Consider the following 57,671-nt stretch of genomic DNA (forward strand, 5'->3'; position numbering starts at 1 on the left):
GTTTTTACGGTTACTGATCCACAGCCACGTAAAAATGGCGATAAAAACGATGAGCAGTAGTAAAATTAGCCCAGCCAGTAGCAGCTTGTAGTCTTTCATATATGACTGCTCTTCTTATAATCGGTAGTGAATGGTCAAGGTGGTACTCAGATAACGAAAAAATCAGACTTCGAGATCAGAGTGCGCCCTAAGAGCTGCTGCTATCAGGTTATTATCCCTAAAGCGACTGATGTAGCACTTCCTCTGCCAAATCTGCCAGCATGTTTGCAAAGATATCCGTCGAGGCAGCGGTATTTACGGCCGAATCGTTGCTGCTTGGACTGTTGGTTTTTAGGCGGCTGGGCGCGCTGGTATCATCATTTTTGCTCGCCGCTGCTGGATGATAGTGTGAAGGGGAAGTGGGTTTGTTGTCAATGGTTTTTACTTGATGAGCGGCAAGCGGCGACTCACCTGTTGATAGCTTGTCTTTGAGCCATTTAAAGCCATGTGCCTGCCACCATGCTTCAAAACGTGACAATGAGCTACCGTGGACGGCGGCGGGGAGGTTTAGAGTACGAAGCTTTTGTGCCAATATCGGATCGCTGATGGCTTGATGAATGCTCAAGTAGAGTCCGCTACTATCGTCGGTATAAGGCTTTCGGTTTTGCCAGGCGTTATCGTTGATTCGCATACGTGGCAGTTGCCAAAGTTCGCCGCGATAATAAACGACGTACAGCCGTTTTTTTGGATGAACGAAAATGGCATCAATAGGGCGCAGGGGCATAGTAGTTGTTTATCTCGTTGACAAAAGAGTTAAGGTGAAAACTTAACGACATCCGTTGTCGCAGGCTGTCTTGCTGAGCAGATGATATACTGGCAAACCGCCATAAACAATGGCACACTGATCGGCAAGTGACGCATCTTGCGCTTTTTATCGTTATCAAGCTGCTTTATCATGCATTCTGATATCGACATTATGCTAGCAGAAATGTAACAAGCGAACGACCATCAAATATGAATTGATGAGTGTCGTCGGCAGCATTGCTATTATGCTCTGCACCATGACAGGCTGTGTTTGCACGTTACCGTACCTGATCGTACCTAGTATGCACCCGTCGCCTCGTTATTTTATTATCACTCCAATTAGATCGCCTTTATGTTTAAAATCATTCAGTCCCACCGTACCGAGCTGTTGGTTGAGCAGTTGTTAGTTGCCTATAAGTCCAAAAACCAACCCGTCTTTGAGAAGTTTGTGGTCATTGTGCCATCCATGGTGCTTGGTGATTGGCTAGATAAGTCTATTGCAAGTCAAGCGGGTATCAGTACCTTAGTGACGACGACTTTTTGGGGTCAGTATCAGTGGACGTTGATGCAAGATGTGTTGAGCCGTCACAATGCCTATTTGCTAGAACAAAACCCTAATGCGGCCACACTGAATGTACCTGAGGTGGCAGTGTTGTCGCCAACGGTGATGCAGTGGCGCTTGTTTGGGTATTTGACTTATTATCAAGAAGCCATTGTCGCTGACGAAAAACATCCCGTTTATCCACTGCTAGCATCTTTGATTGATGAGCCGCAAGAAGAAGTGCAGCAGGATAAGGCACAGCAAGACGCGCGCATTTGGCAGCTGGCAAGTGATTTGGCGAGGGTGTTTAACCGCTATTTAACCCACCGTGAGGACTGGCTAGATCTCTGGTCGCATGATAAACCGCTGACTGTAGAGGCGCTGATCGCTGAAAAGGATGCTCTGTCCCTGCGCTTCGATAAGTATGCGCGAGGCACGCCTGATTGGTTGGTGGCGCATTATGTAGAGCTAGAGATCGCGCAGCGTTTCTTATGGTCGCATTTGTTTGCTGATGTGCATCAGCACCGGGTGGCGCTTGAGGATACCTTTTGGTCAGCCTTAAAAGAAAACAAGGCAAATGAACGCGCGCAACTGCCCAAAGTGCTGCGCATTTTTACCATTCAGCAGCTACCACAGACCGAGCTCGACTTTTTGCAGCGCTTGTCACAATACATGGATATTACGCTACTACACTATAATCCGTCTAAGCTGTTTTGGGCGGATATCGTAGACAAGTCGTGGCTACAGCGTCAGCAGATTATCAACCCTGAAAGCGTGTTTTTGCGTGATTATGGGCACAGTTTGCTATCGCGTTTGGGCAAGCAGTCGCGCGATACTTTTGCGATGCTTGCAAATTTATCGGGTAATCAGCAATACCAAGACGCACTCGTCGAATGGCAGGATATCTTTGATGAGGGCGATGATAGCAATAAGGGCTTGAGCAATGCGTTCGGTATTGATTCTGATGACAGTGCGCAACAGCTGCAAGACAGCCCAAGCTTATTAAAGCGTTTGCAAAATGATGTATTGATGCTAGATGAGCAGTCTACCCAACAAGCGACCGCGGCCAAAGTCTCGCAAGAAGTCAGTGAGCAAATAGAGCTGTCTTTTGATCAAGTTGATCAAAAACCGCAAGAATCGGCGTGGTATGACGATGAAGTGTTAGAAAACAAGCGCTTTGAGAAGGAGCGTTTGTGGGCGATGTCTGCACAAGACAATAGCCTAAGCATTCACTCATGCCATAGTCTACAGCGTCAGCTAGAAGTGCTGCGCATCATGATCGGGCGCTGGCTCAATGAACCCTTAGCATCTGGTGAGAAAAAACGCCATATATCCGATATTGTCGTGTTGCTGCCTGATGTTGAGCGGCATCATGCGCTGATCAGCTCTATATTTGTCAGTGGTAAAGGTCAAGATGGCCTGACGCTACCTGCTAAGGTGACGGGGGTGGTCGATGCCGATATTCGCCAGCTATGGGAAGCCATTATTGGTTTTTATAAGTTATTAGGCAGTCATAGTGCCCGCTTTGAAGCGGCTGAGGTGCTTGATTGGTTGATGCTGCCACCGCTGTATGAAAACTTCGGCTTAACCCATGAGCAGATGAGCCGTGGTTGTGATCTGCTGATCGAGGCAGGCTTTATCCGCGGTTTTGATGAGTGGCATCTTAAACAAACTCTAGATAGCCACGACTATGATTACCGATTTACCTTTGCTCAAGCGCTAGATAGATTGACACTCGGTTTGGTAATGCCAGAGGCCAGTTTTAGCGATTGCTTATACCCTTTGGCGCAGGAGGATTGGCCAAGCACTGCCTTGCCAGAGATGACTCTGCCACTGCCGCAAGTGAGCCTAAATGATGCGATTATCGTTGAAGCGCTTTGCCGTATCTATGCAGGCTTGACTGCGCGCCGTGATGACCATACACAAAAACTCAAAGCCGAGGACTGGCTGGCGCAGATTGAGACACAAGTGATTCATCGCTACTTCGGTGATGTCGATCAAACCCGTACGATGCGCGCCATATATAACGCCATGAATGGCTTTAAATCAAGCCTGAGAGCCAATCGCCACTATCGGCAGTATGCTAGTAGCGATAGTGCCAACAGGGAGGTAGAACACAGGCTGGCAGGTGTCGAGCAGTTGCCGCTTAAGCTGAGCTTTATGCTGGACAGTATCGAGGCGGAGCTTGAGAGTCAGCAGGTCAGTGCCGAGCCGACTGGAGTGATTACTTTTGGTCGATTTGGGGCGCTCAGAAACGTGCCTTTTGATTTGGTAGTGATGCTCAATATGGATTTATCTGAGTTCCCGGGGCGCGACCGTGATAATCGCTATGATTTGATGAAAGCTGCCAATGCTCGCCGCGGTGATAGAGTCAGTGAAGATGACGATAATGGTGCGTTCTTAGACGCACTGCTGTGTGCGCGCAGTGCGTGCTGGATATTTTATAATGGTCAAAGTCTGACAGACACCCACGAGCACCTGCCTGCCAACCCAGTCAGTGAGCTATTACAGTTCTTGCAAGGCGAGGTGCAGTGGCAGGTCAACTCGCTTGAAGCCTTAGACACCTTAGACGCATTGCCTGAGAGTGTTGACTCAACCGCCGAGAGCCTTAAGCGTTATTTACCCAAATTGATTAAGCAATGGCTGGTGACCGAACATCCGGCACTGCCGTTTCACGAGAGCTTGTTTGAAATAAATAGTGAAGAGGCGGATGCTTTTGAGCAAGCATCTGATACGTCTACGCCTCATTCAACCCTTCATCCCAACCAGAGCGAGAGCGTCGATAAAGACAATACAGATGCGCTGGATGCTATTTTGCATACCGCCATGCGCCAAACCAAGCTTGCGCAACAACGCCAATTTCCGCCCGCACCGCTGTGGCAAGCGGTGTTTCATACCTTAAGGGATAGTGTATCTTATGAGCATACAGAGTTGGTTGGTTTGCCGACTAAGTCTCAGTATGAGGCCATCGCTCAGCTGCTTGGACACTCTCTAGGTCAATTGGGGCAAGTAGACAATCAAACCTTAGCGGCATTGGCTGAGATGCTATCACTAGAAGCAGAGTCTGGTATAGACACCATTGATATCGACGCTATGTTTGATACGGTGTTTAATATTGAGGAGATAGACGTTGAAGGCGCATTGGCCTATCAAGTGCGTCATCCTGCCAAGGCGTTTTTGCGTACTCAAAAGGTGCATGTGGTGCAAGGCGAGGAAGCGCTGGCACAGCAAGAGCCGCTATTTTTAGACAATCTGACAACTTATCAGATCAAAGCGCATTTGATCCATGAGCTGGCGAGCGATGCCGCCAATAACCCTGTTGATAGCGCATACAAGCAAGACTGCCCAATTTTAATGTATCAAAAAATCATGCCAGCAGGGGTGGCGCGGCAAACGACCTTGCCCAACCAGCAACAAAAACTGCAGCAGCAATGTCAGGAGTTTAAAGAGCAGCTAGTTGCTAATGGCTTGGATAATGATTTGGATAATGCCCAGCTAGTTGATGGAAATGGTATAAGTGGTTTGCAGCTACTGACCCCAACAATCGAGCATCCCGTTCAGCTAGCGCTAGCATCTGTGCTAACTGATGCTAGTAATGAGGCTGATGATACGTCATTACTAAAACGATTGCCTAAAGTGGTTAAAATAAAAGGCTCAGTACCAACATCAGTACCGATAGATGCTAATAATCCTCGTGCTAATCTACAAGCTGGCATGTCCTATGCCGAGCAATCCCCCAAGCAGTGGTTAAACATACTGCCCAATTCTGCCAGTCCCAAGCATTTAATCAAGTTTTGGTTGTCACATCTATATTGGCAAGTTGCCAGACGTACCACTGCTGAGCAAGTGGCTCTAAATGATGGCGTGAGTATTTGGCGCTTTAATAAGTCCAACTCGCAAGTTGGTAAATATAAAGATGTAATTGCATTTAAGCTAAGCCCTATTGTGTATGAAGATGCCGTAGCTGAGCTGATAAAGTGGGCAGTTTTTGGCAAGCTAGTCGGTCAAGTGCCGATTACCTTATTGCCAGAATATGCGCTCAGTTATCTTGATAAGTGCGCAAAAGCGGCAGAGAGTAAAGACGAAAGCGGCAGTTATTGGCCAAAACGTGCAGATTTCTTAGATTGGCTAAGGCCCAATTATCACGTAGATACGGTATACGATACCTGCTCGCAGCATGCCATTTGGCAATACGTACTGCGTGATCAGGACGCGTTTAAAGCCCTATCAGCAGCATTGACGACGTTAGCACAGCCGCTGTATGAGCCGATGTATAAAGCCCTGCAAGGTCTAGATAGTTAGCTGGCTAGTTGATTGCTGATTATTTAACACGGTTCGTTTTTTACCCTTTGGTATGACAAATAATAAAAAGTGTACGCCCCTATGAAAGAATTTACTGCCACTACTCACACAATGGATATTTCTACCCAATCACTTGCATCCGATGCATGGCAGGATATGGATGACCGTGAGTGTACGCATGATGACATGACTAAGCCTAAGAATGAGGCAGAGGTGATACCAGCGATTGAGGTGGCATTGACAGGTCGGCATCTTATCGAAGCATCAGCCGGTACGGGTAAGACTTGGACACTTACGGGCATCGTACTGCGCTTGCTCATTGAAGCACGGCGCGCGCCAGAGCAAATCATTGCAACGACCTTTACTCGCGCTGCGGCAGCCGAGATGCGTCAGCGCATTCATGATCGTTTGGTGGATTTTTATCAACTGCTGCAATGGGTCAATAGCCTGAGTACCAACCCTGCAAATAAAGAGCATTTATATCCATCCATCCTACAAGTGACGCCAGACAGCGATAAAGATAAGGAGAATAGTCAGGTAAGTCAGCACGCAGACACGGATACGACTGCTAAAAAAGACGCTGATGAACTCAACCAAGACATTGCTTATGACTATGATAAAGCCCATGACAAAAAAGCCGCGGCCAAAAAGCGCGCACAAGCAAAAAAAGAGCGTGAGGAGTGGCTGATCGATCAGGCTAAATATGCGCGCTTAGATGACATCATGCAAGACCCTATCAACCTGCATCTGGTCGGCTACTTGCTTGATCATGTGTATAGCTATCCGATGACAGAGGCGATTCGCCGCACGACATTGGTGTTGACGACCTTGGATAAGCTGTTTGTCGGTACCCTCGATAGCTTGGCACAAAAGTGGCTTACAGAATACAGTAGCGAGACAGGTCACCAGCAAGGCATGGCCATTATTGACGACAGTAGTATCGAGCAAGTGACGGACAGTATCATTCATGATGAACTGCGTCAGTTTCAAAGCCGACTGTACCATGAGCAGCCCAAGCTTTATGCATTGATGCATCAGCAAGGCAAGCTGACGGCGGTAGGCGACCACAAGGGCTTTGTCACGCGCTCGCTGAATTTTATCTCTGCGCCGATTGATGAGGTAAGGCTAGCAGATTTTGATTTTAGTCTATATGAGCAGCTATTGCATGAGTTTTCGACATTGGATTTGGCAGATATTCAGCCGTATTTAAACCCTGATTATCGAAAGTCTCAAGGGTTTAATGGTGGTTCCAATTTATTCAAGCAATTTGATGCCATTATTGAGGTGCATCAAAAAATAGCGGAATATCAGCTGGCGTTTACCAGTTATCTAAATGAACGTGAAAATAAGATTCTTACCTCATTGCAGGATTCTAGATATCCCAATGAAGAAGGTAAAATTAAGAATTTTAATAAGAATAGAGAAAAAGAGCATGAAGCGTTTTTCGCATTAGACACCATTAGCAAGCTCATGGCTATCTTAGATATGGTTGACGGTTTAAATCAGCATATTGTGATGTTGCTGGCCAATCTCAATCGCCATATCGTGCTGGCGGTGCGTGACAGACTGCCGATTATCTTAGAAGAGCGCGGTGAAACCACCTTTAGCTTGCAGATGGTACGTTTAAACCAAGCATTGACCGGTCGGCAAGGAGAGAAGCTGGCGCGTTATATTCGTCATCACTATCCCGTGGCATTGATTGATGAGTCGCAAGACATCAATGGCGAGCAAGCCATTATGATTGAAAGCATCTATCTGCCGAAGCGTAAACCGTCGGCCAATGATAAGCATGCTGCTAGCAATAAAGCCAACCATGAGTTTTTGCTATTGGTAGGTGATCCTAAGCAGGCCATTTATGGCTTTCGCGGCGGTGATGTCGCCAACTATAACTATATGAAAGCCCAGTTTGACAAAAGCAGCCTATGGACGCTCGATGTTAATCGTCGTTCAAACGCCAGTGTGATTAATGCTCTAAACTGCTGGTTCGGTATGCCTGCGCCAGTGACTCAAGAGAATAGGCTGGCACAGTTAGGTAGTGGTATTTATTACCAGCACATCAAAGCTGAAAAGCAAGAAAACCAGCTGTCTTGGTTTCGTCAGCCAGACATGTCAAACAGTGACCAAAATAGTGACTCGATAGAGGACTTAGTAAATGACGTGCTCTCTGCTCAGCCAGTGAGTGTCTTGCACCTGCCTTATGATAAGGCGCTTGAGTACGACGAGTTTGAGATCACAGCGCGTCATATTGCCACCTTGCTGAGCAGTCATCAGACACTTAAAGGTAAGCCTATTCAACCGAGCGATATCGGCGTGCTGGCACGTGCCAAAAAAGACTTAAAGCAAGTCGAAGACGAGCTTGTCAAGCTTGGTGTGCCGACCCTGACCACCAGTGATGTCAGTATCTTTGAAACCATTATGGCAGAGGATGTGGCAGCGCTGCTAAGTGCCATGCTATACCCGTATCGTCACGATATGATCAATCGGGTGCTGACCAGTCATTTATATGGCCTGAGCATCAGGGATGTCAAAGCCATGATGACGGACCATGAGTCAGGGGTTATAGATTTAAATAGCGCTAATACACAAGCCATTGATAATAAGAAAAGCTATCAAGACTTTATTAGCTATTTAAAAGAAGGCGCCCAGCGTTGGCAGCACTTTGGTATATTATCGGCCATGCATTACTTGTTGGACAAAAGCCCTGTACAGCCACAAGGCGTGTGGCAAGCATTAGCCGCGCATCTAGAAGGGGCACGTCATATCATGGATTTGCGCCATGTGATGGATATCTTGGCGCAGTATGGTATCGGCATGGGTGAGTATGAGCTGCTAGCGTGGTTTAGACAGAACATAGATAGCGCGCCGAGCAGTGATTGGGCTAAGCAATATCCGCTACCGACAGAGTCTGGCGTGCAGCTAATGACCATTCATAAGTCTAAAGGACTAGAGTTTCCCATTGTCTATGTACTGGGTATGGACGATGCCAGTAGGAAATCAGGTAATAAAGAAGACTATGGATTGTATCTCTATAACGCGCAACGAAACCCTAGCCAGCAATATGCTACTCAACAAGATGCTGTTCAACAAAGTCAGTCAGCGTTGGCGCAGCAATCGACAGGCAATCAGCGCCGATTCTCACCAGTGCAAGACTCTGCGACCACAGACGGCTACTATACCGATATTGAGACGCAGGAGGGCTTTGATGAGCTGCGCCGGCTTGGTTATGTGGCATTTACGCGCGCCAGTGAACAGCTTTATGTGGTATTAAAAGATGCCTATAGAAATACTGATTGCAACTTCAGGCCAGTGTGTTATTGGTTTGACTCCGAGGAGGCCAAGTTTGAATTGCCAGGTAGGCTCAAAGGCACCATAGGCATGATTAGAGGGCATAAGATCGATGCGTTTTATCGCGATAACTGCGCGACAGCAATAAGCTCATTGACGAATAATGGCGCGCTTGCCTCGACTAAGCCCAAAACCGAGCCTATTAAGTATGATGATTTTTCAGAGGTTATGAAAATCAATTACTTTTATGGTTGGGCTAAAACCAGTTTTACCGCTTTAGCACGTCAGCTAGATGAATCGGCGCAGACAATGGCTGTGATGGATGAGCGTATTGATGATGCGATAGATATCGATATGACCGAAACTTCGGTTTCAGTTGCGCCATCACTGAATGATAATGAGTCTGTTGAGCAAGTCGATGAGTTGAGTCCCAAACTAGAGGATGATATTCGTTTTACTTTTGTGAAAGGTGCCAATGCGGGTACATTTTTGCATGAGATATTTGAAAAAATTGATTTTAATAATAAATCCCAGTGGTCTCAGGTTATCGATAGAGCGATCAGTAGCTATCAGCTGCCGTTGGTGTATAGCAGTGCTGAGGCCCAAAGCCGTCGCCTACAAGCAAAGACGCAAGACAAAGGTGGTAGTGCGTCCTTAAATACTGATTTATTGGATTCGGAGGCGATCGATGTTGGTAAGCATGAAGCGCTCATTGGCTGGATAGAAGAGGTGCTACATACGCCGCTCTTAGCGTCCAATCAACCGTTAGGCTCTATCGATGCAAGTCAGAGGTTCGCTGAATTAGAGTTCAATATGGGACTGTCAGAGCGTTTTAAAGCACAAGATATTAATAGACTCTTTCAGCAGTACCTGCCTAATGAGACCGACAAACATGTCAATCTGGTTCCGCAAAACAAAGCGCACTTGTATCGTTATTTACGTGGTGAGATTGATTTGGTGTATGAGCATGCTGGCAAGTATTACGTCGTCGACTATAAGAGTAATTTTTTAGGAAATAGCCTAAGCGATTATGATGAAGATACACTCAGGCAAGCAATGTCCAAAGCAGGGTATTGGTTGCAAGCCGCCATTTATCAAGTGGCATTGCATCGATTTTTGTCGATGCGAATTGCTGATTATATAGGCAATGAAGCTAAGTATTTGGGCGCGGTGGAGTATGTCTTTTTACGGGGCGTATATGATCCAGCCTCTCAGTTGGCGACTAAAGCAGCAGAAGAGGCTAATACGCTTGACGGTATTAACTCAATGCATAGTAATTCAATGAAGCATGAATCAATAAGCAGTGCCCGCTACGGACTGGTGATTTGGGACATTCCTATTGATTTTATTAAGGCCTTAGATGCATTGTTTGGCATGCCCAGTTAGCAGGCTACACAAAATGAATGCAATTATGAATTTGATGCAACAAATTACTATAGTAATCCTATAAGTATAGAGAAAAACAGACCATGAGTAATAATTTATGAATAATAATAAGAGCAGCGCTGCTATTAGCTTACAAGAAGGCTGGGCCAGCAACATCAGTGATTATATTTTGCTACGTCGTCAGCAAACGCAGGTGGCCTATAGCAAGGCCGATGCAACGGCTAAGGACAGTAGTGCAAAAGTAGACTCAGCATCAGATAGCAGCTTATTTGCCGCTTTATTTACTATGTTAGCCGCGCATTTAGAAGAGGGGCATACTGTACTCACCATTCAGGAAGCTGAGCATGAAGCGCCGCATAGTGGTCAGATTGGTGGCGAGACAGTGACACTATATGCGTGGCAACAGCAGCTGTTAGAGATGCTAGCAATGCCGCTTATTGCCTTGATTGACACTCAAATAGCGGTTCAATCAGAGGTTGATATTGCGGCTGAGGTATCAATATTTGTGTTGCTGGAGAATTTGTTTGCTAAGCAAGACCAGCTATGGGCGCAGCTGGCACTTAGCAATCATGAAAAAGAGATGTTGGTTAAAAGGTTTCATGCAGCAGCGGCACTCTACCAGTTATTGAAAAATAGTAACTTAACGTTTTTTTCTAAGTTAATCGATGAGCACACTTTGTTCGCTGACGTTAATGCTAACGCAAACCATAATGAAAATAAAAATAGCCTAAGCAAAAATAATCAACCTATCGTTTATCAGCACATTAACAACAAAGAGGCTGATAAACATAACGCAGCAATCACGTTTTGGCTGCACCGAACGTGGCAAGCAGAATTTAACTTAGCGGCGCGCATCAATACTATTTTAGACCAACAAGTAACGCCGCTTGAGATAGCAATACCTGACAACCTTCACGAAAATCAGATAAAGGCGATTGATATCGCCAATAAAAATGCCTTTAGTATCATTACAGGTGGCCCAGGCACGGGCAAGACTTACACCGTTGCGCAGCTGGTGATGGCATTGCAGCAAGCGACAGAGAGTAGGGGGACGGCGCATGAAAAAATCAAGTTTAGTACAGACAGCGCTAGCCTAGCGTTAGCCGCGCCAACGGGTAAAGCGGCACAGCGTATGCAAGAGTCTTTGCAAGCCGCGTTAGACGCCGCGAATGTCGAACTACAATTACAAGAAGCCAAAACTATTCATCGCTTGCTAGGTATCGGACGTACGGGTAGACCGCGTTATGATGCCAATAATCCACTTGGCGAGGATATTATTATCGTCGATGAAGCATCGATGCTAGGGGTGGAGCTGGCGAACTATCTTGTGAGTGCGGTAAAGCCTGGCGCAAGGCTGATATTATTAGGAGATGCGAACCAATTGGCAGCTGTAGATGCAGGGGCGGTACTGGCTGACTTGTGCCGTATTCCGCGCTTGCAGGCGATTCATGCGGAGCTCACAGAGAGTCGCCGATTTACCGCTGACTCTGGTATCGGTAAACTTGCTTATCAAATAAACAAAATAGAGACGGATACGCAGGCTATTTGGCAGTTGCTAAAACATGATGAGGCGCTGGGCTTTGAGTATATAAACAATATCAATAGCTTACCAAATTCATTAGCTAAAGATATTGCTACAATAAATAGCCTAAGTAATAAAGAAAAAATATCAAAAGCAGCTAAAAACTACAGTTCATACTTAAATAAAATCAAAACTCTTCTGCAAAACCCAATAGAAAAATCCGTACCAAAATCAGTCAAAACAACCATTACCTCACTAATAAACACCTTCAATCAGTTTCGAATATTAACCGCTGGCCACAATGGTGAATGGGGCGATCACTATATCAATAACTACTTTACCCAGTGGCATCTTACTGAGCTGAAGCTGCCTCTGGGTCAAAACACTTGGTTTCATGGCCGCCCTGTCATGATTCTACAAAACAACTATGAGTTAGGGTTATTTAATGGCGATATTGGTTTTTGTTTGCAGACTGGCGATGATCGTAGCCATCTCGAGGTGTTTTTTGAAAATAAGGAGCAGGGGATTGCTGTTAATTTGCTCAATGAAGAGGTCGTCGCCACCGCTTATGCGATGACCATTCATAAATCCCAAGGATCAGAGTTTGATCATGTGCTCATTACTTTTGACAATAGTCACGCAAGACTACTGAGTAAAGAGCTGATTTACACCGCTGTGACACGTGCCAAAAAACAAGTGACCATATATAGTACAAAACACGCACTAGAAAAGGCCGTTCAAACGCCCACTGAGCGCCATACAGGGTTAGCCTTACAGTTTTAGAGTCACTACTAAACCTGTAAGCAAAAAAAAGCATCCGACTAGGATGCTTTTAAAAATGCCCGCTTAAATAAAGTGCTTACGCTTCTTCTTTAATGGCATAAATACCTGGCAGATGACGTAGATAACCATGGAAATCCATGCCACAGCCATAGACATAACGGTCTGCAACGTTGATACCGACAAAATCCACATCAAAGTCAGCAACTTTGCGATCATGTTCTTTATTTAGCAGCACGCAGCATTCGATAGACAGCGGTTTTTCTTTACCAAGTTGTTCTACGATGGCTTTTAGGGTGATGCCTTCGTCAAAAATATCATCGATCAGCAGTACGTGCTCTCCTTCGATACTGACATCAGGCTTAAATTTCCAGTCTAGCTCATTGGTACCTTCGTTATCACGGTAGCGTGAAGCATGGATATAATGCATACGATGATAAAAAGTCAAATGGGTCAGTAGTTGACCAGCTGGAATCAATCCGCCGTTCATAACGACCATGACGATAGGATTTAGGCCAGCGTAGTGCAGGTTGAGCTGAGCGGCCAGGCGCTCATAAGCTGCGGCAACTTCGATACTGCTAATAAGGCACTCTGAGTTGCGTAGGGTTTTTTCGATTTCTTGGTTACTAATTTGGGTCATGGGTTGCGCCTTTGATAAAAGTGCCGCCTATTTTAGCAAATTTTACTAAATTTGCCCAACACTACAGCCTTAATAAAAATATAATATTCGCTATTCTGGCTTTTTTACGATAAAAGGGCGGTAATAATTGGCCAAACGGTTTAAGGAAGTATCTGGCAAGTCGGGCAATAGCTTGTTTAATGCCATAGACATGCCTTTGTCGATGGCCGCTTTGGCAACGGGCACAGATTTGCGTTTGATCATGCCAAGCTTTAAGGTTTCAGCATAGCGGCTGACAAAGTGTGTCAACGTTTCCTCGTTCATGGTTTCAAGCGCGGTTTTAAAGATTTTCATATCTGTATGCTCAGGCGTAATCGCTGCAAAGCCTTTGTCGATGGTCATGGCGTCTTTGTCAGACAGCTGAAAACCAATGCGCTTGATACCATCATTATCGATAAACGTCGCTCGATCTCTTAAGAAATGAAAGCTGGGTAGTACTTCTTCGTTGTTTTCTTTACCCAGTAGGATATTTAATAGCGTGTCCGTCGCTTTTTCAACGGTGCCGATCACTTTACGCATGGCTGCTTGACGCTCAGGGTTTGGAATAGTGTCCACTAAGCCGACGAGTAGGTTGTCAATCAGGTCACGCGCGGTTTGGTGAGTCAACGCGTCGCGATAAGGGTAGTAATCTACTGACTCATTTGATTCAACCACTTGCTCTGCTTCAGTAATAAGCGCTTTTAATTTGTCTGAAGGAACGAATCCAAAATAATGTGCCATGCTAACTCCTTTATTTGTTGTTTTTAACGTCTTACTACTGTTGTAACCTTTGTAACCTTCAATAAATCAGTTACTATCTAAGGCATGTCTTTTATCAAAACATACAGGAAGTGAAGACATGCTTATAGATAGACAAAGAAAAATTCATCAAAATTTGTATTCATTTATCAAGCGCCTTAACCTTACAATACCATATGAAAAATCGGTGATTGTAACCAGTGATCAGCTGCTATGTCTTTGATAGCAATGTTCTGAGGCTTTCATCGCTCACTAATTTAGCATACTTTTTGGATTTTGATTTAAAAAGCTTGAACTCATAAGGCTATCTAATACTTGTCTAGGGAGAGATAAGATGAACAGTGCTATTGTACTGCTAATCGCAGTTGCCGCCATGCTCTGCGGCTATGTGTTTTATTCAAAGTTTATCGCCACAAAAATTCTGGCATTGGACAACAGTCGTCCCACGCCAGCTCATACCATGAAAGATGGGATTGATTATGTCCCTACCAATAAATATGTATTGTGGGGCCATCATTTTACCTCAGTGGCAGGGGCGGCACCGATCATCGGTCCAGCTATTGCAGTGATTTGGGGCTGGGTGCCTGCCATCATTTGGGTGGTGTTGGGGACTATTTTTATGGCGGGTGTCCACGATATGTCCGCTATTTGGGCGAGTATGCGTAATCGCGGTCAGTCGATTGGCTCTATCGCTGGTACGGTCATGGGCACACGTGTGCGCAGCTTGATGATGGTCGTGATATTTTTATTGTTATTGATGGTCAATGCGGTGTTTGGTGTTGCTATCGCCAATATGATGATTAAAACGCCGTCTGCTGTACTACCAGTATGGGGCGCGTTAGTCGTGGCCTTTGTCATCGGTCAGTGTATCTATCGCTATAAGATGAATCTGGTTTGGGTGTCTATCATTGGCGTCACTGCTTTATATGGGCTGATTTATCTTGGTCCTATGTTCCCTGTGGTGTTACCTGAGACCTTTATGGGTCTTCCTGATAATGCGCTGTGGATCATTATCTTATTTACTTATGCGGCGATTGCATCGTTATTGCCGGTGTGGATGCTATTGCAGCCGCGCGATTATATCAATGGTTTGCAGTTATTTGTCGGTTTGGTTTTATTGTATGCGGCAGTATTTATCGCAACGCCAAACATCGTTGCGCCAGCCGTCAATACCGCACTGCCAGTCGGTACGCCTTCACTATTACCATTATTATTCGTGACTATTGCCTGTGGTGCTATTTCAGGGTTTCATGGGTTGGTGGCGACTGGGACGACCTCCAAGCAGATCAATAAAGAAGAAGATGTGCGCTTTGTTGGGTATTTTGGTGCACTGGGTGAGGGGATGTTGGCGCTCGGTGCCATTCTTGCGGCCACTGCCGGTTTTGCCAGCTTAGGAGATTGGCAAGCGGTTTATCAAAAATTTGGTGACGGCTCTGTTGGGGCGTTCATCGATGGCGGTGCCACTATACTCAATGCCGGTGTGGGTATCGATATCGTGCTATCCCAGACCATGCTTACCGTGATGGCAGCTTTGTTTGCTGGTACTACGATGGATACTGGTGTTCGCTTGCAGCGCTATATATTCCAAGAGTTTGGTGAGATTTATAAACTACCAGTCCTAAATAAGAGTGTAGTAGCCACGTTACTCGCTGTTGGAAGCTGTCTACTGCTGGCATTTGGTGCAGGTGGCATTGATGGCGCAGGCGGTATGATTATATGGCCACTATTTGGTACGACCAACCAGCTCATGGCGGCCTTAACCTTGATGATCGTCACAGTTATCTTACTGCGTAAAGGTAAGCCTGTCTGGTATACCTTAGCGCCTTTGTCATTTTTGCTGATCATGACCGTTTTTGCATTATTGATTCAGCTAAAAACGTTCTTTAATGATGGTAATTGGCTACTCATTATTATGGATATTGTCATTTTAATCGCCACGATTTTAGTGACGTTTGAGAGTCTGTCGGTACTGCGTAAAGAATGGACATCACATAAAGGTAAAACGGACTCCTAGTTAAGGTTAGAACCTATCATCCATATCTTTATAAAAAACGCTAGCAGCAATTGCTGGCGTTTTTTGTATGAGGTAGGCATCATAGATATGATAAATAAGCAAAATAAGAAAGAGGTAAGGACATCATGGAAGACAACCCAATAGCAAATCAGCCAAAAGGTACCAACCAACAAGAAAAAGCACCATGGTGGCAACGGTTTGCTGCTGGACTCAATGAGTTTTATCACGCGCCATATCGCCAGACGATGGCACGGGCAGCACGGGACGAAGAGGATTTTTTTATGCTGATGATGTTTGCAGAGAGTCTCGGTATTGATAATCCTGCCAGCTTTTATACCCTTGAGCTACAGCCTTTATTTTTAGAAAACTTCCATGAATGGCACACCCGCATGGGTATGGATAGATGCCCCTTTGATCACGTTGGCTGCTGCTAGGTGCTGATTTAGAAACTGTTATTGACTGTTATTGTTAGTTATTATGATTAATTGCTCCGTGAAATTTAATTGAGACATAAATATGGCTTTACGTCCTCTGCATAAACTCATAGACCAACTGGCAGATCAGCCGATTATATTCATCGGTGGTAAGGGCGGTGTGGGTAAGACCACCACTGCTGCAGCGCTCGCCAGCGGTTATGCTCGCCAGCAAAAAAAGACACTGATTATCTCAACCGATCCGGCCCATAGTCTAGGTGATGTGCTCAATGTACGGTTGAGCCATGAGAAAACAGCGGTCACGCCTTATCTTGATGCTATCGAGCTAAACCCTGACATCATCGTCGATGCGCACTTTGCTCAAGTGCAGCGCACCATCAGCGCCTATGCCAACCCCGATATGATGCCCAAAATTCGTGAACACCTGCGTCTATCTAAGTCGGCACCTGGCGCACAAGAAGCGGCCATGCTCGAGTCCATGTGTCAGCACCTCGTCAGCGCCGCAGATGCCAACTCTGATAAGAAGTATGAACATATCATATTTGATACCGCACCAACTGGCCATACATTGCGTTTGTTGGTATTGCCTGAGATGATGGGCGCGTGGACAGATGGACTATTGGCGCAGCAAAGGCGGCAAGCCAAATTGCGCTCGGTGGCGAACCATTTAGACAGCCACCATCAAACGCGTGGTAGTGGTGGTCGAAGTGGTCAAAAAAACAGCGATCATGATGTGCCAAATCCATTTGCTGCAAAAAAATCTGATCGCTGGGAGCAAGCAGTATCCGTACTAGAAAAACGCAAAGCACTGTTTCGTCAAGCAGGCCTACTGCTGCATGACCGTGGCCAAACGGCGATTGTCTTGGTAATGACCGCTGACGTGTTACCACTGGCTGAGACCAAACGCGCTGTCTCACAATTAGAGGACAGTAAACTGCCGCCAGCGGCGATAGTGGTCAATCAGCTGATCACACCGACGCAGGCGGATGCGTTTTGGCAGCATCGTGCCGAGCGCCAGCAGCAGCTACTGCAAGATATTGAAAGTAGTTTTCCCCATTATCCGCTATACCCAATCCATTTGCAAAAAACAGACGTACGCGGTACGGATGCATTAAGTACCTTGCTAGAGGCTTCATGCTAGCTGGTCACTCAGGCTCACGTGATTGTAATTTGCTCGCCAGCGACCATGCCATATCGGCACGTAATAGCTGAGCCTGCTCGGATTTGCCGCTACTGAGCGATGACCACTGCGGTTTGCCGCGCGCTTTTTTGAGCTCGCTTGGTAGTTTGTGTGTCGGCCATGGTGTGACGGTATGGTCGTCGGCATCTAACGCTGGCTCTATATTGGGTTTTTCACCTTTATATAGCAATTGCGTGGCATCGGTTGCTGCATGACCGCGATGGCGCAGGGCGGTAAGCAAATCTATCGCGCGCGTGGCGAGTAAGGTTAGGGTGGCAGGGTCGATATATAAGCGCTTTACACCAGTGATTTTATCAGCGATGCTACTGGTATTAGACAATAACCCACCTGCGATACCACCGATGGCAGCGCCCAATCCCAACGTCGTGCCAAGGGCCGCCGCATCAATACCCAAGCCTAATAGTGCACCTGCTGCCGCGCCCGATGTGGTTCGAATACCATAGCTTTTGAGTAGCTCAGGGTCAAAAGGATCTTGCTGATAGGCTTGTAATTCAAGCGGGGTAGCTGCTACCGCATTATCATAAAACTTATATAAATTGAGCAAATTGTGCTGCATCGCCCTTTCGCTTTGCCTCACCGCTTCTTGCATTTGTGCAAGTATGGGCATTGGGTCATCATCTTCATTAATCTCATGGACGAAAGCGGCAACATTTAATAAAAAGTCGGCAATGATGATATTGGCTTCATCATACAGCTGCGCCCAGTTCTCCGTACGGCGCGCCATCAGTTGCTCAAGCATCTCCGAGTGAGTGAGCATGGTAGCGAGATTTTGCCATAAGCGCATCTCGTCTTCAAATTCAAAGGCGACGGAATCAAAGCGCGTCGAGATATGCAGATTGCGTCTTGCCAGCATCGTTTGCCAGTCATCGATATTGGCATCCTGACTGTCGGTAAAATTAAATACTGGCATCACCGGTATCGCCGCCCAAGATAAAATAGCCAACTCATCTTTGTATTTACCGAGTACTGGCTCACGCGCATCGACGACATAAATGGCCATATCACTTGCCAGCAACTGCCGAATCACTTTGGCTTCTTGACTGTAGTCGTCATTGCCGCCACTGCTTGTTAGCGCATCACCACCTTGGGCGATATCTGCGGCCAAAAATTGCTGCAAACGCTCAATACCATCACGGCGACTGGCCGTATTGTCTTCTAGCCAATCCATCAGCCCTGAAGCGTCTTCTAGGCCAGGGGTGTCATATAGTATGACCAAGTCTTCACCGGTTTGACTGTCTGTGAGTTTGGCTTGCTCCACATGACGCGTGGTGGCCGCCTCATTTTTGACTTCACCAAAATAAACATCACGTAATAGTGTGCGCAGGATAGAGGTTTTACCTGTATTGGTATGGCCAACGACTGCCAGTTTCAGCGCTTCGCCACTGGCGATGGTTGTTTTTTTGCCAGCGTGCGCTGCCAAGTCGTTTGGTTCTTCAGTGGCGTGAGTCTGCGTAGATGCTGTTGGCGCGGCCTCTACATACCCTACACGAGGCTCGTCTTTTAGGGCTTTATCGGCAAATAGGCCGACGGGCTGACCATTGGTTTTATTATTATCCATTTTATGTTTCCGTATTATTCATATGTATAAACGCTAGAGCTTTTGTGCAAATACTAAAAAACGTGACTAACTATCCACCAGACCAATGTTTCGCGCCGCAAGCGCGGTTTGCCACTGTTGATAGCGAGTGTCTTGGTTTGCTATCGTCTGCACCGAGTTTTTTGCCAAATTTCCATCACCAAGCAGCTGGATAATAAGCCCGTCTGCCGCATGCTCTACGATACGATCGAGTTTGCGCAGGGTGCCGCGATCAGGCAGCGCATTACTATGAATGCCTAATAATACTTGCACGGGGTGCTTATCAAGATAGCTTGTCAAGCGCTCCATATCATCGCGGTCATCAACGATACCGAAATCCTCTATCTCACTATTATCATTAATATCGGCATCAAGACCAGATTGCCACCAGTTGTCTTGCTTTGCTGGATACTCGAGCAGGGCCACCAGTTTTTTACCAGTGCTGACCGTCGCTTTTGGCGCGACAGGAGCGGGTGCTTCCTTAAAATCATCAACATCAACCACATGACGCTGCCAAAAATTCAAAATCTTTTGATAATAAGGCTGCTTGATATCTAGGCGCATTTTTTTGCGGCGAAACATCAACGCACAAAACGCCCAAGCGAGTGCTCTAGGTACGATACCATACATCAGCAAGCTTCCTACCAACAGCCCCGCCCATTGCCGCGCGGCAGACAGCGGCATCGCCTCAGTCACCAGACGGCTTTGGGCGATAGCAGTACTGTCTGGCACATCAAACCCTACCATACTTGGCAGCCAGCCGAGTATCTGAGTCAACGTGATAAGCGCCTGATCAGACAGTAAGGTCGACTCCCAGCTAAAACTGTACTGACGCACGATCAATAAAAACACAATGGCCAGCAGCATACCCGTCAAGGTAGCGAGCCATAATTGATGGCTAAAACGCCCCAAATACCAGCGCATGCCGCTGTGCTGTAGTTGACGCTCGTACAAGTCAACGGCTGCTTTGGTCACATCGTCTTTACCACGAATAAGATAGCTGGGACTGACAAAACTGGCAAACCAATTGGACGACTGTTTGCCTTGATTGATGAGCGTCATCGCAAGCCAGCCTAAGAGCATAATGGTATGAAAGCCAAGCAAGCAGACCAGCACATAAAAGAAATTAACCACATTGGTCTGAAGTAGGGCAAACAGTCCTAGAAACCCTGAGATGCACCACACCACACTCATGACTACCATGATGCCTTTTATGCGGGCATCAATCTTACCGAGCACCCCTGCCAGCGCACCGTTACTATCAATACGTGAGGCGCGGCGGTGCAATTTTTGGATAGGCGTGCCATCTTCGCTTTGCAGCTTTTCGGTGATAAGTAGCGGGTCGGTTGCAAAGACATGCTGCTGCGTCTCAAGCGTGCGCACCAGCTCAGTCAGTTGGTCTTGGGGTGATAGCATAAGATATCCGTATAAAAGCGTTGGTCAACAATCATCAGTTTGATTGTGTGAATGATTATTGTAGCTTATATCGTATGGCGGTGACTTCGGTTATTTTTAGCGTTTTTTCATAGTAAATGTAAAATAAATGCGCCAAAATAAATAATGAAGATAAGCAGCATCCTATAATACAGATAACCATAAGGCCGATATTATGAAACAAAAAAATTATTTGGTCATTGGCGGCACCGGTGGTATCGGTCAGGCGATTGTGAAAGAGCTATTACAACGGACTGCTAATGAACAAAGTGATGGAAATATAGGAAATACAAGGGTATATGCCACTTATCACAAAAGTCAGCCTGACTTTGCCGCAGACCACTTGTCGTGGCTGTCCATGGATGTCAGCGATGAGCTGAGTATTGAGCGCGCCATTGCTGATATTAAGCAACAAGCCACTCATATCGACTGGGTGATTAACTGTGCCGGCTTATTACATACGCCGCACAATCAGCCAGAAAAGGCGCTACGACAACTGGAGACGGACTTTTTTTTGCAGAGCATGCAGATAAATGCCTTAGCCAGTCTACTGATTGCCAAGCATATCAAGCCATTACTCGCAAAATCTAAACGTAGTGCGGATAAGCCTGCTATTTTTGCGACCATATCGGCGCGAGTGGGCAGCATCAGTGATAATAGGCTTGGCGGTTGGTACAGCTACCGTATGAGTAAAGCGGCACTGAATATGGGTATGAAGAATTTGAGCATTGAATGGAGTCGGTCGCTAAAGTATGTCTGCGTGGTCGTCATGCAGCCAGGTACGGTTGATACCCAGTTATCTTCACCGTTTCAAGGTAATGTGGCGGACGAAAAGCTGTTCTCGCCAGCCTATAGCGCCGAGCGTTTACTGGAAGTGCTCGATAGTATGAGCGCTGCCCAATCTGGCAGTTTTGTCGATTGGGCAGGTGAGTCGATACCTTGGTAAAAGATAGGTAAAACGGGTGGTTGATAAAATCGTCAAATCATTAATTGGCGACAAATAAATCCATAAATTCATTGACCGGTGTTTGCTCTAAGCGGCTTTGGTCATCACATAGCGCAAAGATATCGGCACAGCGACTGTCAATAAAACGTGTGGCCAAACTGGCGCGAAACTTGGCTTTTAGTACTGGAATGCCTTCTTTGCGGCGACGTTTATGGCCGATAGGATACTCAACGGCGACTTTTTCAGTGTGACTGCCGTCTTTAAAAAACACCTGAATGGCATTGGCAATCGAGCGCTTACTAGGGTCATGATAGTCCGCTGAATATTGTGCATCTTCTACGACCACCATTTTGCTACGCAGCTCATCGATAGACAGATGCTGCTCGTGATAGTCGTCTTCGTAGTTTTCTGCCATCAAGTCGCCCGTCAATAGAGGCACCGCGACCATGTACTGTAAGCAGTGATCGCGATCGGCGGGATTATCCAGTGCACCTTCTTTAGAGATAATGCGAATGGCTGAATCATGAGTGGTTAGGACGATTTTTTCGATATCATCGATGTTGTCTTTGACATGAGGGTGTAGTATCACGGCCGCCTCGCACGCGGTCTGGGCATGGAACTCGGCAGGGAAGCTTATCTTAAACAAGATGTTTTCCATCACATAGCTGCCAAACTCGCGCTGAAAGGTAAACCGTCGATCGCCTGTAGGCTTGAGTGCCAAGTCTTTATTGGTATGGCTAAACAGCACATCATAAAATCCCCATTGCGGCGCGGTTAGAGCGCTTGGGATACCCATCTCACCGCGGCGAGTGATATCGACCAAGCGTACGGCGCGGCTGGTTGCATCACCTGCCGCCCAAGACTTACGGCTACCAGCATTTGGCGCATGGCGATAGGTACGCAGTGCTTGGCCATCGACAATCGCTTGCGAGATGGCTGCCATAATGCGCTCGCGTGGTAATTTATAGAGTTTGGCAACGACAGCGGTTGAGGCAAGTTTGACTAAGAATACGTGGTCAAGACCCACACGGTTGAATGAGTTGTCTAAGGCGAGCACCCCTTGTATCTCATGCGCCATGATCATCGCCTCTAGCACGTCACGCATGAGCAGCGGGGCTTTGTTTTGGCGGATATTTTGCTGACTGATATAGTCCGCCACCGCCAAGATACCGCCTAAATTGTCGGAAGGATGACCCCATTCGGCCGCAAGCCACGTATCATTATAATCAAGCCAGCGCACCATACAGCCGATATCAAACGCAGCTTTTATAGGATCAAGTCGATGGGAGGTGCCAGGCACACGCGCACCGTGGGGAGTGATTTGCTCGCGGCACTCAGGCCCTAGGTGCTTGGTACATTCAGGAAAACGAAGTGCCAGCAGCCCGCAGCCGAGTGTATCCATCAGACAGTAACGAGCCGTATCCCATGCCTCAGCACTATTTGGCGAGTCATCATCGATCGAGTAGCTCAGCACATAGTCGGCGATTTTTTGGATCTCATCGTCGTATTCTGGACGGATATTACTCTCGACGGTAGCGTTTTGAGTATTAGATATAGTAGACATAACCGTTACCTCTTCCTTGAGTCAGATACTTGTATTCTCACAAAGTAACATACTCAATCTAGCAGCACAGTGACGTCATGTAAAAACACAAGGCCGATACTTCTATTTAAAAGCCTATATCCTTAAGCTTAGATTCAACAAATGGCTATCTTATGTCATCAAATAAATCAGCCCTGCGACAAACATCAGGCTAAAAAGTAAAAGCAGCACACCCAAAACCTTACTGGCCACCCCCGAGCCTGCTGACGGCGGTTTTTTGACTTTGACTTTTTTGAGTAGCGGCAACACCATGGTGGCGTGTTCGATATTGTCTGTCAGATAGCGCTCGCCTTCGGTGACAAACCCCAACGACTCATAAAAGCTGAGCAAGTAGGTCTGCGCGGAGATAATGATGGGCTTTTTGCCGTACTTTTTGCGGCAGTATTTGATAGCATGCGTCATGATTTGCCGCGCCAGCCCTTGATTGCGATACTCACTGAGTACCAGCACTCTGCCGATAGCAGGCATAGAATACGCCGGATTTTCTAGCGATTTTTTGGGATTAAAGTCAGGCGGGATAATACGGCAATAGCCAACCAGCGCGGCGTTTTGATGCGCGATAAGATGTAAGCAATCAAAATCCACCTCATCCATGTCTTGATAAGCGCAGTTTTGCTCGACGACAAACACCTGCGAGCGGGCTTTTAAAATATGATAAATATCAACTGAGGTTAGCTCATCAAAGGTTTTTATAGAAAATTCACACGTCATAATTTACAGGCTTTTGGCAGTAGGCTAAAAAACAAGAGAAACATCATAAAGCAGTGGCATTATAACGATTTAGCCCTTTATCAACCATGGATAGTTTGACAGATTTTATCTGCATTCAAACGATCAAACTATCCGGTATGGCGTTAAATATCTCAAAAACTATCCGCTGGTACAAATACCTCGCCTGTCATAATACGGCGCGCAGAGCGGCTCATCGAGACTTTTTTGGCTTGCCAGCGGCCGTCGACTTGTTCGGTCTTACCACCGACCAGTAGCGTCCCTGATGGATGACCAAAACGCACCTCGGTCAGCTCGCCGCCGCCAGCCGCCTCATTGACCAATGTCCCTTGTGTGGTGGCCGCTGCCGCAATGGCGACCGCTGCGGTGCCCATCATCGCATGATGCAGCTGTCCCATGCTCATCGCGCGAACCACAAGATTGATATCTTCTTTATCAACTTCTTTACCACTCGACGCGGTATAACTTTGTGCAGGAGCGACCCAAGCGATCTTAGGAATATGTTGGCTCGCTTGTGCCTCAGACTCCTCTTTAAATAGTCCCATAGCGACGCCGCCACGAGCGCGAATTTTTTCTAGTTTTACTAACGTTTCGCTATCACTATTAATATCGCCTTGTAATTCTGTACCGCTAAAGCCTAAATCTTCCGCTTTCATGAAGATAGTGGGAATACCCGCGCTAATGAAAGTCGCCTTAACGTTATCTTTATCCAACCCACAATCTGAGACATCAAAATCATCAACAAGGTTATTAGTTGGGAACATATCGCTAGAAGAATCAACGGGATCGATAAATTCAATTTTGACCTCAGCTGCGGGGAAGGTGACGCCATCAAGCTCAAAGTCGCCAGTTTCTTGTACTTGCACCTTGCCGTTCTCATCTTTGTATACAGGCACATGAGCAATAATGGTTTTGCCGATATTCTCTTGCCAGATACGCACTTCACAAATGCCAGTCTCAGCATTGTTATCAATACTATTAGCGACTTTTTCGGCGTCAACGATACCCATATTAATCGCACAAGCACCCACGGCGGCAGTTAAGTTACCGCAGTTACCCGCCCAATCAATCATCGGCTTTGCGATATTAACTTGTCCAAATAAATAATTAACATCATGGTCGGCGCGCGACGCTTTAGACAATATCACCGTTTTTGACGTACTAGAGCTACCATTACCCAGGCCGTCGATTTGCTTGCCATACGGGTCTGGGCTACCAATGACTCGCAGTAAGAAATTATCAAGGGCTTGGCCTGGTTCTTGGCAACGCTCAGGTAGGTCAGATAATTTAAAGAATGTGCCCTTTGAGGTACCGCCACGCATATAGGTGGCAGGGACGGAGATTTGCGGGGCGAAAGTAGGTTGGTTTTGGGTCATTGTTGGAGTCCTTTATATATTTATGACTTGTTTATAGTTTTATTGGTAGTATAGAGTGATCAAGACTAATTGAAATAGAGGTTGTTATGCATTTAGGAAAAGAACAAAGTGATAATTCGGCAAAAATTAATCAGATAATGCAAGATAATCCTGATTTATCTTATGAGTTTGTGCGTCAATTATTAATCGCTCAAACAGAGATTGAAATAGGTCAGGTTACACCTTTTAAGTTTGGATAGATTTAAAAAGTTAATAATGATAGCGACAAGAAATAATAGTCAGATAGTTATCATCAACTGCGTATACTAGACGGTTAGAATCATCGATACGCCTAGACCAAAATCCTGATAGATTTTCTTTTAAAGGTTCGGGCTTGCCGATGCCCTCAAATGGATTGCGTTTACACTCTGTGATTAACTTATTGATGCGTTTAAGGGTTTTTTTATCTTGCGTTTGCCAATATAGATAATCTTTCCAAGCGGCATCCGTCCATGCTAGCTGTTCATTCATAGCTTTTACTTGCAGTAGTATTAAGCATCTTCAGCATCGGTTTCATCGCTTGAATAACTATCAGCGTCCTCTACATCTTCATTATCTATTAAATCACGCACTGCCGTCTTGCCAGCTTGATACTGCGCAATTGATTTTGCTAAATGAGCGGCATTAGCAGGAGATTTTAATAAATAGACGGTTTCCATCAGGCTGTTGTAGTAATCAAGGGACATGACCACAGCATCATCTGCATCACGGCGAGTCACAATAGTGGCATTGGCATCGTCATTAACGGTGTCTAAAACCGACTTTAAATGCTTTCTCGCTTCTGAAAAACTAATGACTCTCATAACAGTCTCCAATACTTGTACAATTAATAGTACATGTTACGCTATTTATAAAAGTATATCAATAATTACAAAAAAGCCGATGCCATACTTTATATAACATCGGCTTATTTCTTTTTATTACTTATACGCTAAGCCTTAACGCTTACGCAATATCTAGCGTACCTTCGATAAACTCTTTGGCAAAACGCTGGAGCATACCGCCAGAGTTGTACATTTTTACTTCATCAGCCGTGTCTAAGCGGCAGATAACAGGCGCTTTATCGACACTGCCGTCTTTGCGATGAATGACCAGTGTCATATCGCCGCCAGCAGAGACATCCCCTTCGATATCGAAGATTTCTGTACCATCGATGTTGAGCGTCTCACGGGTGATACCAGGCGCAAACTGTACGGGTAGCGCGCCCATGCCGACGAGGTTTTGGCGGTGGATACGCTCAAAGTCTTCGGCGACGACGACTTCTACGCCTGCCAAACGTACACCCTTTGCCGCCCAATCACGACTAGAGCCTTGACCATAGCCGTCGCCTGCGATGATGATCAACGGTTGGTCACGATTCATATACGTCTCAATCGCTTCCCACATACGCATGACCTGACCTTCAGGCTCTACGCGAGCGAGTGAGCCTTGAATGACATTGCCGTCCTCGTCGCGCACCATCTCATTAAGCAACTTCGGGTTGGCAAAGGTGGCACGCTGCGCAGTCAAGTGATCGCCGCGGTGGGTGGCGTACGAGTTGTAGTCTTCCTCAGGCAAGCCCATGGTATCGAGATACTCGCCAGCGGCACTGTCACCCATGATGGCATTAGACGGCGACAAATGATCGGTGGTGATGTTATCACCAAGCACAGCGAGTGGACGCATGCCTTTTAGGGTATTTTTCTTCGCCATCTTGCCTTCCCAATACGGTGGACGGCGAATATAGGTACTCATTTCGCGCCAGTCATATTGCGGGTCGATAACTGACGCTTCATTACGGCCTGCCTGCGCTTTGGCTTCATCAAACATCGGGATGTACACTTGATTAAACTGCTCAGGCTTCACCGCTGATTTGACAATAGCGTCGACCTCCGCATCGTCAAACCAGATGTCTTTTAGATACACATCGTTGCCGTCGTGGTCTTTGCCCAGTGAGTCTTTTTCGATATCGAAGCGGATGTTACCTGCGATGGCATAAGCGACCACAAGCGGCGGCGAGGCGAGGAACGCTTGCTTGGCATACGGATGGATACGACCATCAAAGTTACGATTGCCCGATAGCACAGCGGTACTAAATAAGTCGCGATCGATGATTTCTTGCTGGATATCTGGGTCCAGCGCGCCGCTCATACCGTTACAAGTGGTACAGGCAAAGGCTACAACATCAAAGCCTAGTTTTTGTAGCTCAGGTAGCAACCCTGCTTCTTCTAAATACAGCTTAACGGTTTTTGAGCCAGGGGCTAGTGAGGACTTCACCCAAGGCTTACGAATGAGGCCTTTTTCGACGGCGTTACGGGCGACGATACCAGCGGCCACCATATTGCGTGGGTTTGAGGTGTTGGTACAGCTGGTGATCGCAGCGATAATGACGGCACCATCTGGCATTTGGCCATCTTTTGGCTCAGGCAACTTATTCCCTTCGCCGTGAGCAATGCCCTCGGCCACAAGGTCGGTCGTCGATACACGCGCGTGCGGACGTGAGGGCCCTGCGATGTTGCGTACGACTTTTGATAAATCAAAGCGTAGTACGCGCTCATACTCAGCCTCTTTTAGGCCATCAGCCCAGAGGCCAACTTGCTTGGCATAAGCTTCTACGGTTTTGATTTGTTGCTCGCTGCGACCGGTGAGGCGCAAGTAATCAATGGTCTGCTCATCGATAGAGAACATCGCAGCAGTAGCACCATATTCAGGGGTCATATTAGAGATGGAGGCGCGGTCACCAACCGTTAGGTTTCGTGCACCTTCACCAAAGAACTCTAAATAAGATGACACCACGCCCTCAGTGCGTAAAAACTCGGTCATCGCCAGTACTAAATCGGTACCAGTGATACCTTCTTGCAGCTGACCTGTCAGCTCGACACCGATGATATCTGGCAAGCGCATGTATGAGGGATTGCCCAGCATCACGCTTTCGGCCTCTAGCCCGCCGACACCGATAGAGATAACGCCAAGCGCATCGACCATCGGCGTGTGGCTATCGGTGCCGACTAGGGTGTCAGGGAAGGCGATAGCATCGCCGTCTTGGTCGGCGACCACTTGTACGACAGGCGACATTTTTTCTAGGTTGATTTGGTGCATGATGCCATTACCAGGCGGGACGACGTTGACGTTATCAAAGGCGTACTGGCACCAGTTGATAAAGTGAAAACGGTCTTCGTTACGGCGCTCCTCGATGGCACGGTTTTTTTCAAACGCATCTTCTTCAAAACCGGCATGCTCTACGGCTAATGAGTGGTCAACGATCAGCTGCGTCGGTACGATGGGATTTACTTTGGCAGGATCACCACCTTTTTCGGCGATGGCATCACGTAGGCCTGCCAAATCGACAAACGCGGTCTGACCTAAGATATCGTGACATACCACGCGGGCAGGATACCAAGGAAAGTCGACCTCTTGCTTACGGTAGATATGCTGCGCTAGCGCCTCGGTCAAATCCTCAGGTGGGCAGCGGCGCACGAGGTTTTCGCATAATACCTTTGAGCTAAAAGGTAGCTTGGCATAAGCACCAGGCTCGATCTCATTGACCGCTTGCTCGACATCAAAGTAATGTAACTCGGTGCCGGGCAATGGCTTTTTGTACTTATCGTTCATGGCTTGTGGATTAACTTGCGTTAACGGCTGTTTGTTGTCTGTCATGACGGATCATCCTTACTAAGAAGGGTTATTAAAAATAGCTGTTATTTAAAAACATTAACCGCGCGCGCCGATGTCCGGTACTGGGCGCAGCTCTTCACCCGTATATTCCGCGCTTGGGCGAATGATACGGTTGTTGGCGCGCTGCTCAAACACGTGCGCCGCCCAGCCAGTTAAGCGTGAACAGACAAAGATGGGCGTAAACAGCTTGGTCGGGATGCCCATAAAGTGGTAGGCTGAGGCATGAAAAAAGTCAGCATTACAAAACAGTTTTTTCTCGCGCCACATGACTTCCTCACAGCGTACCGATACTTGGTATAGCACCTCATCACCGACGTCAGCCGCCAGCTTTTCAGACCAACCTTTGATGACGACGTTACGCGGATCCGACTCGCTATAGATCGCATGACCAAAGCCCATGATTTTATCTTTACGTGCCAGCATGGCCATCATCTCTTTTTCGGCCTCATCCGGTGAGCCAAAGCCTTCGATCATGTCCATCGCAGCCTCATTGGCACCGCCATGCAAATGCCCACGTAGTGAGCCGATCGCACCTGTGACACAAGAATGAATGTCCGATAACGTAGATGCACAGACGCGGGCGGTAAAGGTCGAGGCGTTGAACTCATGCTCAGCGTACAAGATCAATGAGACGTTCATCACGCGCTCGTGTAGCTCGTTTGGCTTCTCACCTTTGAGCAAATGCAAGAAATGCCCACCGATAGTAGCATCGTCCGTTTCGGTCTCGATACGCACGTTGTCATGGCTAAAGCGATACCAGTAGTTGATGATAGATGGGAACACCGCCAACATACGATCGGTTTTATCATTTTGCTGATCAAAGTCGGTTTCCATCTCAAGGTTACCTAGCATCGAGCAGCCCGTACGCAGTACGTCCATAGGATGCGCGTCCGCTGGAATGCGCTCGAGTACGTCTTTTAGCGCTTGCGGTAGGCCTCGCATTTTTTTGAGTTTGGCTTGATACGCATCAAGCTCGCTTTGGGTAGGCAAGTTGCCATACAGTAGCAAATACGCCACTTCTTCAAAAATGCACTTGTCCGCCAGCTCAGAGACATCGTAGCCGCGATAGGTCAGGCCTGAGCCTGATTTGCCAACTGTCGATAGCGAGGTCTTGCCTGCGACTTGGCCACGTAGGCCTGCGCCTGATAATTCTTTTTGTGCTGCCATGGTTGAATTCCTTTTTTTAGGTGGCTTGTTTGGGTAATTGACGAAAAGGATGATGTCATAGTGATAAGCATTTACAATAGATACTTGTTGATTGACACTTATCAATAGATGCTTACTTGTTATCTGCAAACAGTTTGTCTAGCGTTTGCTCAAACTCGTGATAGTTTAAGAAATCATATAGCTCCATGCGGGTCTGCATGGTATCGACGACGTTTTCTTGTGTGCCGTCATCTAATAGATGCTGATAGACATTGAGGGCGGCTTTGTTCATCGCGCGAAAAGCAGATAAGGGGTACAGCACCATATCGACACCCACTCCATATAGCTGTTCGGTGGTGTATAGATCGGTCTGACCAAACTCTGTCATGTTGGCCAGTACCGGGATATCGAGCACATCGGTAAACTTGCGATACATCTCAATGTCGGTTAGCGCTTCTGCAAAGATCATATCGGCACCTGCTTCTTGGAAGGCTACCGCACGCTCAACCGCCGCGTCCAACCCTTCGACCGATAACGCATCTGTACGTGCCATAACCACGAAATCAGGGTCGGTTTTGGCATCTAAGGCCGCTTTTAGGCGATCGACCATCTCTGAGATACTGACGATTTCTTTGTTTGGGCGATGGCCGCAGCGTTTTTGTGCCACTTGGTCTTCGATATGTACGGCAGCCACGCCCGCTTTTTCGATTTTTTTGATGGTTTGGGCAATATTAAAAGCGCCACCAAAACCAGTATCGATATCGACCAATAGCGGCGTATCCACCGCGTCAGTGATACGGCGCGCATCCTCTAGCACATTATCAAGGCTGGTCATGCCCAGATCAGGCAAGCCAAAAGACGCATTGGCGACGCCGCCGCCTGATAGATAGATGGCCTGATGACCGACTTGGGTCGCCATCATCGCGGTATAGGCGTTGATAGTACCGACGATCTGTAAGGGTTGGTTTTGGTCGTTTTTTTGAGCCAAAGCTTGGCGAAAACGTGCGCCAGCGGATAAAGAAGTCATGTGGTGGTCCTTGTTATCGTTTTATGCAAAACACTGAGTATAAACAGTGAGGTTGATCGTATTGGTTTTTGATTATACCCAAATATCTACCGATGCAAAGACCCTACCGAGCTGGGTTTATAAACTTAATATAACTTATCAGTTAATTTTTATTAAAAGTATTTGTATTTCAAATAGCACTATCCAAGAAATCACTATTTCTTTGATTTATTATTCATATCCTTTAAGTCATTAAAGTACCGGCGAGGTTTTATTTACATTTATTTACAATTACATCTACGCTGGCAGGTTTTGACAAAACAAAGGAGCAGGGGCGTTATCTAGTCGCCAAAAAAAAGCCCTAATAGCAATACTAAAAATGCTAAAAGGGCTTTTATCGCTTGAGCCTTATTCGTTTAACAAAGAGGTGCTTTTATGCTCTAGCCAAACATACCAGTTAGGTTGGCTAAGAACAATAACGCAAAGCTGGCTAAGAAAATAAGCCCAGCGATCGACCAAGCATTCATGCCAGCTGAGAGCTTTTTATGCTTTTTCACCAGTGAGTAGTTGAGCCAGCCAAAGATGGGTGCCGAGACAAAGGCGGAAATCATAGCAAACTTAAGCATCGCGCCGAGCTGACCTGTAAAGAAGGTAATGATTACCAAACCACCACCGATGGCATAAGTTGTCCAGAACGCGACTTGTTTTTTGTTGATTTCCTTTTCGCCTTTGAGCAAACGCCAGCACTCTGCGTTGGCACGGCCATAACCGTCGGCACAGGTGATGGTGGTGCCAAACATACACATAAAAGCGACGAAGGCGACCAGCAGCCGCGACCACTCACCGATGGTCGCTGTGTACATGTTGATCAACTGATTGATATAAGCGCCGCCAACCAGCTCAATCTCTTGTCCTGAGCCGTACTGCACAAACACGCCAAGTGATAAGAAAAACAGCGCCAAAATCGCAGATACTGAGTAACCGACATTAAAGTCTAGCAAGCCCTGACGGTGGGTCGTATGATCGGTTTTGACCTTGACAGAGGTCCACATAGAGGTAATGGCAGCAAACTCTAATGGCGCGGGCATCCAGCCCATCAACGCCACAATAAAGCCTAGTGTCGCCAAATTCCATGGCGAGGCGGCAACAAAGTCAGCCGCCATCACGGTCGGCTTGCCAGCAGCGATGATGACCGCCGCAACGGTAGCCGTCGTGAGAGCAATCATGATCCATTTGGTCACGCCATCGAGTACCTTATAGTGACCTGCAATCAAAAAGAACCATGATACAGCCACAATGATGAACGATAACGTCATCGTCGATAGACCAAGAGAGGCGGGCAGCATAAAGCCTAATATCACCGCAGCAATCAGTGACACAGCGCCGGTACTGATGACGGCAGACAAGATAGATAGGATAAAGTACACCCAAAGATAGACCCTTGAGCGCTTGGCATAGCCAGCAATCAGACTCTCACCTGTGTCATAGACATAATCAGTACCAAAGCGAAAAAACGGATACTTAACGACGTTGGCCAAAATAATCATGATCGCAAGCTGCCAGCCATATATCGCGCCAGCCTGCGTTGATGAGATCAGATGCGAGCCGCCGATAGCGGCCGTCGCCATCAAAATCCCTGGGCCAAAGATACGCCAGCTAAAGCCCTTGGGCTGCTGCGCCTCATCGGTTGCGCTGTCGGTCGCGTCGGTGCTTGCAATGCGAGAGTTGTTGAGTGGTTGTGTGGACATGAATACCTCGAGATGTTTGAACGGCAAATCATCACTTGCCTGTGTCAGTCTGCCAATGAACGGTCATGAATGTTTTATTACCTTTAATAAAACGATTCATCTTGTATCGACTTTAGCACACCGAAGCTGTTCAGGAGAATGATTATTCTAATAACTATTACTAATTGTTTGCATGCCCATTCTCGATAGTTAGCATAATTGCATATAAATATCAAGAGTTTGGACGAATTTTTTTGGCCGTTCTTTATAACATAATAATCGTTCGATATCTGATAATTTAAGGCATCGAGGCAAATTTTTGTGGTCGATAGGTGATACCGCGCTGCTCATACACTTGATACGTCGCGGTGAGTAGGTCGGGGATGCTTGGATGAACGCAGTCTTTGAGCGTATGTAAATAAATAGGGGAGGTGGCGTTTTCGTGAATGAGGCGCTGATAGCTGATCTGCTCGGTACGGACAGTGCTTAGGCTGGCAGGCACCAGCGTGATCCCTTCGCCTGCCGCCACTAGGCCCAGCGCTACTTGTAAGTCACTCACTGTCGTGGTCATAAATGGTGATACACCGTATTGGGCAAATAAATGCAGCAGCGGCTCGGTGATCGGCTCGTTTTGTCCTAGCGGCGCTTGGGAATCCGATGACGTATGCTGCTGAGCTGCAGAGTCGGTATCGATTGGCGAAGAGGCCGGTGACTTAGGCTTTGATGACGAAAAAGCTGTCGATACTGTGGTGGCTATCGGTAGATGCGTTTGATGGTATAAAATCAGGCGGTTATTTGCCAAATCGATCAAACGCTGCGCACGCACCTGCGCAAGCGGATGCGCCTTGGGCAAGGCCACCACGTAGCGCTCATGACGCAGGAGTATCTGCTGAATCCAAGGATCTTGGTGAGCGAAGCGCCCAAAACCAATGTCAATCTCGCCAGATTTTAGGGCATCGATCTGCTGATAAGAGCTGATGTCTTTAAGATTGACATCGATATCAGGATTTGACTGCTTTAGGGTGGCGATAATGTCGGGTAGTAGCCCATACAGCACCGATGGCACAAAGCCGATATTGAGTGTGCTACTGGGCATAGATAAGCGCTGAGTCATGCTGGTGACTGCCTCAATCTCTGTCAGTACGGCACTGATTTTTTCATAAAAAAACGCTCCCGCATCTGTCAAATGCAGCGGCCGATGGTAACGATCAATGAGCACCACCCCCATCTCTGTCTCAAGCTGTTTGAGCAGGCGACTCAGACTTGGCTGCGACAAACCTGTCTGGGTTGCCGCTGCGCTAAAGCTGCGTAGATCTGCAATCGCAATGAACGCCTTCAGTTGTTTTAAATCCATATCTGAGTGCCTGTTATATCTATTGTTGTCTTTATACCGTATTTTAATCGTTTGATTTAAAACGTTGGCAACGCGCCTGACATGATGAAAGAACCATCATACGTTTGAAAAAATCAAGCGCGCCCTGTAAGGGTAAATAGGTAAAACCTACAAATTGTGCTTGAAGATAGAGCAGTAGGTAATTATATTGGCCGTAACGGTGCTGTTACATTTGGCAAATAAACTGTATCATCCTTTATCTAATGGTAATAGTATAACTGGCTCGGTATCATTCTATGAACGATATAAATAATGACAGTAGTATTGATCTTGAAGCAAAGCTTGACACAAAGTTGGCAAAAAAGATTGCCAATGCTAAAAATCGCAGAGACAAGCGCAATGGTGATATCTACAAGCGTTTTTTGAAACGCGTGCAGCACCCTGAGCCTCATAAAAAACTAGAGCCTCTAAAAAGCGCACATCATCTGCCTGCTTATGAGCCGCTGACCGACGAAGAGCTACAATGGTTTGCCAGTCAAGATAAGCATGACAGCCAGCCAAAACAGCCGCCAAAAGACCCAACAGCTGCGGCACCAGATACTGAGCGCGACAACGACAAACTTGATTTTACGCTGGACTTTTCTGAGCCAGATAGCACGACTTCTCACAGTGTATCAACATCAACGCCTGAGGGTGGGTTAGATACCGACAAAGGGGCGGGCAGTGTATTTAGCGCAGATATTGTAGAAATAGATAGCGGCGTAGCGCCAAAGCATCACATCGACGACCATGAACCACAGGATCGTCAAGCGGCTGCCAGCACAGAGGTTGAGGCTAGCAGCTATCAAAGTACCGACTCTCAAAGCCAAAGTATCGATCCTCAAGACGAGCAAGCGCTGGCAAGTAAACGCAAACCATCAACACTCATTATCGGTATCGGCTCAGTACTTTTGGCAGCGGCCGTGCTGGGTTATACCGCCATCACTTATTTCTCTAGCGATACAAAAGACAACCCTATACAAAGTACAGAAGCCACAACCCCTGATGTAGCTGTAGCGACTCAGCAAGAGCAAGATGCAATGACAGACACCAATGCAACTGCTGATCATACAGCGTCAAGCGACTCTGCTGCAGCACTTAGCTCGGATAAATCAGACGAAATCGCCACAACCGAGCAGCCAGCTGACGAAAGTCAAAACAATGCTGCCTTAACCAGTGAGAATGAGGATTTGGATACTGAGTTGGATGCTGAGCCTGTGATTACTTATGAAGAATTTAAAGATGAATCACAAACCACCTTGTACCGCGAGACCAATGATTAATGATGTTCCTTGTAGGGTGGACTGACCATACAATGCTTAGCAAGGCAATGTCTAGTAAGCGCTAATATAATCACTGATATAGTATTTTATAGACCTTATTTAACATAATATACATTATGCGAAAACAAACCAATGCTTTTAATAGGTTACCGATAAGCTTTTTATACATACTGATTCGACGATTTTACTTACGTTACTTTCTATTGATGCTCCCAGAAAATCATTAATCCCTCACCATCCAACCCATTACCATACTTTTCTCAAACTAACGGCAAGCTTTTAGCAAATGCTCACGCAGAGATTTTCTTTGATCAGTTAATATCACGTCTGCCACTTGGCAATTTTTATCATCACAAATCAAATCATAATAGACATCGCCGCCTTGTGCCAAGCTGACTTTAACCAGCGCTTTATCAGTGATGGCAAACTGCTTGTCTTGCTGATAATCAGGATCCTGTGAGTTCCATAATACATCGTAACCCACATGACAAGACATTTGCACTGTCTCAAAATATGTTTGTTCTAACTGCATGGCGTTTTGCAGCGCTGTATTGGCGTATTGTTGCAGGACGACTGGATTATCCATCCCTTCATTACGGATGTCTTGCTCATACATCTGGCGAATGGTTTGTAGTTTTTGCGCGTTATATGTCTGCATGCCTGTTGTTGTATTATTTCTTGTAACATTAATTGCTGCATGAGCAAACGTCGCAAATCCTGCCGCGAGCAATATCAGTATGGGTATCAATGGTTTAATAATCTGCATGGGTCAATTTACCCTATTTTTTTACACAAATAGCTATTAACCATTACATCACACTCATATGAGGGCTGTGCTGTCTTATCGTATCATTCAGGTTGAGATGATTAACGATTGTCGCTTTGCATACTCCCAGTAACGGCTATCATAAGGACATAATATGACCCTATTTGCAGCGTTAAAGCCCCCTTATTTTTCGATAATGACAAGTGGTATGTTCGCCTTTGTATTGGCAGCAACAGGCTGTCAATCCTCAGCTGACTCCACTATTATAAATACATCGGCGCAATCCACCAACACCCCCGTCACCACGGACATGAGCCAGCAAACGCTCAAACAGCAAGCGTTACGCATCCAGCGTGCACTTGCCAATAACGACTATGCCAGAATCACCAAAGACATTCATCCTACCCGTGGTGTACGTTTCTCCATGTATGCTTATGTGCGCCCTGAATCCGATAAGGTCTTTAGCCGTGAACAGTATGCTCAGTATTTGCAGCAGTCCAAAATCCGCTTTACTTGGGGTGAACGTGACGGCACTGGTGAGCCATTAATCATACCGCTACCAGAGTACCTAGACACTTGGGTAAAGGCCAAAACCTTTAATGACGCTACCCTTAGCATCAATGAGTTTCAAAAAAGTGGCAATAGCATCAATAACCTAAATAAAATATATCAAAACTCTGATGTCGTTGAGTTTTACTATAAAGGTAGTGATGAATACAGCGGTTTAGACTGGCGGGCATTGCGCTTGGTGTTTGATGACTATCAAGGTAAGCGTTATCTGGTAGCCGTTATCACTGACCAGTGGACGATTTAGTGCATTTATATGCAGATAGTGGCTAAAACAGTAGGATGTTGACGCTCAACCATGATGCCCTGCCCTTTTTTGTTGTCTTTATACTTTATATTTGTATTTATAAATATAAAAGACTGTGTTATTGCTTATTTTTCAAGTATTTCAGTTTGGCGTTAATAATACCTTGTTATCCCGTGCTGGGCGTATCTCGAGGCGGATAACCAAAATACTGTTTATAAATGCGAGAAAAGTAACTTTGGTCGCCATAGCCGACCCTATGAGCGACTTCTTCAATGGTGACATAGCTCTTTGATTTTAAAATATGATTGGCCTGCTTTAAGCGCAGCATCTTGACCCATTCCGAAAAGCTATAAGGCAGGCTGGCAAAGAGTTTGTGCAGGTATCTAACAGAAATATGACAAGCTGCAGCGACGGTGTTTGGGCTCAAATCAGGGTTTGCTAAATTTAAACTCACATAATGCTCGATACGTTTGAGATGCACAGACTGTATCGCTGACATCTCACTCATCATCACCTCTTTGGGTGCACTCAATGTCAAGACAATCAGGTTTAGCAGCTGTTGCTCTAGTATCTTTATCTCCAAATCAGCCAGCTTTTGATGATGAATCAGCGTCAAAATTTGCTTCATCTGAAACACCAGTAACCTGCCTGCACCTTCGTCGATAGACAAGCTGCGAGCAAACTGCCGCTCTATAGTAGGTATTTGTGCTGACAGTAAGGCTAACGGGACTTTGATTACATACAACGACGCTTCATACAGATGATAAAACTCATAAGGTAAGTTGGACAGCTCAATAAAAAACTGGCCAGGTTTGGCGCTCAGTGAGCGATTTTTTTGAATAAAGCGCACATCGCCTGTCAGCGGAAACGTGATTAAAATACTGTCATCGTAATCAGCACTTTGGACACCGCGATCATAGTGTACGGTATTGGCATGATAATGCGAGACACCGATATCGAGCAGCTTGGCATGCTGCAAAAATCCTAAAAACTTATTGGGCTGCCGAAAGCTCACGTTTAGATCAAAATAGGTGTCATTAATGGTGCGCTTCCAGTCAAAGGCATTTAGGCTCGGCGGCGATTGAGAGGCGCTATCTGCTGACGTAGAGAGCATGGGCAACAAAGAAGGTGCTATAGCGGCATCAAGCGCGCCTGCAAGAGGATTCAGACGCGATGAGACTGGGCCGGTATGCTCATGCTGACGTGAAAGGTCGTCTGGTTGACGGTTTGCATTCATCCTTGAACACTCAATATTTAGTATACAACTGTACTGCTATCCTAGCAGCTAATAATGAAGGATCCTATTTTATATTATAAATAAAGCCAAAAAGGCATCAAGTATTGAACCCAGTTCAGTACTTGATGCCTTTACTAATGCTAAAAAATGCTAAAAAAAGTTAGCCTTATGTTTTATGCAGCACGGGTGAGCTTATAGGTACCTGTTTCGTGCAGCTGGGCTTGCCAGCCATCCTTGATGACCACGGTGGTGGTTGGCTCTTGAATAAGCGCAGGACCTGTGACCACAGCGCCAGCACCGAACTGCTCACCATCGTAGATAGGTGTGTCGATCCAATCATAAGACTGGTCAAACAGCATCTCACGACGGCCGATCTGGGCTTGGCTGATATCATCTTGCTGAGGCGCAAGCGTCGGCAGCTTTGGTTTACTGATTTTGCCAATCACCGCCACCTCGATATTGACCAGCTCGATTTTACTATCACGCTCATCATAGGTATACAGCTCTTTGTGACGCTGGTGAAATGACTCTAAGATAGTCTGCACGCTATCAGCATCGAGCTTGCCGTTGGGTATCAGTACATTACACTCATGCACCTGACCGACGTAGCGCATCTCCATGGTACGCTCGATAGAGATGTCTTCATCGGTAAAGCCGTCTTCTAGTAGCTTTTGCACGCCCTCTTCTTCAAGACCTTGTAAAGTAGCATTTAGACCTTGAAGATTTGCCTCTGGCGCTAAAATCATCATTTGCGTCGCCAAGTAGTTGTATTTAATATCAGAGATAATTTGACCAAAGGCGCACAAACAAGACGCAATCTTAGGAATTAAGATAGTACCGATACCCATCTCTTCGGCCAGCGCAATAATATGCATACCACCAGCGCCGCCTGCACAGACAAGGGCAAAGTCACGAGGGTCATAGCCCTTTTCAATAGTAATACGGCGAATAGCATTAGACATGTTTTGGTTGACGATGGCGCTGATGCCAAAGGCGGCATGCGCCAGATCAATCTTCAGTGGATCAGCGATGTGGGTCTGTACCGCTTGCAGCGCTTTGTCTTTATCCAAGGTCACACTACCGCCCAACACCGCATTGGGCTGCAGATAACCCAATACCAAATTGGCATCGGTCACCGTAGGCAGCTCTCCGCCTTTGCCATAACACGCCGGCCCAGGGGTTGCGCCTGCACTCTGCGGGCCGACCTCAAGCATACCAAAAGTATTGACATGACCGATAGAGCCGCCACCTGCACCCAAGGTCTCGACATGAATCATCGGCACGCCAATGCGATTGCGCAAAAAGTCTATATCACGGTTGAGGCTGGTGCGGCCTGACTTTGCCATGGTGATATCAAAAGAGGTACCGCCCATATCGACGGTAATAATGTCATCAATACCAAACGGACTGGCGATATATAATCCCGCTTGCGGCGCTGACGCTGGCCCTGAGTTGATGGCATTGACTGCCCGCTCACGCATAATCTCGCCAACCGCAAGCCCGCCATTGGATTGAAAATAACGAACGGGCTGCTCTGCGCCTAACGCCTTGAAATAATCATCAATCTTATGGACATACGAGGCCATAACAGGGCTTAGATAAGCATTGACTAGCGTCGTTGAAGTACGGGTGTATTCTTTGATCTGCGGATAGACATCGCTGCCACAGCAGACAAATACGTCTGGCATATGCTGCTCGATCAGCTGCTTTGCGCGCTGCTCATGCTGGGTATTGCGAATAGACCAGACAAAAGAGATCGCCACCGCTTGTACGTCTTTTTTCTTTAAAACCTCGATCGCATCGAGGACATCCTGCTCATTTAGCGGCTCATGCTCGGTACCATCGGCTAAGATACGGCCGCGTATCGGTAGCCGGCAGTCACGAGTGGCTATCTGCGGTGCTGGCGGATAGCTGGCATCATAGCGATGCCCTTCTTCTTTATGCCCTAAGCGTATCTCGATACTGTCTTCGTGGCCTGCGGTGCATAACAGCCCGACTTTTACCCCCTTCATCTGAATTAAAGCGTTGAGTGCCACAGTGGTACCGTTGATACATAGGTCGCAGGCTTGGATAATATCTTCAATAGGACGGTCAAACTGGTCAGCAATTTGCTGCAATCCATTGGCGATGGCTAATGTGCCATCTTCTGGCGTGGATGGTGCCTTAAATAGATGTACATCGCCTGTCTTTTCGGCCAGTACAAAGTCAGTAAACGTCCCGCCAGCATCAACGCCAATTCGAAAATCATTTTTCATCAGTTATCCTTAACTCAAGTTATTTAATATTAGGTGGTTTATAATTTTATGCTGTTAGCTTCAACTGCTGGCGCTGCAAATGACGACGTAAAGCGTCCGTCTCTGCTTCATGAACTGTCAGCGTTTGTGGGTCAATAACCACCCCGTACTCAGTCTTAGCCGCTGCTACTGATATGATTCTTTCTTCTACATCTTTTAATACTGCGGGTATCGAGCGTGCAAATGAGCTACCGTAGCCGCCACCACCAGGATTGGTATTACGCGCCCGATCACCAGGCTGAATCTCAGTCACGGTATTTTGCTTATATAAGTCAGTGACACCGCCCTTATGGATAATCTCTAAGCGTCCTAATTTAAGCTCGGGTGAGATTTGCTCCGCACCTGCTGCGCCCATCGTTGGATGCTCACGGCCTTCACCAAAGGCGACTACCGTCATCTCATGACCCAATGGCTCAACTTCCCATACCGTACCACAGCCGCCGCGATACTCGCCTGCGCCGCCACTGTCTTCTGCCAGACCATATTTATGGATCAAGATCGGATACTGGTACTCGAGTAGTTCGATATCACCTGAGCTTAACGCACCGAAACAGCACAAGGGGCCACAAGCATGCCATCCATCCATTTGCTGAGTAGCACCCGCACCAGAGATGATCGACGCCAGAATCATGGTCACATACTGCTCGCCCGTCTTTGGGTCGATACCTGAGATATTAATCCCAGAGGCATGACCCCAAGAAGCAATCACCCGATCTGGGGCAGCATCCTCAAATGCCATACGCACCGCATCGGTCAAGGTTTCCATCGGCGTGGTGGTACAGTTGACATGTGGGGCAGGCTCTTTGGCATTACACAGCGTGCCATGCTCGCCCAAGTCCACCGTGACACAGCGATACAGCCCTTCGTTGTACGGCGGATCTACTTGCGCAAACATCATCAGCCCCAGCAGCACACCAGACATCGAGTTGCCCGCATAAGAGTTGATGAAGTAAGGCACTTGCGGCGGGCTGGTAATCTTGATATGTACATCGCTGTCTGTGATCTCAATATCAGCGCTGATGGTCAAGTCGCCCAGACCGTGCCCGGAGTCTTCCAATACCGCTTCGCCATGATACTGACCATCTGGGATAGATGAGATCAATGAGCGCATATGGGTATCCGCCATGCTCTTGAGCTCTTCGATTGCCGCGCGTACGGTCTCTACGCCATACTTGTCTAGCAGCGCAATCATGTTACGCTCACCGACCGCACAAGCGCCAAACTGGGCATTGAGATCGCCTTCTTGGTTGCGGCGAGAGCGCATATTGCTGTGAATCAAATTGATGACATCATGACGTTTGACGCCCTTTTCCCAGATTTTGATGGGTGGGATACGTAAGCCTTCAGCATAGATTTCTTTAGCATCTGGGTTGTAGCCTGCAGGCACTGGGCCGCCGATATCCGTGACGTGACCTTTACACACCGTCCAAAACACCAACTCGCCCTTATAGAAGACAGGCTTGTACATACAGCAGTCTAAAATATGACTGCCCATCATCACCGGATCGTTGTGATAAATGACATCGCCTTCGTGGATGTCATCACCATAATATTCGGCAACGGCTTTCATGGCTGGCATGAGTGAGCCAAGATGGATGGGAATATCCTGCCCCTGCAAAATCATCTCAGGCAGATGATCAAACAAAGCATTGCTATAGTCATGGGCTAAGTTAAAGACACTAGAGCGGGCAGTTTTTTCTAAGGTGGTTGTCATCTCACGCTGTGCCGTTTCTAGGGCACCCCGTACGACGGACAAGGTAATAGGATCAATTGAAGTGTGAGCGTTGCTCATGTGAGACTCCCTGTCTGATAAGTAATAAAAGATATGAACGGCTGTGCACGGCCAATGTGGCCTATAACACTGAAAAAAACCTCATTCTTTGTCTGGCTGTCATCTATCCTAATGACTAAGCTTTTTTACTATAGCGGGGTTTTTAGCAAATAGATTGGCTGACAGTGCAGGGTTTTTGACTGTGAGTGCACAACTGTGTCTATAAAATCCTAAATTTGTTTGCTTCTTATGCCTGCCAGCATTGAGTTTAAAACAATAAAAAAAGCTAAAATAAAAAAAGCAGTGCATCGTGTGTGATGCACTGCCTTTTTTATTTATTATTACGATAGTCGATTCGAATTACTGTGATTACAATGGCGTTTGCTGAAAAAACTTCACCATAATGTCATAAATATCAGGATAAGCGTCGATTAGCTTTTGCGGGGTCTCAAAAAACACCTCGCTAAGCACCGCAAAAAACTCCGCTGGATTGGTCGCGCCATAGCGATCCAGTCCTGACTTGCGATGTTTTTGAAAATCTTCAAAATCACGGCTCATAATCTCAGTCCAGCGCGTCGGATCCATATCAGGCTGCAGGGGCGGAAAGCCATTGGCTTTGCCATTAAGCATATCAAGCTTGTGCACAAACTCATGAATGACGACATTATGACCGTCACGCTCACCTGAGTGCTTGGCGTCCTTCCATGACAGAATGACAGGGCCACGCAGCCATGCCTCTCCGCTACGATGTTGAGTACCCTCATGGACAATGCCAAACTCATCGACCGTTTTAGCCTGGCTTTTGTACGAGCCAGGATAGATGATAATAGACGACCAGCCTTTATACCATTCCAGCCCAAGGTTTAAAATCGGTAGGCAAGCCTGCAAGGCAATAGACAGTATGACTTTATCGGTAATTTCAAATCCCTGCGCACCGGTAATCGACTTGTCATCTAAGAATAACGTCGCCAGCTCAAACAGACGGCTCCTTTCGTCCTCATTTAGTCTATCAAGTATCACAATGCGCTTGGCAGCTTGCCGCCAATCAGCCGTGGTAAATTCACTATTATCTAATATGCGCTGCTCACGCCAGTCTTTTATCATGCTAAACATGGTTGTTCCTTAACGTTAAACGATGTGCAATGATGACAACACGCCCTAACATTACCTTAATAAAAATGGCGCAGTGTTGCTGGTCTTTGATGTTGCCACATCCCTAGGTGTGCCTTGAGCAACGACTTGCCCGCCTGCATCCCCTGCCCCTGGGCCAATATCGATAATCCAGTCGCTATTGCTGGCCACTTGCATATCGTGCTCAACCATAATGACGGTATTGCCCGCCTCGACGAGCGCGTCCAATTGCGCCATCAGCATCGACACATCGGCAGGATGTAGGCCAGTGGTCGGCTCATCAAGGAGATAAAGCGTATCGCCACGCTGGGTACGTTGTAGCTCGGTGGCAAGCTTGATACGCTGCGCCTCGCCGCCCGACAGTTCAGTCGCTGGCTGCCCCAGACGCAAGTAGCCAAGACCAACTTGCAAGAGAGCATCTAAAGCACGTAATATCGAGGCTTCTCCATCAAAAAACGCATAAGCAGATTCTACCGTGAGATCCAGCACCTCAGCGATGTTTTTATCTCGGTAAGTAATCGCCAACGTGTCATTATCATAGCGCTGACCGTGACAGACTTGGCAAGGCGCATAAACACTCGGCAAAAATAACAGCTCGACACTGACAAACCCTAGGCCTTCACAGTTGGGGCAGCGACCCTTTGGTGTGTTAAAGGAAAAACGGCCTGCATCATAACCGAATAATTTACGGACATCATCGAACAGCCCTGTATAGGTGGCAAGGTTTGAGCGCGGCGTACGACCAATGGCTTTTTGATTGATATCAATAAGGCGGCTGACTTTGTCCATACCAGCAATGATTTGGCCTTTAGTGACCGTCTCGATCTCCTGATCTAACAAATCCGCTTCATCAGTTGCAGCTTGGGTAACCACTTCTTTCCCTAAGGCTTCATTGACTAACTCAACTAGCGCCTGACTGACCAAGCTTGATTTTCCTGATCCCGATACGCCAGTGACACAGGTCATCACCCCTAGCGGAAACGCAATACTTAACCCTTGGATATTATTGCGCTCTATATCAGCAAGCTGTAGCCAAGCGCTAGGTTTTCTAAGCGGTTTTTTGTGCGTCGTCTCTTTATCGGTAAAAAGATATTGTGCGGTTGTTGATGCAGCAACCTGACGCAACCCCTCTACCGGGCCGCTATAGACAATCTCGCCGCCATGCGTGCCCGCCTTAGGCCCGACATCGACCACCCAATCGGCATGACGAATAACGCTCACATCATGCTCGACGACAAACACTGAATTGCCAGCGGCGATGAGCTCATCTAATGCACCCAGAAGTGCTTGCGTGTCAGCGGGATGCAGGCCAGCGGAGGGCTCATCAAGCACATACACCACACCAAACAGCTGCGAGCGTATTTGCGTGGCTAATCTTAGACGCTGCAACTCCCCTGGCGATAATGTCGGCGTGGTGCGCTCAAGCGACAAGTAACCCAAGCCCAGTCTCGTTAGTGCCTCAACACGCGCTAATATATCGCTAGCGATCCGCTGTGCGACGATGGCTTTTTCGCGGTTGGGGGTGTCATCTTCGATTTTTGCATGCGCTGTTTTTTCCAGCGTTAACGCCAAATCGGTTAAGGTAAGTTGCGACAGCTCGCCGATATCTAGCCCCGCAAACGTCACCGATAGCGATTCTTTTTTGAGTTTTTTACCGTGGCACTCTGGGCATACGGAGATTTGCATAAACTGTGAGACGCGCTTCTTGACCCGTGGACTTTGCGTGGTGGTAAAGGCATTTAAGATAAAGTTTTTTGCGCTGATATATGTACCCATATAGTTGGGCTTTTCACCTTTTTCAATCGCAGCACGCGTTTGCTCAAGGTTGTATTCAGGGTAGACGGGCACCGTTGGCGTCTCATCAGTAAACAAAATCCAGTCGCGAGACTTTTTGGGCAATTTGTGCCACGGCGTATCGATATCATAGCCAAGCGTGGTTAATATTCGGCTTAGGTTTTGTCCTTGCCAAGCACCGGGCCATGACGCAATCGCCCTCTCACGAATGGACTTGCTACCATCAGGTACCATCAACTCTTCGGTCACATCAAACACTCGGCCAATACCCGAACACATCGGGCACGCCCCCTCTGGGGTATTGGGCGAGAATGCATCGGCGTAGAGCATGTCTTGATCTGCTGGGTACTCGCCAGCTCGTGAGTACAAAATCCGCAGGCCGTTCGATATGGTCGTGACACTGCCAACGGAAGAGCGTACAGAGGGCGTGCCTCGCTGCTGCTGTAAGGCGACTGCGGGTGGCAGGCCTTCTATGGCATCGACATCTGGCTCGTCCACTTGATCGATCAGACGCCTTGCATATGGTGATACCGAATCCAGATAACGGCGCTGTGATTCGGCGAACAAAGTCCCAAACGCCAGCGATGACTTCCCTGAGCCTGATATACCCGTGAATACCACCAGCGCATCACGTGGCAAATCAACGTCGACGTTTTTTAGATTATGCACACGTGCGCCTCGGACTTGAACGTGGCTGTTTGGTGGCTTGTTTCGCTGATGATTGGGAGCGCTATAAAGGTCGCGCGAAATTGTGTTATTGTGCTTGGCCATACCGCAGTCTTTCCTCTTAACTCATTGTTATTATAAGATTTGATTATCGAGAGGTTAACACACCTAGGTTGTAGCCTATGACTGGGCTTACGTATTCATAGTATAGAGAGACAAAACGATAACTTGATACTTAAAAGAGTATAAAAATAGCGTGGTAAGATATTTTCTTAGCACGCTCTTTTTAATTAAAATTGACAGTTCATAGTAGTCTTTAACCTTAGCCCACCACCAGCCGCATCATCTGCGTGCTGATATAGCCGCCAAAGGTACCGACCGCATAGCCAAGAATACCCAAAAACACCCCAACTGGTGCGAGTGATGGATGAAAGGCGGTAGCGACAATCGGGGCTGAGGATGCGCCGCCTGTATTGGCATTGGAGCCCACGGCCAAAAAGAAAAACGGCGCACGAATGAGCCTTGCGACAGCAAAGATAATGACGACGTGAATACTCATCCATAAGAGACCGATGAGTAATAGCCGCCACTGCGAGACAATACCCGCTAGATTGATTTGCATGCCAATGGCCGCAATCAGGACGAAGATAAATACCGTACCGATTTTGGAAGCGCCCACATGATCAAGCCGGCGAATTTTGGTAAAAGAGAAGATCACCCCTATGATGGTAATGATGACCACCATCCAAAAGAAGCTACTGGCAAAGCTGTACTGCACCGCCCAGCTATAAGGCGCAAAGAACCCTGCAATTTGCCCGCCCAAAAAGTGCGCCACGGCTACCATGGCAAAGCATAAGCCAAACATCACCATGAGGTCATTTAAAGTCGCAGGCCGCGCATGGTGGCGCTCATAGCTCTCAACGGCGGTGATGACTTTGTCGATACTGCTGCTATCAGCTCTTAATAATTTATCAATTTTATCACTGTGTTTGGCCATGATAAGTATCGCCAGCAGCCATAGCGAAGCGTTGGTGGTATCGACCAGGATCATCATGCCAAATAAGTCATCACTGACCCCAAACAGCTCCTTCATCGCCGCTTGGTTGGCCGCGCCGCCAATCCAGCTACCCGCCACCGCCGAAAACCCACGCCACAAGGTGTCATCACTAAACATGCTGGGCGACACCCATTTGGCGATACCTAAGCTGATCGGACCACTGACGATAATGGCGATACTGGCGGCAAAAAACATGGCAATGGCTTTCCAGCCCAACCCCAATATCTTGGGCACATCCATCGACAGGGTCATCAGTAGCAAGCTGGCTGGCAACAGGTAAGTGGCGGTAAAACCATAAATCTGCGAGCCCACACCGTCTGCAAACACCCCCAAGCTATTGAGCGTTGCGGGTATAAAGCAGCATAGAACGATACCGGGCAGTACGGCATAAAAACGTCGCCAAAATTTACCAGGCAGCCCTTGGGTATAAAACACCAAACCGATAATGGCCATGATAATACCAAAGGCTAATGGCAGGCTATCGATTGCTAAACTTGAGGTGGCGGGCATCAGAGGCCTCCGAGTGTACGATTAATCAAAGCCCGTCAGTATAGACAAGGCAAAAAATAGGTGCAAGCAAGGATTCTGCATTCACCCGCGTTTATCCTATTTGTTTGATGATGGGTGGTTATTAAATAGCCAACACCATTTAGTCCTTATCTGCCACAAAAAAGCCAGATAACACGTATCTGGCTTTTTTGTATTGGGCGGCTTTTATGCCGCTATATATCACAGTGTCATCAACGCCAGCAATATTATGGCGCTGTATTACGAGTTTTTACCACGGTTGCCGCCGTTTGGACGACCTTGGCCACGGTTATCAGAGCGACCCGCTGGGCGGCCTTGACTACCACTTGGACGACCACGGCCTGTGGCTGCACGGTCACCGCGTGGGGCGCTATTGCCATCGCCGCGGCTTGGGCCACTACGCTTGCCCTGATATGGTTTACCACCAAAACGATCTTTTGGCTTGCCTGATGAATCACGTGACTTGCCAGCACCTTGGCCTTGGTAGCCACTGTCATTGCTGGCGCGCTGGCCTGTTGCTGCGCGATCGTTTGAGCGACCACGGCCACGGCCTTGACCACCACCGTTAGAGCGTCCGCGACCACGGCCACGACCGCGTCCTTTATTTTCGCTTGGTACGTAGGTTTTCTTAGGCTCCATGCCTTCGATGACGCACACTTCCATCTGACGATCTAAGTAGCGATTGATGGCGTTTAACTGTGGGCGATCATCCATACTGCATAGGCTGATGGCAACACCGGTACGACCTGCACGGCCACAGCGGCCGATACGGTGCACGTAGTCTTCTGTTTGACGCGGTAAGTCATAGTTGATGACGTGTGAGATGGCTGGCACGTCAAGACCACGGGCAGCAACATCAGTCGCTACTAGGATTTTGCATTTGCCATTACGCAAGTCTTGCACGATACGGTTACGCTTGCTTTGTGGCAAGTCGCCATGTAAAAAGCTGGCTTTGTGGCCTTGCTCTTGTAGCGATTTGGCCAGTTTTTCTGTGCTGCGTTTGGTCGCGGCAAAGATAATGATTTGGTCCATCTCTGGTTGGCAAACCACTTTATCAAGCAATCTGTTTTTGTGATCAAAATCATCACAGTAGTATACTTTTTCTTCGATGTGTGCTGACTCTACCTTGATAGACACGCGCTCAGGGTTTTTGGTAAAGCTGGCAGCGATTTTGCCGACAGGACCATCCCAAGTGGCTGAACACATGATCGTCTGACGATCGGTTGGCGCGGCGCTTAAAATATCACTGATGTCATCAGCAAAACCCATGTCAAGCATACGGTCCGCTTCATCTAGTACCAACACTTCAAGGTTTGATAAATCCACACGGCCTGCTTTGATATGGTCAAGCAAACGACCAGGCGTGGCGACGATGACCTGTACACCTTTACGTAGGGCGGTGATTTGACCGTTGTAAGGCGCGCCGCCGACCAATGGCACGCAGAACAAACCGCGCATGTCTTTTGAATACGTGCGTACGCTGTCATGCACCTGCTGAGCAAGCTCGCGCGTTGGCGTTAGGATAAGGGCTTTGGTGAGCTTATCAAAGCTGGTGGCACGGCTTAGACGATCGAGTACAGGGATAACAAAAGCGGCGGTCTTACCACTACCGGTTTGCGCAGACAACAATAGGTCGCGGCCTTGTAGGGCAAAAGGAATGGCTTGTTCTTGGATAGGTGTTGGATTGGTATAACCGATGCGATCAAGCGCGGTCAAAATCGGCTTGGCAATATTAAGATCGCTAAAGGTTGTTTTGTCTTCTGAGGCCGCGTCTGTTGCTGCTTGAGCAGTAGCGTCTGTGTTAGAGGTGTCAGTGTTTGGCGTATCGGTGCTTTCGATGATGCCGTTTTCAGCGGCGATGGCAGATAAGATATCAGTCATGAGAATCCTTGGTAAGTATAAGATGCTGTACATTCAGCAAGCTTGATGCATACCACTGATAACCGTTCACCACACTGCCTTTATGAGCTACCATCGAATCATATAACGATATCGATCGTTAGAAGCTAAGCGATTCAAGCCAAGCTTCTATCATAAATGCATGTGTGCTGTCTGACGTATTTTGGTGGTAGTGCCGAGTGTCTTATCCTTGCTTGCTATCAGCGTATTATCAATGCTTTGTCCAAAGCAGATAATCGAAAACAACAACCAATCCAAACCATAGTGATGATTCAGTAGATAAGATATGAGTCAAAAACAACGATAAAAACGTTATTTAAGTACACAAAATCATCGGCAACAATTACTCATGGTCAATCCTAGACCCAAAATCGCAGGCGATGTTATCAATCTCATAATTCACAAAAGCCTAAGCTTTCGTGGCGACGCAGTATAGCACAATAAAAAACTAATTGTAGCTATTTTTGCAATATCCTATTATTTGCCTATTTTTACCTCCGTGACATAGGTTGGCAGCTGCCACGCGCCGCCCGCCTCGATCATACGGCACAGTCCTGTGGTGCTTTCATGGCTTTTTTCAAATGCCCTGCCCGTCCATAGCCAATCAACCTGACTGATACAGTCGCCGATGCCGCGGCCTTTTTGTACCGAGCTTAGCTTGCCCTTGTCATAGCTGGTGGCACTGGTGGTCACCAAGGTCGGCTTATAAGGTTTTTTGTCATTAATGACCCAAACGCCACTGCCTGCATTATAGGCACTCACCCAGCAATCATGCTGCGCGAGTAATTGAGAGTTGTTTAAGCGGCTGACCCGCCATGGCGACTTATCATCTAAGTTTGGGCAGTCACGATCAGCATCTCTTAAGGTCTCTTTCATCAGCGCGGCAAGCTGGGACGACCTCATGACGAATTTTCGTTGACCGCTGGGCACAGCTTTCGGGTTGGGAGCGACAAACCTTATCTTTGGCGCAGGCTTGGGCGCCAAGACACTGCTATTGGGTTTGGCGGCGCCTTCAGCCTTAATAAAAGCGCTCGGTGTCCCTACTCGCCCCTGAAACTCATCGGCCTTGAGCATGACAGCGCTGGCCCCTTTATCCGACAACTGCCAGCGGGAGTTGCGCAAAACCAGCTCGATCTTACTCGTTTTGGTCAATGCCTCTAATAGCGCATTGACTTGCGTGGCGGTCAGCTCAGCGTTGCCAGCGGCAGCAGAAAAAGGCCGAGTCTCGCCATAGTCGCGCCCATTGATCAGCAATGATATACGGTGACGGCTGCCAAGCTGCATCAATGCCTTTGAGGAGCTTTCTTTGGCGCCGCCCAGCTTGATTTTGCCATCGACATCTGCATTTGCCCCAGCGCGGCGTACCAATAGCACCGAGACTGGAAACTCACTGTTGTTTTCTGCTTGATAGCCTGCCAGCCGGCAAGTGCGGGTGTTATCACAAGCCACCTGCCAGTCTTGACTGGTAAACTCGATACCGCCGCCTGCCGCCATGCTGGCTGTACTAACGACAGCGGCACCGATAGCAGCGACCAAGGGTATAGGAAGATGAATAAACTGAGAAAATGAGAGGGTGTTTTTTATCATAAATAAAAGTATCTTTGTTATTTTTTTAAAAGGTTTTGTTGTTTTAGGAATGAGATAATGTCTGGATATAAGCAGCTCACTACCTAACATAAGACCAGTCACGCCAGCCACAGGGTTTGGTCTGCTGTCTTGCTCGCTGCTATGTAACATCCGCATATGCAATATACGCCGCTGCTGAGCTTGGCAAGAGTTGCTAAAGCCTCCTAGCTTGATATCATCCTTCATAGTCGCTATCCATTAATAGACGATGTCTACGCACCTGTTATAAATGTGGCGACACGCTATCTTAACGTATCAATGTTTCTATCTGTTGTACTAATGTACCATTGTGTAATTAGATAAGTATACTGCTATTACAATATAAACATATATGAATATAGAATGACAAGTGCTATCTAAAACAGCGTAATAAGTATTGAGAAATCGAAAAAAGGCCGATAAGTCATCACTTATCAGCCCTATTGCTCTAACAATAATCAATTTGGCATAAAATCGAGATGCTGATATGCTCTATGTTACTGGTATAAATACGGTTATTGATTGATAGGTTTTAAGCTCAAGTCTACAGCGCGCTTGACCGCTGGACGCTCAGCGATATTTTGAGCCCAGCGTTTGACATGCTGATATTCATCGACTTGTAAGAATTCAGCCGCATCATAGAGCTTGCCAAGCACCAATTGTCCATACCATGCCCAAATAATCATATCAGCGATGTTGTAATCGCTGTCATCATTACCGCACATATAGCTGTGGTCTTTTAAATGCTTATCTAGCACATCAAGCTGCCGTTTGGTCTCCATCGTATAGCGGTTGATCGGATACTCTAAAGGCTCAGGTGCATATGCGTAAAAATGCCCAAACCCGCCGCCTAAAAACGGCGCACTGCCCATCTGCCACATGACCCAAGACAGACAATCGGCGCGCGCCTTGCCTAAAGATAGCGGAATAAATTTGCCAAATTTTTCGGCCAGATACATCATGATAGCGCCCGACTCAAAGATAGCGATAGGCTCGTCTGCCTCATCATGCGAGCGATCGACCAAGGCGGGAATCTTTGAGTTTGGGTTTATGTCTACAAACCCTGAGCCAAACTGATCGCCCTCAGAGATATCAATTTTATACGCATCATACTCAGCACCTTTGACACCCAGCTCAGCCAGCTCTTCTAAGAGGATGTTGACCTTGACGCCGTTAGGGGTGTTGAGTGAATACAGCTGCAACGGCGCGCCGCCCACCGGCAGCACTTGCTCGTGGCGCGCGCCAGCGGTTGGCCGATTGATACTGGCAAACTTGCCGCCATTGTCTTTGTCTTGCACCCATACTTTGGGCGGAACGTAGGCGGCGTTTGCTGTGCGGTTGTTATCAGCATGCGTGCTATGGTGATTGTTTTGTTTCATCATATCTCCTTACTATCGATCATTATTGATGCCTATTATTTATTGGTACTGAGGTATTAATCCCTAGGTTGTTAATGGTTTTATCAGTGCCTGTTATCTATCCGTTGAGTGTCGGCTGTTTTTATTTAAAATGTATCAGTCATTACTATAACGACACTTTGCCTTGATATTAAAGCCCTCTCTTGTAAATAAGCGCTTTTTGACCATACCAGGTGACCATGCCAGCGCCCAGGCTCTAAGCTTATGGTCAGCTCTGGGTGCAGTTTTTGATGGTTGCTTTTTGTGCGGTGATGTTTGTTTTTATCGCCTTCTTTTATTGCTACTGTTTATCGTTGCTATTTATCGTTACTTTGATTCACTGTTATTATATGCCGCTGTTTCTTATACTACCCAGCTTGTGCCACTTATCGGCTGTGGCTGCTTCGCTCGCGAATAAACAGATCATTTGCTGATTAACACCCAATATCCAATGAGAGTCACATGGTAACGCTAACCCCAACGCAAGATAAATACCTACCCTACGTGTTAGCGGTGGCGCTGTTTATGCAGATATTAGATGCGACTATCTTAAATACCTCGCTGCCGCAGATGGCACAAGCTCTCGGCGAGTCGCCGCTAAAAATGCAATGGGCGGTGATCAGTTATGCGCTGACGTTGGCGATTTTTATTCCTATCAGTGGCTTTTTGGCGGACAAATACGGTACGCGGCGTATATTTTTGACTGCCATTGTTATTTTTTCTATCGGCTCGCTACTGTGCGCAGCCTCGCCCACGTTGGATTTTTTGATAGGCTCACGGGTGATACAAGGGATTGGCGGGGCGATGATGACGCCTGTTGCGCGCCTAATCTTGGTCAAGTCTTATCCGCGCAATAAGCTGCTAACTGTCATGAACTTTGCCGTGATACCGGCCTTGGTCGCGCCGCTCGTGGGGCCGGTGCTGGGCGGCTATATCGTCCAGTATGCCAGTTGGCATTGGATATTTTTGATCAATATTCCGATGGGTGTTTTAGGGTTTGTTATGGGCAAAAAATTGGTGCCTGCGTTGTTTGAAGACACCCAGCGCCTTGATTGGTTAGGCTTTGGGCTGTTTGCCGCTGCGGCATGCGGATTTACTCTCGCCGTAGAGTTTGGCTCGCAGGTAGGCCGCGGCATATATGGTCTGCTGCTAGCGGTGGCAGCCAGCGTATTGCTAGGCGCTTATGTGGCACATGCCAAACGCCGCCCCGCGCCTTTGTTTCCACTGAGCCTATTTGATATTCGCACCTTTCGTATCGGCATTACGGGCAATTTATTTACCCGTTTGGGCATCAGCGCTGTGCCGTTCTTACTGCCATTATTATTACAAGTGGTGTTTGAGTATTCGCCCTCGCAGGCAGGCTGGCTGCTTGCGCCTATCGCTATTGGTGCTATCGGTATCAAGCCTTGGGTCAGCAAAATCATCCAGCGCTTTAGCTATCGCAAAGTTTTGGTGTTAAACACACTGCTCATCGGTATACTCATCATCTTATTGGCGCAGTTCAACGACCCTGATAATTGGTTATGGTTTATCCCGCTGCTTATCGTGATGGGCGCGTGTAACTCTATGCAGTTTAGCGCGATGAACACCATTACCATTGGTGATTTGGAAGGCGCGCAGACCAGTAGCGGCAACAGCCTCATGGCAGTCAATCAGCAGCTAGCAATTGGCTTTGGTATTGCCTTTGGGGCAGCGGTGCTCAACCTGCTACGTGAGCGCTTTGGACTAGACACGCTGGCAGCGTTTCAAACGACTTATTGGGTACTAGGGATTTTGACCATTTTATCAGGACTGTATTTTTTACGACTCAAGCCTGAAGATGGTCGCGGTTTATATTAGGGCTTATGTTAGGTACGTCTCACAGGCAACAAGCAATCGATAGTTGTCTTAGCGCTTTATCATTATAGACACCTGTCTTATAGACATAAAAATACCAGCTTGCCCTTTGCTATATCTTAAAAGATACTCAAAAAACAAGCTGGCAAGTCTCAGTCAAGAGTGGCTAATTATGGTGCGTCGTCGTCATGCATTTGTGACTGAATATAACGCTCAACCCCGATACTTTGTATCAAGTCTTCTTGAGTCTCCAGCCAGTCGTCATATTCCTCATTACCATCTTTTAGCGTGACCAATAGCTGGCGTGATACATAATCGCGCTTTTCTTCACATAGGGTAATTGCATCAGTGATAATAGCAAATTTTTGCTTTTCTAAACGCAGGTTGCACTCAATCATCTCAGGCACGTCTTCTGCAAGGAACATCTTGCCATAATCTTGTAAGTTTGGCAGACCGCCTAATAATAAGATACGCGCAATCAAATCATCCGACCACTTCATCTCAGCGATAGACTGTTTATAAAGATGCTCGTTTAATGCTTCAAGCCCCCAATGACGAGCAATACGCGCATGCAAAAAATACTGATTGATAGCAACTAATGACTGTCCGAGTACTTTATTTAAGGCGCGAATGACCTCTTTATCCCCTTTCATCTTCTCTCTCCCTACTCTATTTAATCTATGATGCGTGCTCTAAATATTGCAGCTTAATATAGCTGTGCTGTGACGATACTAGACAATATCAGGAGACACTTCTGCCATCTGGCTTTGTAGATAATTTGGCAGACCGATCATATCGATAAGGCGCAGCTGCTGCTCTAACCAATGCGCATGGTCTTCTTCAGTATCTTTGAGCTGCTCGACTAACATCTCGCGGGTGACATAGTCGTGCTCTTCTTCACACAGCACGATACCGTCTTTTAGATGCTGCTGTACTTGATACTCTAAATCAAGGTCAAACTGTAGCATCTCAGGGACGGTGCTACCGATGTTGATCTCATTGACGCTCATCTTTGGCGTACCGCCAAGCATCAAAACACGGCGGATAATGGCCTGCGCGTGCAAGGTCTCATCTTCCATTTCATGATGAATGCGGTCGTATAGCTTGCCGTAGTGCCATTCAGCATACATTTCTGAATGAATAAAATACTGATCACGCGCAGCAAGCTCGCCGCCCAATAAAAAATTTAAATAATCAATAACTTTTTGGCTACCTACCATATCTTATACTCCTATCGTTGTCTCGCAGATTACATTCACAATATTGCATATAATAAAAGCGTTATTGGTAAACTGCTTAGTAAAGATTAAAGTCCGTCAGACTTCTTACAATATCAGACAGATATAGTAGCATATAGAGGTGCTAGCGCTTGTAATGTTATGAACTAAGAATAAGATGCTAATTGAGAATCATAATTAACTAGCATGGCTGATGAGCGCGTCATCAACCAGTATATTAGATAGAGGCAGTACGTGAGGTAGAGATTTCGTGAAAGGATGGTGGTGCAAGAGGTATACGCAGGAAAAAAATGGGGTGGTTTCTGGGGCTACCCTACACTGCATAAGCAAGCGCATCGAGCTTGGCATGATGTTCGTCTAGGAAGTCGTTGACCATAGGCTCACAGCAGCCGCAACAAGTCGCCACATCGAGCGTGTCTTTTAGGCCTTCGAGCGTATCGACACCCGAAGCGATCGCTGCTTTGATTTGCTTGTCTTTTACGTCATTACAGATACATACGTACATAGATTGGCTCCTTTACGTGATAGGTATATCATAACGATAACTATTATCATTTTCAATAGTGTTTGCTGCATTTATCACCCTATCTTTGACTACGCAGTAAATAAATACAGACAGATATCCTGAAAAATAAATTCATGTAACTAAATATAAGTATCGATGTAACCGAACGGTATCAAAGGTAGCAAATTAACGACGAACTGTAATTTAGCTCAATTTTTAATCGATTTTATTGACGACTGCTGTTATATTGACCCCCTATTAACAACGCCCTATTGGAATTATGCTATGTCTGATAATAACTTTATGATACGACCTATTGATTTGTTTAAAGTCTTATCTGATCCGACTCGTCTAAAAATATTTCAAATTCTTTTTAAAAAAGAAGCACGCTGTGTGGGCGAGTTGGTTGAGATATTGGATCAGCCGCAGCCAACCATCTCACGCCATCTAAATCACCTAAAAAAACTGGGTATCTTAAGCTGTGTGCGTGATGGGACTTGGATGTGGTACGAGGTCGCGGATGACTTGCCAGAGTGGTGTCAAGAGATCTTAGAGATCACGCATGAGCAGACATCGTTGGATGCAGATATGAAACCTGCCTAATAGATAATCAGGCATGAAGCCATAAAAAAAGACCTATAAAATTGTATAGGTCTTTTTTTATGGCGTTTTATAGCTTATGCACCAACTGGCGTGTTTGCCGTATCCGATCAAGCCAAATCTAAAAAATCACTGACAAAGGCATTGGCCGGCTGGTGTATCAGCGCCTCTGAGGTGCCCACCTGCTCTACTCGTCCATGATTCATCACCACGATCTCATCAGACACCGCCCTTGCTTCTTCTTGATCATGAGTGACCATAATGCTGGTGATACCCAGCTCATGGTGGATGTTTTTTAGCCACGTGCGCAGCTCTTTACGTACCTTGGCATCGAGTGCGCCAAATGGCTCATCAAGCAGTAATAATTTGGGCTTGACTGCCAAAGCTCGTGCCAGTGCAATCCGCTGGCGCTGTCCACCAGAGAGCTGATGCGGATAGGCGTTGGCGACTTGGGGCAATTGCACCAACTCTAATAGCTCATTTACACGCTTATTGATATCGGCCTTGCTAGGACGCTTGTCTTTTGGTAACAGCGTCAGACCAAACGCGACGTTATCGGCGATGTTTTTATGGCGAAACAATGCATAGTGCTGAAACATAAAACCGATATGGCGCTTTTGTACTGGGGTGTTGGTAACATCCAAGTCATCAAATAATATCTGCCCTGAATCGGCATACTCAAGACCGGCGATGATGCGTAGCAAGGTGGTCTTACCGCAGCCTGAGGGCCCAAGCAAAGTGGTTAGTTTGCCAGTTGGTACGGTGATATTGATATTGTCTAAGGCGGTAAAACTGCCAAATTTTTTATTAACGTTGCGAATCTCAATACTCATAATCGTGTCTCTTATTCACTTTTGCTTATCGTGGCAGCGTCTATGCTGGCGACAGCGTTGTGGTAATCAATCTTTCGTATAGGCCGTCAGCTGTTTACACATTTCCCGAGCTCTTAGCTGCCTGCGCCGCCGTCTTATAGGTGT

General features: G+C 47.0%; 42 protein-coding genes and 1 pseudogene (2 of these 43 cut by a window edge). 12 read left to right on the top strand and 31 right to left on the bottom strand.

Features of this window, described 5'->3' with window-relative positions; translation table 11 throughout:
- A protein-coding gene (locus BTV99_RS02620) for a hypothetical protein (protein WP_075100818.1) crosses the window boundary here: on the bottom strand, positions 1 to 99 show its start. The gene continues 705 nt to the left of window position 1, outside the view; 99 of the gene's 804 nt are visible here — the first part of the coding sequence; its start codon is at positions 97 to 99; its stop codon lies off the left edge, out of view.
- A 118-nt stretch (positions 100 to 217) separates the two neighbouring features.
- Positions 218 to 763 carry a hypothetical protein gene (locus BTV99_RS02625; RefSeq protein WP_075100819.1) on the bottom strand — a complete coding sequence of 182 codons (546 nt, stop codon included), beginning with the start codon at positions 761 to 763 and terminating at the stop codon, positions 218 to 220.
- Between the two features lie 372 nt (positions 764 to 1,135).
- Between BTV99_RS02625 and BTV99_RS02630 the strand changes: the two genes are divergently transcribed.
- From BTV99_RS02630 to recD, 3 genes are all read left to right on the top strand, one after another.
- Positions 1,136 to 5,626 carry an exodeoxyribonuclease V subunit gamma gene (locus tag BTV99_RS02630; RefSeq protein WP_075100820.1) on the top strand — a complete coding sequence of 1,497 codons (4,491 nt, stop codon included), beginning with the start codon at positions 1,136 to 1,138 and terminating at the stop codon, positions 5,624 to 5,626.
- Positions 5,627 to 5,707: 81 nt separating this feature from the next.
- Positions 5,708 to 10,297 (top strand): UvrD-helicase domain-containing protein, encoded by a 4,590-nt coding sequence (locus BTV99_RS02635; RefSeq protein ID WP_075100821.1) that lies wholly within the window; start codon positions 5,708 to 5,710, stop codon positions 10,295 to 10,297.
- A 97-nt stretch (positions 10,298 to 10,394) separates the two neighbouring features.
- Entirely contained in the window at positions 10,395 to 12,602 is a 2,208-nt protein-coding gene (gene recD, locus BTV99_RS02640) for an exodeoxyribonuclease V subunit alpha (RefSeq protein WP_075100822.1), read from the top strand.
- Between the two features lie 76 nt (positions 12,603 to 12,678).
- On the opposite strand, the gene BTV99_RS02645 is transcribed toward recD, so the two are convergent.
- Both BTV99_RS02645 and BTV99_RS02650 read right to left on the bottom strand, forming a co-directional pair.
- Positions 12,679 to 13,239, bottom strand: coding sequence for a hypoxanthine-guanine phosphoribosyltransferase (locus tag BTV99_RS02645; RefSeq protein ID WP_075100823.1), 561 nt, complete (start codon positions 13,237 to 13,239; stop codon positions 12,679 to 12,681).
- A gap of 90 nt (positions 13,240 to 13,329) precedes the next feature.
- The gene (locus BTV99_RS02650) at positions 13,330 to 13,998 is read right to left on the bottom strand and encodes a hypothetical protein (RefSeq protein WP_075100824.1); all 669 of its coding nucleotides are present in this window, start codon (positions 13,996 to 13,998) and stop codon (positions 13,330 to 13,332) included.
- Positions 13,999 to 14,350: 352 nt separating this feature from the next.
- Here BTV99_RS02650 and BTV99_RS02655 point away from each other — a divergent pair, with 352 nt between their 5' ends.
- From BTV99_RS02655 to BTV99_RS02665, 3 genes are all read left to right on the top strand, one after another.
- Complete coding sequence (locus BTV99_RS02655) at positions 14,351 to 16,030, top strand: carbon starvation protein A (protein WP_075100825.1); 1,680 nt, start codon at positions 14,351 to 14,353, stop codon at positions 16,028 to 16,030.
- A 125-nt stretch (positions 16,031 to 16,155) separates the two neighbouring features.
- Positions 16,156 to 16,464 (top strand): cory-CC-star protein, encoded by a 309-nt coding sequence (locus tag BTV99_RS02660; RefSeq protein WP_075100826.1) that lies wholly within the window; start codon positions 16,156 to 16,158, stop codon positions 16,462 to 16,464.
- A gap of 82 nt (positions 16,465 to 16,546) precedes the next feature.
- The gene (locus BTV99_RS02665) at positions 16,547 to 17,605 is read left to right on the top strand and encodes an ArsA family ATPase (RefSeq protein ID WP_075100827.1); all 1,059 of its coding nucleotides are present in this window, start codon (positions 16,547 to 16,549) and stop codon (positions 17,603 to 17,605) included.
- A gap of 4 nt (positions 17,606 to 17,609) precedes the next feature.
- Here the strand turns inward: BTV99_RS02665 and BTV99_RS02670 are convergent, their stop codons facing one another.
- Both BTV99_RS02670 and BTV99_RS02675 read right to left on the bottom strand, forming a co-directional pair.
- On the bottom strand, positions 17,610 to 19,223 hold the full coding sequence (locus tag BTV99_RS02670) for a DUF3482 domain-containing protein (protein WP_075100828.1): 1,614 nt from the start codon (positions 19,221 to 19,223) through the stop codon (positions 17,610 to 17,612).
- Between the two features lie 66 nt (positions 19,224 to 19,289).
- The gene (locus BTV99_RS02675; protein WP_075100829.1) at positions 19,290 to 20,657 is read right to left on the bottom strand and encodes a DUF2868 domain-containing protein; all 1,368 of its coding nucleotides are present in this window, start codon (positions 20,655 to 20,657) and stop codon (positions 19,290 to 19,292) included.
- Positions 20,658 to 20,850: 193 nt separating this feature from the next.
- Here BTV99_RS02675 and BTV99_RS02680 point away from each other — a divergent pair, with 193 nt between their 5' ends.
- A complete protein-coding gene (locus BTV99_RS02680) occupies positions 20,851 to 21,621 on the top strand; it encodes an SDR family oxidoreductase (protein ID WP_075100830.1) in 771 nt (256 codons plus the stop codon).
- 40 nt (positions 21,622 to 21,661) lie between these two features.
- Here BTV99_RS02680 and BTV99_RS02685 read toward each other — a convergent pair whose 3' ends face one another.
- The 3 genes from BTV99_RS02685 to prpF all read right to left on the bottom strand — a co-directional run bounded on the left by BTV99_RS02685 (position 21,662) and on the right by prpF (position 25,329).
- Positions 21,662 to 23,185, bottom strand: coding sequence for a bifunctional 2-methylcitrate dehydratase/aconitate hydratase (locus BTV99_RS02685; protein WP_075100831.1), 1,524 nt, complete (start codon positions 23,183 to 23,185; stop codon positions 21,662 to 21,664).
- A gap of 150 nt (positions 23,186 to 23,335) precedes the next feature.
- The gene (locus BTV99_RS02690) at positions 23,336 to 23,935 is read right to left on the bottom strand and encodes a GNAT family N-acetyltransferase (RefSeq protein WP_075100832.1); all 600 of its coding nucleotides are present in this window, start codon (positions 23,933 to 23,935) and stop codon (positions 23,336 to 23,338) included.
- A 152-nt stretch (positions 23,936 to 24,087) separates the two neighbouring features.
- Complete coding sequence (prpF, locus tag BTV99_RS02695) at positions 24,088 to 25,329, bottom strand: 2-methylaconitate cis-trans isomerase PrpF (protein WP_075100833.1); 1,242 nt, start codon at positions 25,327 to 25,329, stop codon at positions 24,088 to 24,090.
- A gap of 86 nt (positions 25,330 to 25,415) precedes the next feature.
- Between prpF and BTV99_RS13395 the strand changes: the two genes are divergently transcribed.
- Positions 25,416 to 25,568: a hypothetical protein gene (locus BTV99_RS13395; RefSeq protein ID WP_178377923.1), complete on the top strand. Its 153-nt coding sequence runs from the start codon at positions 25,416 to 25,418 to the stop codon at positions 25,566 to 25,568.
- A 10-nt stretch (positions 25,569 to 25,578) separates the two neighbouring features.
- Here the strand turns inward: BTV99_RS13395 and BTV99_RS02700 are convergent, their stop codons facing one another.
- From BTV99_RS02700 to BTV99_RS02730, 7 genes are all read right to left on the bottom strand, one after another.
- The gene (locus tag BTV99_RS02700; protein ID WP_025646994.1) at positions 25,579 to 25,839 is read right to left on the bottom strand and encodes a Txe/YoeB family addiction module toxin; all 261 of its coding nucleotides are present in this window, start codon (positions 25,837 to 25,839) and stop codon (positions 25,579 to 25,581) included.
- 20 nt (positions 25,840 to 25,859) lie between these two features.
- Complete coding sequence (locus tag BTV99_RS02705; protein ID WP_025646995.1) at positions 25,860 to 26,171, bottom strand: type II toxin-antitoxin system Phd/YefM family antitoxin; 312 nt, start codon at positions 26,169 to 26,171, stop codon at positions 25,860 to 25,862.
- 142 nt (positions 26,172 to 26,313) lie between these two features.
- Positions 26,314 to 28,959, bottom strand: coding sequence for a Fe/S-dependent 2-methylisocitrate dehydratase AcnD (gene acnD / locus BTV99_RS02710; protein ID WP_075101020.1), 2,646 nt, complete (start codon positions 28,957 to 28,959; stop codon positions 26,314 to 26,316).
- A 99-nt stretch (positions 28,960 to 29,058) separates the two neighbouring features.
- The gene (gene prpC / locus BTV99_RS02715) at positions 29,059 to 30,189 is read right to left on the bottom strand and encodes a 2-methylcitrate synthase (protein ID WP_075100834.1); all 1,131 of its coding nucleotides are present in this window, start codon (positions 30,187 to 30,189) and stop codon (positions 29,059 to 29,061) included.
- A gap of 112 nt (positions 30,190 to 30,301) precedes the next feature.
- Positions 30,302 to 31,195, bottom strand: a complete 894-nt coding sequence (prpB, locus tag BTV99_RS02720) for a methylisocitrate lyase (RefSeq protein ID WP_075100835.1) — start codon at positions 31,193 to 31,195, stop codon at positions 30,302 to 30,304.
- 419 nt (positions 31,196 to 31,614) lie between these two features.
- Positions 31,615 to 32,922, bottom strand: coding sequence for an NRAMP family divalent metal transporter (locus BTV99_RS02725; RefSeq protein WP_075100836.1), 1,308 nt, complete (start codon positions 32,920 to 32,922; stop codon positions 31,615 to 31,617).
- 277 nt (positions 32,923 to 33,199) lie between these two features.
- Positions 33,200 to 34,255 (bottom strand): LysR family transcriptional regulator, encoded by a 1,056-nt coding sequence (locus BTV99_RS02730; RefSeq protein ID WP_075100837.1) that lies wholly within the window; start codon positions 34,253 to 34,255, stop codon positions 33,200 to 33,202.
- 275 nt (positions 34,256 to 34,530) lie between these two features.
- Between BTV99_RS02730 and BTV99_RS02735 the strand changes: the two genes are divergently transcribed.
- Complete coding sequence (locus BTV99_RS02735; RefSeq protein ID WP_075100838.1) at positions 34,531 to 35,556, top strand: hypothetical protein; 1,026 nt, start codon at positions 34,531 to 34,533, stop codon at positions 35,554 to 35,556.
- A 265-nt stretch (positions 35,557 to 35,821) separates the two neighbouring features.
- Here the strand turns inward: BTV99_RS02735 and BTV99_RS02740 are convergent, their stop codons facing one another.
- A complete protein-coding gene (locus tag BTV99_RS02740) occupies positions 35,822 to 36,322 on the bottom strand; it encodes a hypothetical protein (RefSeq protein ID WP_256713713.1) in 501 nt (166 codons plus the stop codon).
- A gap of 154 nt (positions 36,323 to 36,476) precedes the next feature.
- Between BTV99_RS02740 and BTV99_RS02745 the strand changes: the two genes are divergently transcribed.
- The gene (locus BTV99_RS02745) at positions 36,477 to 37,136 is read left to right on the top strand and encodes a hypothetical protein (RefSeq protein ID WP_075100839.1); all 660 of its coding nucleotides are present in this window, start codon (positions 36,477 to 36,479) and stop codon (positions 37,134 to 37,136) included.
- 166 nt (positions 37,137 to 37,302) lie between these two features.
- On the opposite strand, the gene BTV99_RS02750 is transcribed toward BTV99_RS02745, so the two are convergent.
- The 9 genes from BTV99_RS02750 to yghU all read right to left on the bottom strand — a co-directional run bounded on the left by BTV99_RS02750 (position 37,303) and on the right by yghU (position 52,497).
- Complete coding sequence (locus BTV99_RS02750; protein WP_075100840.1) at positions 37,303 to 38,373, bottom strand: AraC family transcriptional regulator; 1,071 nt, start codon at positions 38,371 to 38,373, stop codon at positions 37,303 to 37,305.
- Positions 38,374 to 38,546: 173 nt separating this feature from the next.
- On the bottom strand, positions 38,547 to 40,628 hold the full coding sequence (locus BTV99_RS02755) for a hydantoinase/oxoprolinase family protein (protein ID WP_075100841.1): 2,082 nt from the start codon (positions 40,626 to 40,628) through the stop codon (positions 38,547 to 38,549).
- 46 nt (positions 40,629 to 40,674) lie between these two features.
- Positions 40,675 to 42,459: a hydantoinase B/oxoprolinase family protein gene (locus tag BTV99_RS02760; protein ID WP_075100842.1), complete on the bottom strand. Its 1,785-nt coding sequence runs from the start codon at positions 42,457 to 42,459 to the stop codon at positions 40,675 to 40,677.
- Between the two features lie 348 nt (positions 42,460 to 42,807).
- A complete protein-coding gene (locus tag BTV99_RS02765; protein ID WP_075100843.1) occupies positions 42,808 to 43,551 on the bottom strand; it encodes a zinc-dependent peptidase in 744 nt (247 codons plus the stop codon).
- A gap of 51 nt (positions 43,552 to 43,602) precedes the next feature.
- A complete protein-coding gene (locus BTV99_RS02770; RefSeq protein WP_083608494.1) occupies positions 43,603 to 46,134 on the bottom strand; it encodes an excinuclease ABC subunit UvrA in 2,532 nt (843 codons plus the stop codon).
- Between the two features lie 217 nt (positions 46,135 to 46,351).
- Positions 46,352 to 47,596, bottom strand: a complete 1,245-nt coding sequence (locus BTV99_RS02775) for a DUF819 domain-containing protein (protein WP_075100844.1) — start codon at positions 47,594 to 47,596, stop codon at positions 46,352 to 46,354.
- Between the two features lie 258 nt (positions 47,597 to 47,854).
- Positions 47,855 to 49,495, bottom strand: a complete 1,641-nt coding sequence (locus BTV99_RS02780) for a DEAD/DEAH box helicase (RefSeq protein WP_075100845.1) — start codon at positions 49,493 to 49,495, stop codon at positions 47,855 to 47,857.
- A 495-nt stretch (positions 49,496 to 49,990) separates the two neighbouring features.
- The gene (locus BTV99_RS02785) at positions 49,991 to 51,100 is read right to left on the bottom strand and encodes a DUF1176 domain-containing protein (RefSeq protein WP_256713714.1); all 1,110 of its coding nucleotides are present in this window, start codon (positions 51,098 to 51,100) and stop codon (positions 49,991 to 49,993) included.
- Between the two features lie 533 nt (positions 51,101 to 51,633).
- Entirely contained in the window at positions 51,634 to 52,497 is an 864-nt protein-coding gene (gene yghU, locus BTV99_RS02790) for a glutathione-dependent disulfide-bond oxidoreductase (RefSeq protein WP_075100846.1), read from the bottom strand.
- Positions 52,498 to 52,977: 480 nt separating this feature from the next.
- On the opposite strand from yghU, the gene BTV99_RS02800 reads away from it, so the two are divergent.
- Positions 52,978 to 54,354 carry a DHA2 family efflux MFS transporter permease subunit gene (locus tag BTV99_RS02800; RefSeq protein ID WP_075100848.1) on the top strand — a complete coding sequence of 459 codons (1,377 nt, stop codon included), beginning with the start codon at positions 52,978 to 52,980 and terminating at the stop codon, positions 54,352 to 54,354.
- A gap of 167 nt (positions 54,355 to 54,521) precedes the next feature.
- Here the strand turns inward: BTV99_RS02800 and bfr (BTV99_RS02805) are convergent, their stop codons facing one another.
- From bfr (BTV99_RS02805) to BTV99_RS02815, 3 genes are all read right to left on the bottom strand, one after another.
- Complete coding sequence (bfr, locus tag BTV99_RS02805) at positions 54,522 to 55,004, bottom strand: bacterioferritin (RefSeq protein WP_075100849.1); 483 nt, start codon at positions 55,002 to 55,004, stop codon at positions 54,522 to 54,524.
- A 78-nt stretch (positions 55,005 to 55,082) separates the two neighbouring features.
- Positions 55,083 to 55,571 carry a bacterioferritin gene (gene bfr, locus BTV99_RS02810; RefSeq protein WP_075100850.1) on the bottom strand — a complete coding sequence of 163 codons (489 nt, stop codon included), beginning with the start codon at positions 55,569 to 55,571 and terminating at the stop codon, positions 55,083 to 55,085.
- Between the two features lie 331 nt (positions 55,572 to 55,902).
- Complete coding sequence (locus BTV99_RS02815; protein WP_075100851.1) at positions 55,903 to 56,094, bottom strand: (2Fe-2S)-binding protein; 192 nt, start codon at positions 56,092 to 56,094, stop codon at positions 55,903 to 55,905.
- A gap of 285 nt (positions 56,095 to 56,379) precedes the next feature.
- Here BTV99_RS02815 and BTV99_RS02820 point away from each other — a divergent pair, with 285 nt between their 5' ends.
- Positions 56,380 to 56,697, top strand: coding sequence for a helix-turn-helix transcriptional regulator (locus tag BTV99_RS02820; protein ID WP_075100852.1), 318 nt, complete (start codon positions 56,380 to 56,382; stop codon positions 56,695 to 56,697).
- A 110-nt stretch (positions 56,698 to 56,807) separates the two neighbouring features.
- Here the strand turns inward: BTV99_RS02820 and BTV99_RS02825 are convergent.
- Both BTV99_RS02825 and cysW read right to left on the bottom strand, forming a co-directional pair.
- A pseudogene (locus BTV99_RS02825) lies at positions 56,808 to 57,527 on the bottom strand (sulfate/molybdate ABC transporter ATP-binding protein); the annotation flags it as partial.
- A gap of 94 nt (positions 57,528 to 57,621) precedes the next feature.
- Positions 57,622 to 57,671, bottom strand: the 3' end of a protein-coding gene (gene cysW, locus BTV99_RS02830) for a sulfate ABC transporter permease subunit CysW (protein ID WP_075100854.1). Its footprint extends 916 nt past the window's final position; the window shows 50 of its 966 coding nt (coding positions 917-966); its start codon lies beyond the right edge, outside the window — the gene reads right to left on this strand; the stop codon is at positions 57,622 to 57,624.

Source organism: Psychrobacter sp. Rd 27.2, assembly GCF_001921755.1.
Lineage (GTDB): Bacteria > Pseudomonadota > Gammaproteobacteria > Pseudomonadales > Moraxellaceae > Psychrobacter > Psychrobacter celer.

Excerpts from the sequence above, each read along its gene's own strand:
- BTV99_RS02625 (WP_075100819.1), bottom strand. The coding sequence starts at position 763 with ATGCCCCTGCGCCCTATTGATGCCATTTTCGTTCATCCAAAAAAACGG.
- BTV99_RS02630 (WP_075100820.1), top strand. The coding sequence starts at position 1,136 with ATGTTTAAAATCATTCAGTCCCACCGTACCGAGCTGTTGGTTGAGCAG.
- BTV99_RS02635 (WP_075100821.1), top strand. The coding sequence starts at position 5,708 with ATGAAAGAATTTACTGCCACTACTCACACAATGGATATTTCTACCCAA.
- recD (WP_075100822.1), top strand. The coding sequence starts at position 10,395 with ATGAATAATAATAAGAGCAGCGCTGCTATTAGCTTACAAGAAGGCTGG.
- BTV99_RS02645 (WP_075100823.1), bottom strand. The coding sequence starts at position 13,239 with ATGACCCAAATTAGTAACCAAGAAATCGAAAAAACCCTACGCAACTCA.
- BTV99_RS02650 (WP_075100824.1), bottom strand. The coding sequence starts at position 13,998 with ATGGCACATTATTTTGGATTCGTTCCTTCAGACAAATTAAAAGCGCTT.
- BTV99_RS02655 (WP_075100825.1), top strand. The coding sequence starts at position 14,351 with ATGAACAGTGCTATTGTACTGCTAATCGCAGTTGCCGCCATGCTCTGC.
- BTV99_RS02660 (WP_075100826.1), top strand. The coding sequence starts at position 16,156 with ATGGAAGACAACCCAATAGCAAATCAGCCAAAAGGTACCAACCAACAA.
- BTV99_RS02665 (WP_075100827.1), top strand. The coding sequence starts at position 16,547 with ATGGCTTTACGTCCTCTGCATAAACTCATAGACCAACTGGCAGATCAG.
- BTV99_RS02670 (WP_075100828.1), bottom strand. The coding sequence starts at position 19,223 with ATGGATAATAATAAAACCAATGGTCAGCCCGTCGGCCTATTTGCCGAT.
- BTV99_RS02675 (WP_075100829.1), bottom strand. The coding sequence starts at position 20,657 with ATGCTATCACCCCAAGACCAACTGACTGAGCTGGTGCGCACGCTTGAG.
- BTV99_RS02680 (WP_075100830.1), top strand. The coding sequence starts at position 20,851 with ATGAAACAAAAAAATTATTTGGTCATTGGCGGCACCGGTGGTATCGGT.
- BTV99_RS02685 (WP_075100831.1), bottom strand. The coding sequence starts at position 23,185 with ATGTCTACTATATCTAATACTCAAAACGCTACCGTCGAGAGTAATATC.
- BTV99_RS02690 (WP_075100832.1), bottom strand. The coding sequence starts at position 23,935 with ATGACGTGTGAATTTTCTATAAAAACCTTTGATGAGCTAACCTCAGTT.
- prpF (WP_075100833.1), bottom strand. The coding sequence starts at position 25,329 with ATGACCCAAAACCAACCTACTTTCGCCCCGCAAATCTCCGTCCCTGCC.
- BTV99_RS13395 (WP_178377923.1), top strand. The coding sequence starts at position 25,416 with ATGCATTTAGGAAAAGAACAAAGTGATAATTCGGCAAAAATTAATCAG.
- BTV99_RS02700 (WP_025646994.1), bottom strand. The coding sequence starts at position 25,839 with ATGAATGAACAGCTAGCATGGACGGATGCCGCTTGGAAAGATTATCTA.
- BTV99_RS02705 (WP_025646995.1), bottom strand. The coding sequence starts at position 26,171 with ATGAGAGTCATTAGTTTTTCAGAAGCGAGAAAGCATTTAAAGTCGGTT.
- acnD (WP_075101020.1), bottom strand. The coding sequence starts at position 28,959 with ATGAACGATAAGTACAAAAAGCCATTGCCCGGCACCGAGTTACATTAC.
- prpC (WP_075100834.1), bottom strand. The coding sequence starts at position 30,189 with ATGGCAGCACAAAAAGAATTATCAGGCGCAGGCCTACGTGGCCAAGTC.
- prpB (WP_075100835.1), bottom strand. The coding sequence starts at position 31,195 with ATGACTTCTTTATCCGCTGGCGCACGTTTTCGCCAAGCTTTGGCTCAA.
- BTV99_RS02725 (WP_075100836.1), bottom strand. The coding sequence starts at position 32,922 with ATGTCCACACAACCACTCAACAACTCTCGCATTGCAAGCACCGACGCG.
- BTV99_RS02730 (WP_075100837.1), bottom strand. The coding sequence starts at position 34,255 with ATGGATTTAAAACAACTGAAGGCGTTCATTGCGATTGCAGATCTACGC.
- BTV99_RS02735 (WP_075100838.1), top strand. The coding sequence starts at position 34,531 with ATGAACGATATAAATAATGACAGTAGTATTGATCTTGAAGCAAAGCTT.
- BTV99_RS02740 (WP_256713713.1), bottom strand. The coding sequence starts at position 36,322 with ATGCAGATTATTAAACCATTGATACCCATACTGATATTGCTCGCGGCA.
- BTV99_RS02745 (WP_075100839.1), top strand. The coding sequence starts at position 36,477 with ATGACCCTATTTGCAGCGTTAAAGCCCCCTTATTTTTCGATAATGACA.
- BTV99_RS02750 (WP_075100840.1), bottom strand. The coding sequence starts at position 38,373 with ATGAATGCAAACCGTCAACCAGACGACCTTTCACGTCAGCATGAGCAT.
- BTV99_RS02755 (WP_075100841.1), bottom strand. The coding sequence starts at position 40,628 with ATGAAAAATGATTTTCGAATTGGCGTTGATGCTGGCGGGACGTTTACT.
- BTV99_RS02760 (WP_075100842.1), bottom strand. The coding sequence starts at position 42,459 with ATGAGCAACGCTCACACTTCAATTGATCCTATTACCTTGTCCGTCGTA.
- BTV99_RS02765 (WP_075100843.1), bottom strand. The coding sequence starts at position 43,551 with ATGTTTAGCATGATAAAAGACTGGCGTGAGCAGCGCATATTAGATAAT.
- BTV99_RS02770 (WP_083608494.1), bottom strand. The coding sequence starts at position 46,134 with ATGGCCAAGCACAATAACACAATTTCGCGCGACCTTTATAGCGCTCCC.
- BTV99_RS02775 (WP_075100844.1), bottom strand. The coding sequence starts at position 47,596 with ATGCCCGCCACCTCAAGTTTAGCAATCGATAGCCTGCCATTAGCCTTT.
- BTV99_RS02780 (WP_075100845.1), bottom strand. The coding sequence starts at position 49,495 with ATGACTGATATCTTATCTGCCATCGCCGCTGAAAACGGCATCATCGAA.
- BTV99_RS02785 (WP_256713714.1), bottom strand. The coding sequence starts at position 51,100 with ATGATAAAAAACACCCTCTCATTTTCTCAGTTTATTCATCTTCCTATA.
- yghU (WP_075100846.1), bottom strand. The coding sequence starts at position 52,497 with ATGAAACAAAACAATCACCATAGCACGCATGCTGATAACAACCGCACA.
- BTV99_RS02800 (WP_075100848.1), top strand. The coding sequence starts at position 52,978 with ATGGTAACGCTAACCCCAACGCAAGATAAATACCTACCCTACGTGTTA.
- bfr (WP_075100849.1), bottom strand. The coding sequence starts at position 55,004 with ATGAAAGGGGATAAAGAGGTCATTCGCGCCTTAAATAAAGTACTCGGA.
- bfr (WP_075100850.1), bottom strand. The coding sequence starts at position 55,571 with ATGGTAGGTAGCCAAAAAGTTATTGATTATTTAAATTTTTTATTGGGC.
- BTV99_RS02815 (WP_075100851.1), bottom strand. The coding sequence starts at position 56,094 with ATGTACGTATGTATCTGTAATGACGTAAAAGACAAGCAAATCAAAGCA.
- BTV99_RS02820 (WP_075100852.1), top strand. The coding sequence starts at position 56,380 with ATGTCTGATAATAACTTTATGATACGACCTATTGATTTGTTTAAAGTC.